Source organism: Achromobacter sp. UBA5777 (assembly GCF_002418565.1).
GTDB classification, from domain to species: Bacteria; Pseudomonadota; Gammaproteobacteria; order Burkholderiales; family Burkholderiaceae_B; genus Achromobacter; species Achromobacter animicus.
The window spans coordinates 57,672-114,360 of the sequence record NZ_DIEJ01000313.1 but is presented as its reverse complement, the minus strand read 5'-3'; the positions used below and the strand labels follow the sequence as shown (position 1 = coordinate 114,360).

52 protein-coding genes (2 of these 52 only partly in view) are annotated in these 56,689 nt (G+C 64.7%); 18 read left to right on the top strand and 34 right to left on the bottom strand.

The genetic code is table 11. The annotated features are described in order from the left end of the window. From B3446_RS27350 to B3446_RS27335, 4 genes are all read right to left on the bottom strand, one after another. Positions 1-606 carry the 5' portion of a formate/nitrite transporter family protein gene (locus B3446_RS27350; RefSeq protein WP_056562246.1) on the bottom strand. It extends 207 nt beyond the left edge of the window, so the window shows 606 of its 813 coding nt (coding positions 1-606); the start codon lies at positions 604-606; its stop codon lies beyond the left edge, outside the window. Between the two features lie 49 nt (positions 607-655). After that, positions 656-1,006 carry a nitrite reductase small subunit NirD gene (gene nirD / locus B3446_RS27345; protein WP_291387204.1) on the bottom strand — a complete coding sequence of 117 codons (351 nt, stop codon included), beginning with the start codon at positions 1,004-1,006 and terminating at the stop codon, positions 656-658. Further along, positions 1,006-3,567: a nitrite reductase large subunit NirB gene (nirB, locus tag B3446_RS27340; protein ID WP_291387202.1), complete on the bottom strand. Its 2,562-nt coding sequence runs from the start codon at positions 3,565-3,567 to the stop codon at positions 1,006-1,008. Before nirB ends, nirD begins: the two co-directional genes overlap by 1 nt. 351 nt (positions 3,568-3,918) lie before the next feature. Continuing rightward, on the bottom strand, positions 3,919-4,809 hold the full coding sequence (locus B3446_RS27335; protein ID WP_175183772.1) for a LysR family transcriptional regulator: 891 nt from the start codon (positions 4,807-4,809) through the stop codon (positions 3,919-3,921). A 229-nt stretch (positions 4,810-5,038) separates the two neighbouring features. On the opposite strand from B3446_RS27335, the gene B3446_RS27330 reads away from it, so the two are divergent. Continuing rightward, complete coding sequence (locus B3446_RS27330) at positions 5,039-6,661, top strand: GMC family oxidoreductase (RefSeq protein WP_291387199.1); 1,623 nt, start codon at positions 5,039-5,041, stop codon at positions 6,659-6,661. 69 nt (positions 6,662-6,730) lie between these two features. Here the strand turns inward: B3446_RS27330 and cfa are convergent, their stop codons facing one another. Next, positions 6,731-7,921, bottom strand: a complete 1,191-nt coding sequence (gene cfa / locus B3446_RS27325) for a cyclopropane fatty acyl phospholipid synthase (protein ID WP_291387198.1) — start codon at positions 7,919-7,921, stop codon at positions 6,731-6,733. 238 nt (positions 7,922-8,159) lie between these two features. On the opposite strand from cfa, the gene B3446_RS27320 reads away from it, so the two are divergent. The 3 genes from B3446_RS27320 (at position 8,160) to greB (ending at position 10,671) form a co-directional block, all read left to right on the top strand. After that, on the top strand, positions 8,160-9,137 hold the full coding sequence (locus B3446_RS27320; protein WP_191575518.1) for an alpha/beta fold hydrolase: 978 nt from the start codon (positions 8,160-8,162) through the stop codon (positions 9,135-9,137). A 69-nt stretch (positions 9,138-9,206) separates the two neighbouring features. Beyond that, positions 9,207-10,052, top strand: coding sequence for a 3',5'-nucleoside bisphosphate phosphatase (locus B3446_RS27315; RefSeq protein WP_291387195.1), 846 nt, complete (start codon positions 9,207-9,209; stop codon positions 10,050-10,052). A 67-nt stretch (positions 10,053-10,119) separates the two neighbouring features. Then, positions 10,120-10,671 carry a transcription elongation factor GreB gene (greB, locus tag B3446_RS27310; protein ID WP_056319052.1) on the top strand — a complete coding sequence of 184 codons (552 nt, stop codon included), beginning with the start codon at positions 10,120-10,122 and terminating at the stop codon, positions 10,669-10,671. A 156-nt stretch (positions 10,672-10,827) separates the two neighbouring features. On the opposite strand, the gene B3446_RS27305 is transcribed toward greB, so the two are convergent. From B3446_RS27305 to B3446_RS27295, 3 genes are all read right to left on the bottom strand, one after another. Then, positions 10,828-11,856: a DctP family TRAP transporter solute-binding subunit gene (locus B3446_RS27305; protein WP_191575516.1), complete on the bottom strand. Its 1,029-nt coding sequence runs from the start codon at positions 11,854-11,856 to the stop codon at positions 10,828-10,830. Positions 11,857-11,941: 85 nt separating this feature from the next. Then, positions 11,942-13,240 (bottom strand): TRAP transporter large permease, encoded by a 1,299-nt coding sequence (locus tag B3446_RS27300; protein WP_056562218.1) that lies wholly within the window; start codon positions 13,238-13,240, stop codon positions 11,942-11,944. Further along, complete coding sequence (locus B3446_RS27295; RefSeq protein ID WP_291387191.1) at positions 13,237-13,779, bottom strand: TRAP transporter small permease; 543 nt, start codon at positions 13,777-13,779, stop codon at positions 13,237-13,239. The genes B3446_RS27300 and B3446_RS27295 overlap by 4 nt, the downstream gene beginning before the upstream one ends. Positions 13,780-14,139: 360 nt before the next feature. Here B3446_RS27295 and purL point away from each other — a divergent pair, with 360 nt between their 5' ends. After that, positions 14,140-18,189: a phosphoribosylformylglycinamidine synthase gene (purL, locus tag B3446_RS27290; protein ID WP_291387189.1), complete on the top strand. Its 4,050-nt coding sequence runs from the start codon at positions 14,140-14,142 to the stop codon at positions 18,187-18,189. Positions 18,190-18,437: 248 nt separating this feature from the next. Continuing rightward, positions 18,438-20,069: a methyl-accepting chemotaxis protein gene (locus B3446_RS27285; RefSeq protein ID WP_191575513.1), complete on the top strand. Its 1,632-nt coding sequence runs from the start codon at positions 18,438-18,440 to the stop codon at positions 20,067-20,069. Positions 20,070-20,169: 100 nt separating this feature from the next. On the opposite strand, the gene B3446_RS27280 is transcribed toward B3446_RS27285, so the two are convergent. After that, complete coding sequence (locus tag B3446_RS27280) at positions 20,170-21,153, bottom strand: Bug family tripartite tricarboxylate transporter substrate binding protein (protein WP_175121146.1); 984 nt, start codon at positions 21,151-21,153, stop codon at positions 20,170-20,172. Between the two features lie 19 nt (positions 21,154-21,172). Further along, positions 21,173-22,129 carry an alpha/beta fold hydrolase gene (locus B3446_RS27275; RefSeq protein WP_291387186.1) on the bottom strand — a complete coding sequence of 319 codons (957 nt, stop codon included), beginning with the start codon at positions 22,127-22,129 and terminating at the stop codon, positions 21,173-21,175. Between the two features lie 161 nt (positions 22,130-22,290). Here B3446_RS27275 and B3446_RS27270 point away from each other — a divergent pair, with 161 nt between their 5' ends. From B3446_RS27270 to B3446_RS27250, 5 genes are all read left to right on the top strand, one after another. Continuing rightward, positions 22,291-23,208: a LysR family transcriptional regulator gene (locus tag B3446_RS27270; RefSeq protein ID WP_191575511.1), complete on the top strand. Its 918-nt coding sequence runs from the start codon at positions 22,291-22,293 to the stop codon at positions 23,206-23,208. A 67-nt stretch (positions 23,209-23,275) separates the two neighbouring features. Then, positions 23,276-24,748, top strand: a complete 1,473-nt coding sequence (locus B3446_RS27265; RefSeq protein ID WP_175136181.1) for a M20 family metallopeptidase — start codon at positions 23,276-23,278, stop codon at positions 24,746-24,748. Between the two features lie 69 nt (positions 24,749-24,817). After that, positions 24,818-25,375: a DUF1415 domain-containing protein gene (locus B3446_RS27260; RefSeq protein ID WP_175121149.1), complete on the top strand. Its 558-nt coding sequence runs from the start codon at positions 24,818-24,820 to the stop codon at positions 25,373-25,375. 305 nt (positions 25,376-25,680) lie between these two features. Further along, positions 25,681-26,670 (top strand): Bug family tripartite tricarboxylate transporter substrate binding protein, encoded by a 990-nt coding sequence (locus B3446_RS27255; RefSeq protein ID WP_175136183.1) that lies wholly within the window; start codon positions 25,681-25,683, stop codon positions 26,668-26,670. Positions 26,671-26,694: 24 nt separating this feature from the next. Then, the gene (locus B3446_RS27250; protein ID WP_291387181.1) at positions 26,695-27,990 is read left to right on the top strand and encodes an acyl-CoA thioester hydrolase/BAAT C-terminal domain-containing protein; all 1,296 of its coding nucleotides are present in this window, start codon (positions 26,695-26,697) and stop codon (positions 27,988-27,990) included. 62 nt (positions 27,991-28,052) lie between these two features. Here the strand turns inward: B3446_RS27250 and B3446_RS27245 are convergent, their stop codons facing one another. Continuing rightward, the gene (locus tag B3446_RS27245) at positions 28,053-28,637 is read right to left on the bottom strand and encodes a YceI family protein (RefSeq protein WP_191575505.1); all 585 of its coding nucleotides are present in this window, start codon (positions 28,635-28,637) and stop codon (positions 28,053-28,055) included. A gap of 146 nt (positions 28,638-28,783) precedes the next feature. Beyond that, entirely contained in the window at positions 28,784-29,248 is a 465-nt protein-coding gene (locus B3446_RS27240; protein ID WP_291387178.1) for a MarR family winged helix-turn-helix transcriptional regulator, read from the bottom strand. A gap of 54 nt (positions 29,249-29,302) precedes the next feature. Here B3446_RS27240 and B3446_RS27235 point away from each other — a divergent pair, with 54 nt between their 5' ends. Further along, entirely contained in the window at positions 29,303-29,782 is a 480-nt protein-coding gene (locus B3446_RS27235) for a cupin domain-containing protein (protein ID WP_291387176.1), read from the top strand. Between the two features lie 224 nt (positions 29,783-30,006). On the opposite strand, the gene B3446_RS27230 is transcribed toward B3446_RS27235, so the two are convergent. The 6 genes from B3446_RS27230 to B3446_RS27205 all read right to left on the bottom strand — a co-directional run bounded on the left by B3446_RS27230 (position 30,007) and on the right by B3446_RS27205 (position 34,289). Continuing rightward, positions 30,007-31,308, bottom strand: a complete 1,302-nt coding sequence (locus B3446_RS27230) for a UDP-N-acetylglucosamine 1-carboxyvinyltransferase (RefSeq protein WP_191575502.1) — start codon at positions 31,306-31,308, stop codon at positions 30,007-30,009. A 141-nt stretch (positions 31,309-31,449) separates the two neighbouring features. Beyond that, positions 31,450-31,806 (bottom strand): SH3 domain-containing protein, encoded by a 357-nt coding sequence (locus tag B3446_RS27225; RefSeq protein WP_291387174.1) that lies wholly within the window; start codon positions 31,804-31,806, stop codon positions 31,450-31,452. Further along, positions 31,803-32,282, bottom strand: a complete 480-nt coding sequence (locus tag B3446_RS27220; protein ID WP_291387173.1) for a hypothetical protein — start codon at positions 32,280-32,282, stop codon at positions 31,803-31,805. Before B3446_RS27220 ends, B3446_RS27225 begins: the two co-directional genes overlap by 4 nt. 22 nt (positions 32,283-32,304) lie before the next feature. Continuing rightward, a complete protein-coding gene (locus B3446_RS27215) occupies positions 32,305-32,679 on the bottom strand; it encodes a hypothetical protein (protein WP_291387171.1) in 375 nt (124 codons plus the stop codon). Positions 32,680-33,155: 476 nt separating this feature from the next. Beyond that, complete coding sequence (locus B3446_RS27210) at positions 33,156-33,638, bottom strand: nucleoside deaminase (protein ID WP_291387169.1); 483 nt, start codon at positions 33,636-33,638, stop codon at positions 33,156-33,158. A gap of 57 nt (positions 33,639-33,695) precedes the next feature. Then, on the bottom strand, positions 33,696-34,289 hold the full coding sequence (locus tag B3446_RS27205; protein ID WP_291387167.1) for a BPSL1445 family SYLF domain-containing lipoprotein: 594 nt from the start codon (positions 34,287-34,289) through the stop codon (positions 33,696-33,698). 255 nt (positions 34,290-34,544) lie between these two features. On the opposite strand from B3446_RS27205, the gene B3446_RS27200 reads away from it, so the two are divergent. Then, a complete protein-coding gene (locus tag B3446_RS27200; RefSeq protein ID WP_291387165.1) occupies positions 34,545-35,552 on the top strand; it encodes a hypothetical protein in 1,008 nt (335 codons plus the stop codon). 3 nt (positions 35,553-35,555) lie between these two features. Here B3446_RS27200 and B3446_RS27195 read toward each other — a convergent pair whose 3' ends face one another. The 3 genes from B3446_RS27195 to B3446_RS27185 all read right to left on the bottom strand — a co-directional run bounded on the left by B3446_RS27195 (position 35,556) and on the right by B3446_RS27185 (position 38,101). Continuing rightward, positions 35,556-36,065 (bottom strand): hypothetical protein, encoded by a 510-nt coding sequence (locus B3446_RS27195; RefSeq protein WP_291387163.1) that lies wholly within the window; start codon positions 36,063-36,065, stop codon positions 35,556-35,558. A 197-nt stretch (positions 36,066-36,262) separates the two neighbouring features. After that, positions 36,263-37,051, bottom strand: a complete 789-nt coding sequence (locus tag B3446_RS27190) for a DUF899 domain-containing protein (RefSeq protein WP_291387161.1) — start codon at positions 37,049-37,051, stop codon at positions 36,263-36,265. Positions 37,052-37,201: 150 nt separating this feature from the next. Further along, a complete protein-coding gene (locus B3446_RS27185) occupies positions 37,202-38,101 on the bottom strand; it encodes a LysR family transcriptional regulator (RefSeq protein ID WP_291387159.1) in 900 nt (299 codons plus the stop codon). A gap of 112 nt (positions 38,102-38,213) precedes the next feature. Here B3446_RS27185 and B3446_RS27180 point away from each other — a divergent pair, with 112 nt between their 5' ends. Continuing rightward, a complete protein-coding gene (locus B3446_RS27180) occupies positions 38,214-39,242 on the top strand; it encodes an NADP-dependent oxidoreductase (RefSeq protein WP_291387157.1) in 1,029 nt (342 codons plus the stop codon). Between the two features lie 28 nt (positions 39,243-39,270). Here the strand turns inward: B3446_RS27180 and B3446_RS27175 are convergent, their stop codons facing one another. After that, entirely contained in the window at positions 39,271-39,693 is a 423-nt protein-coding gene (locus B3446_RS27175; RefSeq protein ID WP_291387155.1) for a hypothetical protein, read from the bottom strand. Positions 39,694-39,738: 45 nt separating this feature from the next. Next, positions 39,739-41,631 carry a DUF4157 domain-containing protein gene (locus B3446_RS27170; protein WP_291387153.1) on the bottom strand — a complete coding sequence of 631 codons (1,893 nt, stop codon included), beginning with the start codon at positions 41,629-41,631 and terminating at the stop codon, positions 39,739-39,741. 167 nt (positions 41,632-41,798) lie between these two features. Here B3446_RS27170 and B3446_RS27165 point away from each other — a divergent pair, with 167 nt between their 5' ends. The 4 genes from B3446_RS27165 (at position 41,799) to B3446_RS27150 (ending at position 46,229) form a co-directional block, all read left to right on the top strand. Continuing rightward, positions 41,799-42,407: a hypothetical protein gene (locus B3446_RS27165; RefSeq protein WP_191575491.1), complete on the top strand. Its 609-nt coding sequence runs from the start codon at positions 41,799-41,801 to the stop codon at positions 42,405-42,407. Between the two features lie 139 nt (positions 42,408-42,546). Beyond that, complete coding sequence (locus B3446_RS27160) at positions 42,547-42,759, top strand: hypothetical protein (RefSeq protein ID WP_175121166.1); 213 nt, start codon at positions 42,547-42,549, stop codon at positions 42,757-42,759. 666 nt (positions 42,760-43,425) lie between these two features. Next, positions 43,426-44,544, top strand: a complete 1,119-nt coding sequence (locus B3446_RS27155; protein ID WP_291387150.1) for a hypothetical protein — start codon at positions 43,426-43,428, stop codon at positions 44,542-44,544. Between the two features lie 464 nt (positions 44,545-45,008). Next, on the top strand, positions 45,009-46,229 hold the full coding sequence (locus B3446_RS27150; protein WP_291387149.1) for a hypothetical protein: 1,221 nt from the start codon (positions 45,009-45,011) through the stop codon (positions 46,227-46,229). A gap of 58 nt (positions 46,230-46,287) precedes the next feature. Here the strand turns inward: B3446_RS27150 and B3446_RS27145 are convergent, their stop codons facing one another. The 11 genes from B3446_RS27145 to B3446_RS27095 form a co-directional block, all read right to left on the bottom strand. Then, a complete protein-coding gene (locus B3446_RS27145; RefSeq protein WP_291387146.1) occupies positions 46,288-46,614 on the bottom strand; it encodes a hypothetical protein in 327 nt (108 codons plus the stop codon). Positions 46,615-46,658: 44 nt separating this feature from the next. Next, positions 46,659-47,213, bottom strand: coding sequence for an SMI1/KNR4 family protein (locus tag B3446_RS27140; protein WP_291387144.1), 555 nt, complete (start codon positions 47,211-47,213; stop codon positions 46,659-46,661). 33 nt (positions 47,214-47,246) lie between these two features. Beyond that, entirely contained in the window at positions 47,247-48,086 is an 840-nt protein-coding gene (locus B3446_RS27135) for a class I SAM-dependent methyltransferase (protein WP_191575867.1), read from the bottom strand. 129 nt (positions 48,087-48,215) lie between these two features. Further along, entirely contained in the window at positions 48,216-49,385 is a 1,170-nt protein-coding gene (locus B3446_RS27130) for a CMD domain-containing protein (protein ID WP_291387142.1), read from the bottom strand. A gap of 24 nt (positions 49,386-49,409) precedes the next feature. Beyond that, positions 49,410-50,756: an acyl-CoA thioester hydrolase/BAAT C-terminal domain-containing protein gene (locus tag B3446_RS27125; protein WP_291387140.1), complete on the bottom strand. Its 1,347-nt coding sequence runs from the start codon at positions 50,754-50,756 to the stop codon at positions 49,410-49,412. Positions 50,757-50,760: 4 nt separating this feature from the next. After that, positions 50,761-52,332 (bottom strand): ABC transporter substrate-binding protein, encoded by a 1,572-nt coding sequence (locus B3446_RS27120; RefSeq protein ID WP_291387138.1) that lies wholly within the window; start codon positions 52,330-52,332, stop codon positions 50,761-50,763. 75 nt (positions 52,333-52,407) lie between these two features. Further along, the gene (locus B3446_RS27115; RefSeq protein ID WP_175136204.1) at positions 52,408-53,427 is read right to left on the bottom strand and encodes an ABC transporter ATP-binding protein; all 1,020 of its coding nucleotides are present in this window, start codon (positions 53,425-53,427) and stop codon (positions 52,408-52,410) included. Then, positions 53,424-54,437, bottom strand: a complete 1,014-nt coding sequence (locus B3446_RS27110; RefSeq protein WP_291387135.1) for an ABC transporter ATP-binding protein — start codon at positions 54,435-54,437, stop codon at positions 53,424-53,426. The genes B3446_RS27115 and B3446_RS27110 overlap by 4 nt, the downstream gene beginning before the upstream one ends. Next, a complete protein-coding gene (locus B3446_RS27105) occupies positions 54,434-55,351 on the bottom strand; it encodes an ABC transporter permease (RefSeq protein WP_291387133.1) in 918 nt (305 codons plus the stop codon). Before B3446_RS27105 ends, B3446_RS27110 begins: the two co-directional genes overlap by 4 nt. Then, a complete protein-coding gene (locus B3446_RS27100; protein ID WP_056566643.1) occupies positions 55,348-56,322 on the bottom strand; it encodes an ABC transporter permease in 975 nt (324 codons plus the stop codon). The genes B3446_RS27105 and B3446_RS27100 overlap by 4 nt, the downstream gene beginning before the upstream one ends. Further along, a protein-coding gene (locus B3446_RS27095) for a flavin-containing monooxygenase (RefSeq protein ID WP_291387130.1) crosses the window boundary here: on the bottom strand, positions 56,319-56,689 show its 3' end. The gene runs 1,117 nt beyond the window's last position; 371 of the gene's 1,488 nt are visible here — the last part of the coding sequence; its start codon lies beyond the right edge, outside the window; its stop codon occupies positions 56,319-56,321. Before B3446_RS27095 ends, B3446_RS27100 begins: the two co-directional genes overlap by 4 nt.

Below are 56,689 nucleotides of genomic sequence, written 5' to 3'. Positions count from 1 at the left end.
GAACAGCATGACGGGCATCCACATGGCGATGACCTTGCCGCTGACGGTGGTCGAGATCATGGCGCCCACAACGCCCAGCGACACCATCCAATTGCACAGCACGCCGCGGATGAAGATGGTCAGCATGCCGCCCGCGCCGTATTCCTTGTAGCCCAGCGTGCGGTCTTCGCCGATGTGCGAGATGACCTGGCCGACCTTGTTGGGCGGCACCGAAAAGCCGTACGTGAAGACGATGGCCATCAGCACGGCGACGGTCAGCGCGCCCAGGAAGTTGCCCACGAAGACCTTGCCCCAGTGCTTGAGGATGCCGCCCATCGTGACGCCGGGCCGCTTGTCGAAGAGCGCCAGCGGGGTCAGCACGAATACGCCCGTCAGGAGGTCGAAGCCCATCAGGTACAGGATGCAGAACCCGACGGGAAAGAGCGCGGCGCCCAGGATGGGCGAGCCGGTCTGCACTGTGACGGTGACGGCGAATACCGCGGCAATCGCGAGGATGGCGCCGGCCATGAAGGCGCGGATCAGGACGTCGCGGGTTGCCATGTAGAGCTTCGATTCGCCGGCATCCACCATCTTGGTGACGAACTCGGAGGGAGCGAGGTAGGACATGATGTTTCCTGTTGCTGTGCTGATGTGATGAATACGTTTGCGGCGATCGTCAGGCGATTTCGACCGCGTCGCCGTTCAAGCGCACCTGCCAGGTCTGCAGGCGCTGCTCGGGAAATCGCACGCAGCTGCCGTCCGCCAGCCGGAAGTGCTGCTTGTAGAGCGGAGACGCCACCACCAGGTCGCCGGCCAGCTGGCCCACGATTCCACGGCCGATGACGTTGGCGCCGGACTTCGGGTCGCGGTTCGACACGGCATACAGCGTCTGGCCCGCGGCGTCGGGCAGGTAGAACAGCGCGACCTGCGCACCGTCGACCAGGGCGACGACGCCGGAGTTGGCGACGAGGTCCTGGCGGTTGCACGCATGGCGCCAGGCGGGTTGGGTGTTGGGCAGGGCGGCCATCAGACGATCTCCTCGGCAATCGGGATGACGCGCTGGACGGCGCGCGCCGGGGCCGGACGGGGCTGGCCGCGTTCCTGCACGAACTGGATGTCGGGGTCGCCCTGGCTGTCGTTGACGAAGGTGCGGAAGCGCTTGAGCTTTTCGGGATCGCTGAGGGCGTTGGCCCACTCGCATTCGTAGCGGTCCACCACCAATTGCATCTGTGCTTCAAGCTCGGCGCCCAGACCCAGGCTGTCGTCGATCACGACCGCCTTCAGATAGTCCAGCCCGCCTTCCAGCGACTCGCGCCACACCGACGTGCGTTGCAGCTTGTCGGCCGTGCGGATGTAGAACATCAGCACGCGGTCGATGTAGCGGATGAGGGTGGCGTCGTCCAGGTCGGTGGCAAAGAGCTCGGCGTGGCGCGGACGCATGCCGCCGTTGCCGCACACGTACAGGTTCCAGCCGTTCTCGGTGGCGATGACGCCGATGTCCTTGCTTTGCGCCTCGGCGCATTCGCGGGTGCAGCCGGACACGGCGAACTTCAGCTTGTGCGGCGCGCGCAGGCCTTTGTAGCGGTGCTCGATGTCCAGCGCCATCTTCACGCTGTCCTGCACGCCGAAGCGGCACCAGGTGCTGCCGACGCAGGACTTCACGGTGCGGGTGGACTTGCCGTAGGCGTGGCCCGTCTCGAAGCCGGCGGCGATCAGTTCCGACCAGATGCCGGGCAGCTCGTGCAGTTGCGCGCCGAACAGGTCGATGCGCTGGCCGCCCGTCACCTTGACGTACAGGTTGTATTTCTTGGCGACCATGCCGACGGCGATCAGGCCGTCCGGCGTGACTTCGCCGGCCGGCATGCGCGGCACCACCGAGTAGGTGCCGTTCTTCTGCATGTTGGCCATGAAGGTGTCATTGGTATCCTGCAGCGGCACCAGGTGCGGGTCCTGGATGGGCCGGTTCCAGCAGGACGCCAGGATCGAGCCGATGGCGGGCTTGCAGATCTCGCAGCCGACGTGGCCACGGCCGTGGCTGGCCAGGATTTCTTCGAAGGTCTCGGCGCCGCTCACGCGCACGATCGCGTACAGCTCCTGGCGGGTGTAGGCAAAGTGCTCGCACAGGCTCTTGTCCACCACGACGCCGCGGCTGGCCAGTTCGTGTTCGACCACCTGCTTGAGCAGGCCCGCGCAGCCGCCGCAGCCGGAGGCCGCTTTGGTGCAGGCCTTGACGCCCGCCAGGTCCGTACAGCCGCCGTCGATGGCGTCGCAGACGGCGCCCTTGCTGACGTTGTGGCAGGAGCAGATCGTGGCAGTGGCGGGCAGGGCATCCACGCCCAGTAGCGGCGCGGCCTGGCCTTGCGGCAGGATCAGGCTGGACGGATCGGCGGGCGGTGCGATGCCGTTCTGCGCGTATTGCAGCAGCGTGTCGTAATAGCTGTTGTCGCCCACCAGCACCGCGCCCAGCACGCGCTTGCCGTCCTCGGAGATCACCAGGCGGCGGTAGCTGGAACCGGCCTCGTCGATGAAGCGGTAGCTGCGCGAGCCGGGTGTGGCGCCGTGCGCGTCGCCAATCGACCCCACATCCACGCCCAACAGCTTGAGCTTCGTGGACATGTCGGCGCCCGAAAACGCCTGTTCCGGCGCGCCGCATAGCTCGGCCGCGACGATGCGGGCCATCTGGTAGCCGGGGGCAACCAGACCGAATACCGTGCCGTTCCACGATGCGCATTCGCCGATGGCGTAGATGTGTTCGTCGCTGCTGCGGCAGCGGTCGTCGATGGCGACGCCGCCACGCTCGGCCAACGCCAGCCCGGCCTTGCGCGCCAGGAACACCTGCGGACGGATCCCGGCCGAGAACACGATCAGGTCGGTTTCCAGCGGGGCGCCTTCGGCAAAACGCATGCGGTAGCGGTATTGCGTGCCCGGTTTGATGTCCTGCGTGGCGCGCGATAGGTGCACACCCACGCCCAGCGCCTCGATGCGCGCCTTCAGCGCCGCGCCGCCGGCCTCGTCCAATTGCACCGGCATCAGGCGCGGCGCGAACTCGACCACGTGGGCTTCCAGATTCAGGGATTTGAGCGCATTGGCGGCTTCCAGCCCCAACAGGCCGCCGCCCACGACCACACCACGCCGTGCGCCGCTGGCGGCTTCGCGGATCAGGTCCAGGTCGTCGATGCTGCGATACACCAGGCGCGAATTGCCCTCGGCGCCCGCGATGGGCGGCACGAAGGGATAGGAGCCCGTCGCCAGCACCAGCTTGTCGTAGGCAAAGCGGCCATTGGCGGTGATGACTTCCCGGGCGTGGCTGTCGATGTCCAGCACGGGCTCGCCCAGGCGCAGCGTCACGCCGTCCTGCTCATACAGCGAGGCCTCGCCCAGCGCCATCGACTCGGCGTCGCGCCCGTTCAGGTACTCGGACAGATGGACGCGGTCATAGGCGCGGCGGGCTTCTTCGCCAAAGATGGTGATGCGATAGCGCTCGAGGGCGCCGCGGGCGATCAATTGCTCGACGCAATGATGGCCCACCATGCCGTTGCCGATGACAATCAGCGTCTGCAAGGATTCGGATGTGGCCGCTGCATTCATGGGATTTCCCCAGGCTTGGATTTTCGGATTTCAAAAGACAAACGGCGCCCTGGACCTTTCGGTCGGGGCGCCATTGCCGGTACTGCTCACGTTGTCTGGCCGGGTTTGCACCCGCACACAGGCAATTAAGCAAAGTCCATGCCAGGTATGTCGAGGCGCGATGTGTTGGGGGAAATTCCCTTGCGATTCATAGGGAAGGAGGGCGGTGCGAAGGCGCGATGCGGTGGAGCGGCCGGTCCGTGCGCATCCGCGCGCATGCTTCGTATCGGTGCATATCCGTGTGCGCCCTGCACCCGTTTGGCGCAGCGCAGCATGGAGGGCTGTCGGGCGGTTCGGCGGCGGACAGCCGAATCAGGCGAATGCCGCCTGCACCGCTGCGAAGGCGGCCGCTACGAGCGGATCGTCGCGCCGCGCCGCCTGGGTGATGAACGACAGCTCCGCCTGGATCGACAGGCCTTTCACGAGCTGCAGGCCGCTGGATTGCGATTCGCGCAGCGCGATGGCGTCGCGCGCGAGGGACAGGCCCACGCCCGAGCGGACGAGGTCCAGCATCGACGCCTCCTGATCCACCTCGGCCACCGCGTGCGGCGTAATGCCCAGCGCGTCGAACTTGTCGGACAGCAGGCGGTGGTGGACCGAATCCGGCGGGGTCCAGATCCACGGCAGTGCCGCGATCTCCGCCCAGCCCCGGCCCGCGACCTGTGCGCTCCAGCTTTTGGGAGCGACGACATAGTAGGAAAAGGAAGCCAGCGGTTGGGCGTGCAGGCCGGAGGGCTGGCTGCCGTCCCGGGCGTGTGGCCCCAGAAAGAACCCCACGTCCAATTCTCCGGCGCGCACTTGCCGGCCGACCGATCCCGACATGCCGTGCCGAAGGGTGGGGCGGATCTTCGGGTAATGCTCGACCAGATACTGCAGCGTGGCGCCCAGCCGCAGGAATTCCGGGTCCAGGATCGTCCCCATGCGCAATTCGCCCTGAACGGTGTCCCGCAGCGCGCCGATAGCGCGCTGAAAGTCGTCCAGCGCGTCCAACACCCGCTGCGCCGACGGCAACAGCGCCCGTCCATCCGCGTTAGGCGCCAACCCCTGCGCCGTTCGCGCAAAAAGCGTCAGGTCCAGCGATTCCTGGAAGTTCTTGAGCTGCAGACTGAGCGCAGGCTGCGTCAAATGCAGATGCTCGGCCGCGCGCGTCAGGTTGCCTTCCCGTGCAACGGCGGCAAATGTGCGGATGTGCTTCAGGTCCATGGGCGTTTCCGGAAATGGGATTTGCGGGTATCAGACGCCTCGAACCGAGTCTGAAATCAGCCGAGCATTATTAGAGACGCTAATAACCCCCTTTTCAACATTTCATTGGACAGCCGCCCCGTCCTGCGCCAGAGTCTTGCCAGATTCCCGGCGCGCGTTCAACGTTGCAGCCGGGGCGGCTCACCGCGCCGGCGTCCGATTCGGACCCGCGACTTGATAAGAAGAGCTTATGGAGACATACGACTACATCATCGTGGGCGCGGGGTCGGCCGGCTGCGTGCTAGCCAACCGCCTGAGCCGCGACCCTGCCGTGCGGGTGCTGCTGCTGGAAGCCGGCGGGCGCGACAACTATCACTGGATTCACATCCCCGTCGGTTACTTGCACTGCATCGGCAACCCGCGCACGGACTGGATGTACCGAACCGCCGAAGAGCCGGGGCTGGGCGGGCGCTCGCTTATCTATCCGCGAGGCCGCGTGCTGGGCGGATGCTCGTCCATCAACGGCATGATCTACATGCGCGGTCAGAAGCAGGACTACGAGGACTGGGCCGCGCTGTCGGGCGACGCGGCCTGGAGCTGGGATCAGGTGCTGCCGGTCTTCAAGCGCAGCGAGGACTATCACCGGGGCGCCGACGAATTCCACGGCGCGGGCGGTGAATGGCGCGTGGAGTCGCAGCGCTTGCGCTGGGACATCCTTGAAGCCTTCGCTTCGGCGGCCGAGCAGGAAGGCATCCCGCGCGTGCAGGATTTCAACCGCGGCGACAACTTCGGGAGCGGCTATTTCGAGGTCAACCAGCGCAGCGGCTGGCGCTGGAATACGTCCAAGGCGTTCCTGCGGCCGGTGCGCAAGCGCCCGAACCTGCATGTGATGACTGGCGCGCTGGCCGAACAGCTTGAATTTGATGGAAAGCACTGCGTCGGCGTGCGCGTCAACCAGAACGGCCGCGCGACGTCGCTGCGCGCGCGGCGCGAAGTGGTGCTGGCGGCCGGCGCGGTGAACTCGCCGCACCTCCTGGAAGTCTCCGGCATCGGCGAGCCCGCCCGCCTGCGCGAAGCCGGCATCACGCTGCGCCACGCCTTGCCCGGCGTAGGCGAGAACCTGCAGGACCATCTGCAATTGCGCGTCATCATCAAGGTGAACGGCGTCAAGACGCTGAACCGGATCGCGTCCACGTGGCTGGGCAGGGCGGGCATCGGGCTGGAGTATCTGGTGAGCCGCAGCGGTCCGATGAGCATGGCGCCGTCGCAATTGGGCCTGTTCGCCAAATCCGATCCCGGCCAGGACCGCGCCAACGTCGAATTCCACGTACAGCCGCTGTCGTTGGGCGCATTCGGCGAACCCCTGCATGGTTTCGACGCCTTCACCGCCAGCGTCTGCAACCTGCGCCCCACGTCGCGCGGCAGCGTGCACGCGCAAGGACCAGCGGGGCAGAAGGGCTGCGAAGCCCCCGTCATCCGCCCCAACTATCTCAGCACCGACGAAGACCTGCGCGTGGCTGCGGATTCTATTCGCCTGGTGCGCCGCATTGCCGCCGCGCCCGCCTTGCAACATTACCGGCCGGACGAATGGCTGCCGGGACCGGCATTCCAGACCGAAGAAGAATTGCGCCAGGCGGCGGGCAAGATCGGCACCACCATCTTCCACCCGGTGGGCACCTGCGCGATGGGCCGGGACGCCGACAGCGGCGCGGTGGTGGACGCGCGGCTGCGCGTGCATGGGCTGCAAGGCCTGCGCATCGCCGACGCGTCGATCATGCCGCGCATCACCTCGGGCAACACCAATTCGCCGACGATCATGATTGCGGAGCGCGCGGCGGACATGATCCGGGAAGAGGCGGCGGCGGCGCGATAGCCGTCCGCCAATGACAACAAGCCGCCCGGTTGGGGGCGGCTTGCCTGGACACGCGCGAATAGGGCGGGTTTAACGCAGCGACCGGTACGTCTCCTTGCGCTGCGGATGCGTCAGGATCACCTGCCAGAGCTGCCCTTCGCGCGATCGGAAAAAGCCCGCGCAGCACATCAGGTAGTACTTCCACATCCGATAAAACCGGGTGCCGTATCGCGACTCCAGCGAGGGCCAGGCCTGCTCGAAGCGGTCCCACCATGCCATCAGCGTGCGGTCGTAGTCCGCCCCGAAGTTGTGCCAGTCCTCGACGATGAACCGGCCTTCGACGGCCGTTGCGATTTCGCGCGCCGACGGCAGCTTGCCGTTGGGAAACACGTAGCGGTCGATCCACGGATCGGTGCTTTGGCTGGTGGCTGCGATACCGATGGTGTGCAGCAGGAAAATGCCCTCGGGCGCCATCAACCGCTGCACGTTGGTGAAGTACGTGTCGTAGTTCTTCGGCCCGACGTGCTCGAACATCCCGACCGACACCACCTTGTCGAAGCGGCCTTGCAGATCGCGGTAGTCCTGCAGCAGCAGCTCTACGGGCAGGCCTTTGACGCGTTCCTGCGCCAGGGCCAGTTGCTCCTTGGATACGGTCACGCCGGTGACCTTGACGCCGTAGCGCTCGGCCGCGAACTTGGCCAGTCCGCCCCAGCCGCAGCCGATGTCCAGGAGCGTCTCGCCTTCCTTCAATTGCAGCTTGCGGCAGATCATGTCCAGCTTGGCGACCTGCGCCTCCTCCAGCGTCTGGGCGTGTTCCCAATACGCGCAGGAGTAGATCATGCGGCTGTCCAGCATCGCCTCGAACACGTCGTTGCCCGCGTCGTAATGCTGCTCACCGACTTCAAACGCCCGATGCTTGGACTGAAGATTGAACAGCTTGTGGCGCAGGTGCTCGGCGATCAGCTTGATGCGCGCCACGCCCAGCGCCGCCGATCCCATGTCGGCACGCAGCAGGCGGGTGAAGAGCTCGTCCAATTGGTCGCAGTCCCACTCGCCGTCCATGTACGACTCGCCCAGCCCCAACGACCAGCTGGCGAACACCCGCTCGTACATATGCTTGTCATGCACCTGCATGTCCCATGGCCGCGAACCGTTGATCTGCACGTCGGCGCGCGCCATCAGGTCCTGCAGGATTTTTGGGGGGGCGGGGGGAGGGGAAATGACGCTGGTTTGACCGGCAGGCTGCTCGGTCAGCGGAGTGATGGGACTGCTTTGCTGCATACGGACTCCATATCAATTTTGGGATGACTGATCTGGCAATGCCTGAAGCTTTTTACTGTGCGCCTTGAAAGGTGTGCAACTCCAATTTAATGATTGCATCGGGCCCATAGCCAACGGCAATGCGCGGCGGGCCGGGCGAGCGGCGGCGCTCGGAGGATGCAAGGATCGTAGCCACGACCGCCGGGATAGTCCAGAGCAGGCCGCACCGGCGTTGCATAACCGATAAGATAGCGGCCAAATGGCGCAGCCGTGCCGGCGCGCGCCGATCGTGGAGCCTATCGAAGTGGATGCCAGCCTGGAACCCCGTTTGGAATTCGTCACGTGCGCCAGCCCGGCGGGCCTGCACCGCATGGCCTATTGGGAATGGGGCGATCCCGCCAATGACCGCGTGCTGCTCTGCGTGCATGGCCTGACCCGCAGCGGGCGCGACTTTGACGCGCTGGCGCGCCGGCTGGCGGGCACCTACCGCGTGGTCTGCCCCGACGTGGTCGGCCGCGGCCGGTCGGATTGGCTGGTCAATCCGGCGTTCTACACCGTGCCGCAGTACGTGTCCGACATGGTGACGCTCATCGCGCGCCTGCGCCCGGCCAGCCTGTCGTGGGTCGGCACGTCGATGGGCGGGTTGATCGGCATGGCGTTGTCAGGCGCCGCTGCATTCGCCAAGGCCATGCTGGCGATGCGCCCGCATGCCGGCATGCTGCCGCCCGACCAGGGGCTGCGCCTGGACAAACTGGTGCTCAACGACGTGGGCCCGCGTCTGGAAAACGGCGCCCTGTCGCGTATCGGCCAGTACGTGGGCGCGCCTGGTGAATTCGCCACGTTCGAAGAAGCCGTGGCGACGATGCGCGCCAATTCGGAAACCTTCGGTCCGCACACCGACGCCCAATGGGCCGAGCTGGCCAAATACCTGTACCCGGCGCAGGGCGGCAAGTGGGTCAAGCACTACGACCTGGCAATCGCCCAGGCGCTGGCGGCCCAGACGCCCGAAGAGCTGGCGGCAGGCGAGCAGATCCTGTGGCGGTCGTATGACGCGCTGGACTGCCCGATCCTGATTGTGCGCGGCGAACTGTCCGACCTGCTGACGCGCGCCACCGTCGAAGAAATGCGCCAGCGCAATCCGCGGGCACAGGCGCTTGAGGTGCCTGGGGTGGGACACGCGCCCACGCTGATCGCGGACGATCAGGTGAACCCGGTGGCGGAATTCCTGCTGTCCTGACCGGCCAGGCGGCAATGTGGGGACGGCACCGCGCTAGGCGCGCCGCCGGGCCTTCTCTACAATAGCCGGATGAAATCGCCCACCCTGAACATCGACCTGCACTGCCATTCCACCGTTTCGGACGGCGCGCTCGCGCCCCGGGACGTGGCGCAGCGGGCGTTCGCCAATGGCGTCGATGTCTGGGCACTGACCGATCACGACGAAGTGGGCGGCATCGCCGAAGCCTCCGCCGCGGCGCAAGAGCTGGGCATGCGCTTTGCCACCGGCGTCGAAGTCTCTGTCACCTGGGCCGGCCTGACCGTGCACATCGTCGGTCTGCGGTTTGATCCCACGAACGCGGCGCTGGTCGAAGGCCTGCGCAAGACCCGCTCGGGACGCGCAGCCCGCGCCAAGCGCATCGGCGACCGCCTGGCAGACATGGGCATGCCCGGCGCCTACGAAGGCGCGCTGCCGTTTGCCGGCAATCCCGAACTGATCAGCCGCACGCACTTTGCGCGATACCTGGTGCAAGCCGGTTATTGCCCCGACGTGCAAACCGTTTTCAACAAGCATCTGGGCGACGACTGCCCCGGCCATGTGCCCATGCAATGGGCCACCCTGGCCGACGCCGTGGGCTGGATCCGCGGCGCGGGCGGCCAGGCCGTCATCGCCCACCCGGGCCGCTATAAGTACACGCCCCTGCAGTTTGCCGCGCTGTTCGACGAATTCCTGCAGTTGGGCGGCGTGGGCATCGAGGTCAACACGGGCAGCCACACCGTGGAAGAAGCCCGCCAGTACGCCGAGGTCGCGCGCCGCTACGGCTTTCTGGCCTCGCGCGGCTCGGACTTCCACAGTCCCAAGGAAAGCCGGATGGACCTGGGCCAACTGCCGCCGCTGCCCTCCGACCTGAAGCCGGTCTGGCACGACTGGTTCTGACGCGGGCGGCCCACGCCGCTCATTCCGAAAGCTTCGACAGTGATCGCGCCATCGCGATGCAACCGCCATGAATAAAGCCTTTGTTAAAGAGTCCGACCACGAGGACGACGACGATCTGCCGCAGGCCCAAGCGTTGCCGGCCGGCACCAAGAATTACATGACGCCCGAGGGTTACGAGCGCCTGCGCGGCGAGCTGACGCAGCTTATGAATGTGGAACGTCCGGCCGTCGTGCAGGTGGTGTCGTGGGCCGCATCCAACGGCGACCGCTCGGAAAACGGCGACTATCTTTACGGCAAGAAGCGCCTGCGCGAGATCGACCGCCGCATGCGCTTTCTGACCAAGCGGCTGGACATTGCCGAGGTCGTGGACCCCAAGGCCCAACCCAACCGCGACCAGGCTTTCTTCGGCGCCACGGTCGTCTACGTGGACAAGGCTGGCGAGGAGCACACCGTCACCATCGTCGGCGTGGACGAAGCCGAGCCCCTGGCTGGCAAGATCAGCTGGATCTCGCCAGTCGCGCGGGCGCTGATCAAGGCGCGGGAAGGCGACACGGTGGTGCTGCGCACGCCGGCCGGCATTGATGAGCTGGATATTCTGGAAGTCAGCTATCCGGAATAGGGCGGCAGTCAGACACCCCAAAAGATAACGGGCGCCGGTTTGTGGCCGGCGCCCGTTTGGTGGGCGGGATTCTAGCGTCCCTGCCTCGGTTGGCGGCTTGCGCCGCCGGTTCCCCTGGGGCTTGCTGCGAAACTTTCGCGGTTTGCTTCTTGCGGGTTACTTCTTGCGGTCAGCGATCGACTTTTCGGCCTTGTTGACCAGGTCCTCGCCGATCTGCTTCTTCCACTTTTCATAGACCGGCTTGGTGGCCTTCACGAACGCATCGTGATCGGCCTGCGACAGCGTCGTCACCGTCACGCCGTGACCAGCAATTTCCTTGAGCAGCGACGGGTCTTCTGGCGTAACGCCCTTGCGCGCAATCACGATCTGCTGCTTGCCGGCGTCCAGCGCAGCCTGGCGCACGATGTCGCGGTCCTTTTCCGACCAGGAATTCCAGACTTCGCGGTTGACCACGAAGATCAGCGGATCGGCTACGTAGTTCCACAGCGTCAGGTACTTCTGACCCACGGTGTAGAGCTTGGAGCCCGTGTAGATCGACAGCGGATTCTCCTGGCCGTCGACCGCACCGCTGGCCAGCGCGGGTTGCGCGTCCGCCCAGCTCATCTGCGTGGGATTGGCGCCCAGTGCGGTGAACGTGTCGATGTACAGCGGCGACCCGACCACGCGCAGCTTCATGCCCTTCATGTCCTCGGGCCGCTTGATCTCGCGCTTGGAGTTGCTGACCTGGCGGTAGCCGTTTTCGCCCCAGGCCAGCGGCACCACGCCGGCCTTTTCGATGAGCTTGAACATGTCCTTGCCCACGTCGCCCTGCACCAGCGCGTCGATGGCGGCGTAGTCGGGCATCAGGAAGGGCAGGGAGAACAGGTTCAGCTGCTTGACCTGCGGCGACCAGTTGATGGTCGAGCCCACGGCCATGTCGATCACGCCCTGGCGGATCGCCGTGAACTCGCGGGTCTGGTCGCCCTGGACCAGCGAGGTGCCGGGGTAGACCTTGATGTTGATGCGGCCTTCGGTGCGCTCGCGCACCAGGTTCGACCAGATCTCGGCGCCCTGACCCCACGGGAAGGTGGTGCCCACGACGATGGAGAGCTTGTACTCGGGCTTGTAGTTCTGCGCATGCGCGGGCGCCATGCCCACGACGGCCGCCGCGCACAGCGCTGCGCCGATCAGGTTGCGGAATTTCATGTTGCGTCTCCTCTCTCTGCGAGTCTTTCTGTTGTTGTCATCCATGGCCGGGAACCCTTGCCGGGCCGGCCCCGTCCAGCCTCTCTCAATAACCCAGCTTGCGCGGCAGCCACAGCGCCAGTTCGGGAAACACCAGCACCGCGACCAGCACCATGAACATCGCGCCCAGCAGCCACACCACCCAGCGCACGGTCGATTCCATCGGCACGCGCGCGATGCGGCACGACACCATCAGGTTCACGGCCAGCGGCGGGGTGAACTGGCCCAGCGCCACCTTCAAGGTCAGAATCACGCCAAACCACACCGGATCCCAGCCGTAGGCATTGGCGATCGGCATGAGCAGCGGCACGAAGATCAGAAAGATCGAGATGCCGTCCAGGAACATGCCCACGGTCATCAGCAGCAGGATCAGCAGCGCCAGCACGCCCCATTCGCCCAGACCGGAATTGACGATGGCATGCGTGATCGGGTCGATCACGCTCAGCGTCGACAGGGCCCACGCAAAGATCCCGGCCAGCGTCACCACCAGCATGATCACGGCGGACAGCTCGGCGGCTTCGCGCAGGATTTTGTACAGGTCGCGGAACTTGATGGTGCGGTGGATGAAGCCGCCCACGAACAGGCCATAGAACACCGCGACGACGGCGGCCTCGGTCGGTGTGAACCAGCCCATCCGCATGCCGCCCAAAATCAGCACGGGCGCCGCCAGCCCCCACGACGCTTCGCGCAGGCTCTTCCAGAACGGCGGGCGGGGCAGGTGCGCTTCCAGCGCGCCCATCTTGTATTTGCGGCTCAGCCACACGGCGGGAATGATCAGCGCGAAGCCGGCCAGGATGCCCGGGATCATGCCGGCGGCAAACAGCGCGGGCACCGATGCGCCCGGCACCAGCACGGAATAGATGATGAAGGCCACGGATGGCGGGATCAGGATGTCGGTGGCGGCGCCGGCGGCCACCACGGACGCCGAGAACGATCCCGGATAGCCGGCGCGCGACATCGCGGTGATCATCACCGCGCCCACGGCCGCGGCGCAGGCCGGTCCCGAGCCTGAGATGCCGCCCAGAAACATCGCCACCGCAATCGACACCAGCGGCAGCATGCCCGGACCGCGTCCGACGATGGCGATCGCAAAGTCCACCAGCCGCTTGGCCACGCCCGAGCGGTCGAAGATGGAGCCGACCAGCACGAACATCGGAATCGCCAGCAGGGGATATTTGGCCAGCCCGGCATAGAAGTTCTGCGGCACCGTCAGCAGGCCATACCAGGGGGTGTCCAGGTTGGTCAGCACGATCGCCACCGTGCCGCCAATGCCCAGCGCCACCCCGACGGGCACGCCGATGATCATCAGGACGATGAAGACGGTAAAGAGAATGGCGGCGATCATCGCTGGGCTTCCTGGCCCGGGGCGCGCGCCAGGCGTCGCAGGGTGCCGAGCGTGCGCAACGAAATCGCGGCGGCCATGACCGGCAGCCAGATCGAATACCACCAGGTCGGCACACCGATGGCCGGCGAGGTTTCCTCGTAGATGTATTCGTCATAAACCAGCTTGACCGACAGCACGGTCAGCAACACGAAGAACCCCAGCACGCAGCCGTTCGAGATCAGCGCCATGATGCGCTGGCGGCGCGGCGATCCCGAGTCCGCCAGGATCTCGATGCGGATGTGATGATTGCGCACGAACGCCACGCTGCCGCCCGCCATTGTCAGCACGATCAAGAGGAACACGGAAATCTCTTCCGTCCAGGCGAACGACTGGTCGGTGAAGTAGCGCACCAGCACGTTCAGAAAAGTAATGATGGCCAACGTTGCCAGCAGGATCACGGCCAGCCAGTCCTCGACGGCCAGCGGCACCTTCACGGCGGGATCTGCTTCTACGGGGATGATCGGTTCTACGGGCTCGGCGGGGGCTTCTGGGCGGGACATTTGAGGCAGCGGCCAGCGGGCGCGGGGAAGGCGCTTTTCTTGTTGGAAGGGTCGCTGCATCCTACCGTCGCGCTGGCGGGGCAGGTCTTCGTGTTTTCCCGCAATGCGGGGTCGAAGCAACATGCTGCGCCGCATCAACGTGGCGGTGCGGGGACGCCGCCGGGAGGGCAAAAGGGCCGCTTTCCGTCCCGTGGCGCGGTCGATATTGCTTTGCACCATGCCAGTGCGCGGCCTGCAGAATTCTTTTGTAACAATGGCCAAATCGGACCGCTGGAACCCGCCGTGAACTTCGGCTCCGGGAAAACCCCTTAAACGGGTAAAATCCCTGCTTTGCACCCCTCTTTATACGGCGCCCGCATCGTGTCCCTAGTTCAGCATCTGCCTGGTTCCTCCGTCCTGTCCTCCTTTCGACGTGATCGCCTTCTGGCGCAATTGAAGGAAGCCGGCCTGCCGGTGGCCGACATATCCGCCCGCTACGAGCACTTCGTCAGCACCGACGCCGCCCTGACGGCCGAACAGCAGCAGCAACTGACGCAACTGCTCGACTACGGTACGCCCGCCACGGGTGACGCGCCCGCCAAGAGCGTGTCTCTGCTGGTGATCCCGCGCCTGGGCACGATTTCCCCCTGGGCCAGCAAGGCCACCGACATCGCCCACAACTGCGGCCTGTCTTCGGTGCATCGCATTGAACGCGGCGTGCGCTACGTCATTACGCCCGAACGTGGTCTGCTCGGCGCCAAGTCGCTCGACGAAGCCATGCTGGCGCGCGCGGCCGACTGTCTGCACGACCGCATGACCGAAACCGTGGTTGATGCCAGCTTCGACGGCCAGGCGCTGTTCCAGCCGCTGGCCGGCAAGCCCATGCGCACGGTCGACGTCCAGACGCGCGGCGCCGATGCCCTGGTCGAAGCCAACACCACGCTGGGCCTGGCCCTGTCCGACGACGAGATCGAATACCTGGCCAAGTCCTTCACCGACCTGGGCCGCGATCCCACCGACGTCGAACTGATGATGTTCGCGCAGGCCAACAGCGAACATTGCCGCCACAAGATCTTCAACGCCGAATGGGTCATCGACGGCCAGTCGCAGCCCAACACGCTGTTCGGCATGATCCGCGCCACGCACAAGGCGCAGCCGCAAGGCACCGTCGTCGCCTACTCGGACAACGCCGCCATCATGGAAGGCGGCCCCGCGCAGCGCTTCCAGGCCGGCGTGCCGGGCCTGGCAGGCGAGGGCGCCGACAGCGCCAAGTACATCCGCCGCGACACCACCGTGCACACGCTCATGAAGGTGGAAACGCATAATCACCCGACCGCGATTGCCCCATTCCCCGGCGCGTCCACCGGCAACGGCGGCGAGATCCGCGACGAAGGCGCCACCGGCCGCGGCTCCAAGCCCAAGGCGGGCCTCACGGGTTTCACCGTGTCGCACCTGCGCTTTGACGACGCGCTGCAACCCTGGGAAGCCGACCACCACGGTCTGCCCGATCGCATCGCTTCGCCGCTGTCCATCATGATCGACGGCCCCATCGGCGGCGCCGCGTTTAACAACGAATTTGGCCGTCCAAACCTGCTGGGCTACTTCCGCTCGTTCGAGCAGACCGCTGGCGGCACGCGCTGGGGCTATCACAAGCCCATCATGATCGCGGGCGGCCTCGGCAGCATCGACGCCGGCCTCACGCACAAGGATGTGATTCCCCCCGGCGCGCTGCTGATTCAACTGGGCGGCCCGGGCTTCCGCATCGGCATGGGCGGCGGCGCTGCCTCCAGCATCAGCATGGGCAGCAACTCGGCTGAACTGGACTTCGACTCCGTCCAGCGCGGCAACCCCGAAATCGAACGCCGCGCCCAGGAGGTCATCGACCGCTGCTGGCAGCAGGCCGAGAACAACCCCATCATCGCGATCCACGACGTCGGTGCGGGCGGCCTGTCCAACGCATTCCCCGAACTGGTCAACGACGCCGGCCGCGGCGCCATCTTCGACCTGAAGCGCGTGCCGCTCGAAGAATCGGGCCTGTCGCCCGCCGAAATCTGGAGCAACGAATCGCAGGAACGCTACGTCCTGTCGATCCTGCCGCAAGACCTGGAACGCTTTGACGCCATCGCCCGCCGCGAACGCTGCCCGTACGCAGTGGTGGGCGTGGCCACCGAAGAGCGGCAGCTGCGCGTGGTGGACGGCGAAGGCCTGCCCGGCCTGGACACGATCCGCCCGCAAGGCGACGCCGAAGTGCGCCCTGTGGACGTGCCCATCGACGTCATCCTGGGCAAGCCGCCGCGCATGACCCGCGACGTGACGCGCCTGCCCGGCGTGTCCGAGCCGCTGGATCTGGCCGGCATCGACCTGACCGAAGCCGCCTACCGCGTGCTGCGCCACCCCACCGTGGCCAACAAGTCCTTCCTCATCACCATCGGCGACCGCACCGTTGGCGGTCTGTCCAGCCGCGACCAGATGGTCGGCCCGTGGCAGGTGCCGGTTGCCGACTGCGCCGTCACGCTGGCCGACTACGAAGGCTTCCGCGGCGAAGCCATGTCGATGGGCGAACGCACTCCGATCGCCATGCTGGACGCCCCGGCCTCGGGCCGCATGGCCGTGGCCGAAGCCCTGACCAACCTGGCCGCCGCCGACGTGGCGCGCCTTGAAGACATCAAGCTGTCGGCCAACTGGATGGCCGCCTGCGGTGTGGCCGGCCAGGATGCCGCGCTGTACGACACCGTGTCCGCCGTCAGCGAACTGTGCCAGGCCACCGGCCTGTCCATCCCGGTCGGCAAGGACTCGCTGTCCATGAAGACCTCCTGGGAACAGGACGGCGAGCAACGCCAGGTCGTGGCGCCCGTGTCACTGATCATCACGGCGTTCGCACCCGTTGCTGATGTCCGCGCCAGCCTGACGCCGCAATTGCGCACCGACGCCGGCGACAGCGTCCTGATCCTGATCGACCTGGGCCGTGGCCGTCACCGCATGGGCGGCTCGATCCTGGCGCAGACCTACAACCAGGTCGGCCAGACCGTGCCGGACATCGACGCGCCGCAAGACCTGCGCGCCTTCTTCGTCACCATCCGCACGCTGGCCGAAGCCGGCACCATCCTGTCCTATCACGACCGTTCCGATGGCGGCCTGTTCGCCACGCTGGTCGAAATGGCCTTTGCCGGCCGCACCGGCATCTCGGTCAACCTGGACATGCTGACCTTCGACCCGCAGTCTGCCGATTGGGGCGACTACAAGATCCGTCCGGAACAGGTCGCGGTGCAGCGCGACGAACTGACCCTGAAGGCCCTGTTCTCGGAAGAAGCGGGCGCGGTCATCCAGGTGCCGGCCTCGCAGCGCGACGCCGTCATGCAGGTCCTGCGCGGCGCCGGCCTGTCGGCCCACTCGCACGTCATCGGCGGCCTGAATGGCGCCGACGAAGTCGAGTTCTACCGCGACGGCCGCAAAGTCTGGGGCCAGCCGCGTGCCGATCTGGGGCGCGCGTGGTCCGAAGTCTCGCACCGCATCATGGCGCGCCGCGACAACCCCGCGTGCGCCCAGGCTGAACTGGACGTCTGGAACGACACCAAGGATCCGGGCATGAGCCCGACCGTCGCCTTCGACCCGCAAGAGGACGTGGCCGCACCGTTCATCAACACCGGCAAGCGCCCGCGCGTGGCCATCCTGCGCGAGCAGGGCTGCAACAGCCAGGTCGAAATGGCCTGGGCCTTCGACACCTCGGGCTTCGAGGCCATCGACGTCCACATGACCGACCTCCTGTCCGGCCGACTGGACCTGGCCCAGATGCAAGGCCTGGTCGCTGTCGGCGGCTTCAGCTACGGCGACGTGCTGGGCGCCGGCGAAGGCTGGGCGCGCACCATCCGCTTCAACAGCAAGCTGTCCGACCAGTTCGCCGCGTACTTCGCGCGGCCCGACACCTTCGCGCTGGGCGTTTGCAACGGCTGCCAGATGATGGCCGCGCTGGCGCCCATGATCCCGGGCGCCGAGCACTGGCCGCGCTTCACGCGCAACCAGTCCGAAAAGTACGAAGCCCGTCTGTCGATGGTGGAAATCGCCAAGTCGCCATCCATCTTCTTTGCCGGCATGGAAGGCGCCCGCGTGCCGGTCGCCGTGGCCCACGGTGAAGGCTTTGCCGACTTCTCGCAGCAGGGCGACGCCAGCCGCGTGCTGGCCGGCGCGCGCTTCATCGACAACTACGGCCAAGCCACCGAAGCCTATCCGTTCAACCCGAACGGCAGCCCGGACGGCCTGACCTCGGTCACCACGGCCGACGGCCGCTTCACGGTGATGATGCCGCACCCGGAACGCGTCACCCGCAACGTCATGATGTCGTGGGCGCCCGAGAAGTGGGGCAACGCGGACTCGGGCGGTGCGTTCAGCCCGTGGATGCGCATCTTCCGCAACGCGCGCGCCTGGCTGAAGTAAGCGTTTCGGGCTAAGCCCCGAAATCCCTGGCCACCGAACCCGCCGCGGCACGTCCGCGGCGGTTTTGCGTTGACGGCTTGCCGCGGCGGCGATGATTCCGCAGCCAAAGAAGTGGGGCGCTGGCGTCAGGCCCACAAGCCGCCCGCCACGCGGTCCGCTCAACGCATGTAACCCCGTGAAATATTTAACTTTTCATTGCATTGCGCCGTTAAGGGGAAAGCGTTACGCAACCCCCGGAGTGGCTTTCAATGTTCAAGAATTTAAGTATCCGCGCAATCCTGACGACCGCCTTGGCCGTCTTCTTTGCACTCTTTCTGGTGACCGGCATCGCGGTTTACCAGCAACTGACATCCAACCGCACCTCGATCGAGGTGATGCTGGACACCAACCTGGTCCGCGCCAATTCGCTGGACGACGCGGCGTCGGACCTGCTGCGCGCCCGCGTGGTGCTGCTGGCGGCGCACAGCGCGCTGCTGGAAGGCAAGAGCCTGGACACGACGGCCAGCAACATGCAGCGCATGGACAGCTATGTCACCAAGGCCACCGGTCAGATCGAAGCCGCGCGCAAGCTGCCGGAAACGTCGCCGCAGGGCAAGCCTCTGTTCGAGGCCGCGCTGGCCGCCTACGACGTCTACGTGCGCGAGGCTATCGGTCCCATGATCGCCGCCATTCGCGCCGGCGACGCCAAGGAGGCCGGCCGCATCAATCAGGAAAAGGTCAGCCCGCTGGGCACCAAGTTCACCCAGGCCAACCAGCAATACGTGGACTTTGCCGACGAAGTCGGCCAGCGCGTGGCGCGCGATTCCGCCGCGCGCATCAATACCGCCATCGTGTTTCTGATCTGTCTTCTGGTCGTGGTGGCGGCGCTCGTCGTGGGCCTGTATGTGGTCTTCGGCCGCGCCGTTTTCCGTCCGCTGCATGAAGCCGGGCGCCTGTTCGACCGCATTGCCAGCGGCGACCTGACCAACCGCATCGAGCAGCGCGGCAACAACGAGATCGGCATTCTGTATGGCGCCGTCAAGCGCATGCAGGACAGCCTGGCGCGCACGGTGTCGGCCGTGCGCCTGGGTGTTGAAGAGATCCACACCGGCTCGCGCGAAATCGCCGCGGGCAACATCGATCTGTCCTCGCGCACCGAGCAGCAGGCCGCCTCGCTGGAAGAAACCGCTGCCAGCATGGACGAACTGTCCTCCACCGTGAAGAACAACGCCGACAGCTCGCGCAGCGCGGCGCAACTGGCGATGGCGGCATCGGAAGTGGCCACGCGCGGCGGCCAGGCCGTCGGCGACGTGGTGGGCACGATGCGCGGCATTGCCGACAGCTCGCACCGCATCTCCGACATCGTCGGCGTGATCGACGGCATTGCCTTCCAGACCAACATCCTGGCGCTGAATGCGGCGGTCGAAGCCGCACGCGCCGGCGAACAGGGCAAGGGTTTCGCCGTGGTGGCCAGCGAAGTGCGCGCGCTGGCGCAACGCAGCGCTGCCGCCGCCAAGGAGATCAAGGGCCTGATCGACGACTCCGTGCAGAAGGTCTCGGTGGGTTCGGACCAGGTGGAGGCCGCGGGCGCCACCATGCAGGAGATCGTGACGTCGGTGCGCCGCGTGGCGGACATCATCAATGAGATCTCCAGCGCGTCCGAAGAGCAGTCGCAGGGCATCGAGCAGGTGAACCAGGCCGTGTCGCAGATGGACAGCGTGACGCAGCAGAACGCGGCGCTGGTCGAAGAGGCCGCGGCCTCGGCCGCATCGCTGGAAACGCAGGCCCAGCGCCTGCGCGACGCGGTTGCGGTGTTCAAGCTGCAATCCGGCCGGGTGATCGACGCTGAAGCTCCCGCGCTGGACAACCGCGGCGCTGAACCGGCGCTCATCGGCGCCTGATTCCGCCCGCCAAAGTTACGCGCCAATAAAAAGCCGGCCCCGAAGGCCGGCTTGCATGTACCACGCAAGGCCCCGACGCAACGCGCCGGGGCCTTTTGCATTACTGGTCGAGCTGGATCTTGGCGTCGTTGGCGACGTTCTTCCACTTCTTCACGTCGCTGGCGATCACTTGCTGGAAGGCGTCCGACGAGCCGGCCACCACGGTGCCGCCCAGGCTGGCCATCTTGGCCTTCACTTCCGGCGTGTTCAGCGCCTTGACCGAGGCGTCGTGCAGCTTGGTCTTCACGGCTTCCGGCAGGTTCTTCGGGGCCAGCAGGCCGTTCCACGCGTTGGCTTCATAGCGCGTCAGGCCGGCTTCCTTGAAGGTCGGCGTGTCGGGCAGTTCGGGCGAACGCACGTCGGCGGCGATGGCGATCGGGCGGATCTGGCCGCTCTTGATGTAGGGCAGCGAGGCAGGCACCGGTTCCCAGATCATCGACACCTGGCCGCTGATCACATCGGTGAAGGCGGGGCCCGCGCCGCGGTAGGCGATGTGCATCAGGTGCGAACCCGTCATCGACTTCATCAGTTCCATCGCCAGGTTGCCCAGGCCGCCCGCGCCGGACGACGCGTACGTGTACTTGTCCGGATTGGCCTTCGATTGCGCGATCAGCGCGTTCAGGTCGGCGGCGGGGAAGTCCTTGGTGACGCTCAGCACGCCGGGCACGGTGACCAGTTGCGTGATGGCCGTGAAGTCCTGCGACGCGTCGTACGTCAGGTTCTTGTAGACGGCGGGGTTCGTGCCGTGGGTGCTGGAGGAGGCCAGCAGGATGGTGTAGCCGTCAGGTGCGGCATCGGCGACGTAGCGCGTGCCGATCGAGCCGCCTGCGCCGGCCTTGTTCTCGACCACCACCGTGACGCCGAGTTCGGTGCCCAGTTGCGCGGCGAAGACGCGGCCGATGATGTCGGCGGTGCCGCCCGGGGCGAACGGCACGATCATGCGGATGGGCTTGCTCGGGTAGTCGGACTGCTGGGCCGAAGCGCCGGCCGCCAGCGTGGCGCCGGTCAGGAGCGCCAGGGCGATGGTGGTTTTCTTCAGGGTCATCTGTATCTCCACGAGAAGGTTAGTCGAGGCTGCGATCGAGCCAATCGACGATCAATCCGGCAATGTGGTCGCTGTTGCGATCCAGCATGCAGAAGTGCGAGTTGCCGGCGATGCCGGCAGCGGGCAGGTCCAGCACGTCGGCGCGTTGGCCGGCCGCGCGCAGGGCGTTCCAATAGGCGTCCGTCTGGGCGCGATAGCGCTGCCAGGTGTCGTCCGCGGTGAAGTGATCGCCCCAGACCAGCAGTTGCGGGGGCAACTGACAGGAGGCCTGGGCCGGGGTGCCGGTGGGTTCGACGGCCACGACGGCGCGCACGGTCGCGGCATATTCCTGCGCGAGTTGCGTGACAAAGCCGCCGCCCTGGCTATGGCCGACCAGGATGCAAGGGCCCACGAGATCGAGCAGCGCGCGGTAGGCGTCCAGCGCCATGTCGCCGTGCGTCAGCCAGCGCGGCACGAACTGCTTTGAAAACGTGTCAAATGCCTCGACCGGAAACTGCTGGCCCGGATACGCCTGGCGCGTTTCGCCGTCCGGCGCATAGCCCGAGGCCGGGCCGATGCGGAACAGCCGCCACGCTTCTTCCTTGGATCGGAAGATGGGGGCCGAATCGTAGAGCTCGGGAAACATCGCCCACGAGGCGCGGCCGCGTTCCGGCGCGTCGGACACGAAAACGTCGTAGCCGGCCTGCAGCAGGCGCCACAGCCAGCCGTCGCGGCCGTCCGGCGAGCTTTCCCATTGCGCGCCGGTCATGCCGCCGCCATGCCATAGCAGGACGGGGTAAGGTCGCGTGGGCTGGGCGAGGCGGTATTCCTGCACATACAACTGGCCGACGCTGTAGCCGCCGTTCATGTCGATGAGCCGGGGCGACGCATTGCCGACCACTTTTTGCTGCTGCATCGGCAGTCCGCCGGCCACCAATTCGGCGCCGCCCACGTAATGGCTGCGGATCGACTTGAGCAGGACGGGAGTGTCTGACATAGGGTTTTCCAGGGGTGGGTGCGGGGATATTAGTTGCAAGGTGTTTCTAGCTTGTGCAAAATGCGCACTCATTGTGCTGAAGCGGCACAGCCGATGAGCTATCGGTAAACAGACGCCCAGCCCCGGGCAACACGGGGCGGGCAGGGGAAGGAGGAAGACGGATGGATACCAAATGGCTGGAAGACTTCGTCGCGCTGTCGAAGTCGCGCAACCTGTTTCAGGCCGCGGAGTCGCGCAACGTGACGCACCCGGCGTTCGGACGCCGCATCAAGGCGCTTGAGGATTGGGCAGGTGTGCCGCTGGTCGAACGCGGCCACCAGGTGTCCACGCTGAACGCCGCGGGCCGCAGCGTGCTGGCCGCCGCCATCGACGTGCTGGACATCCTGCACGAGACGCGCGAAGCGCTGCAGAAGCCCGAGCAGGAACGCGCCCGCAAGATCACCATCGCGTCAGGCAAGACGCTGGCGCACTCGGTGCTGCCGGGGCTGATGGCCGGCGTGCAGCGCAGCCTGCCCGCGTTTCAATTGAAGGTGATCACCACGACGCTGAATTACGGCGTGGACATGCTGGGGGACGGCGAGGTCGATTTCCTCTTGTGCCATGCCCACGAACCGCTGTACGCCAAGATCGACAATCCCAATTACCGTTGCCGGCGCGTGGGCGCCGACAAGCTGGTGGCCGTCAGCGCGCCCGTGGCGCCCGGCGGCCGTCACCCGCGGTACGCGGTGCCCAAGCTGGCCTCGGACCCGCCCGTGCCTTTCCTGGCCTACGCCGACAGCATGTCGCTGGGCCGCATCCTGCACGACAAACTGCGCGGCCTGTGCGAGGTGCCGCTATTGCAAACCACCTACGAGTCCGATCTGGCCGACGCGTTGCACGCCATGGCGCGCCAGGGCTTCGGTCTGGCCTGGCTGCCGCACACGCTGGTCGAACCCGACCTGCGCGACGGCCGGCTGGTCCGTGCCGATGGCGCCCGCAACGACATCCATATGGAAATCCGGCTGTACCAGTCGGTCGGCAACACCAAGCCGTTGGCCCGCGAGGTGTGGAGCCGCATCGAGGCGTACGCCGCCAAGTAGCCCCAGTTTCCCCGCGCAGGCATAAAATAGCGGTTTGCCCCTTTCCCGCACACAGGAAGCCAGCGCCATGAACGCACGCATCCCCGAAGACGCATTGCCGCCCACCCTCGATCCCAAAGCCCTGCAGGACTTCGTGGACGACAAGTGGGACAACGAGATCATCCCCGCGCTGACCGACTACATCGCCGTTCCCGCCAAGAGCCCGGCCTTTGACGCCGACTGGGAAAAGAACGCGTTCATCGAGCGCGTGGTGCGCGATGCGGCGCAGTGGGTCGAAGCGCAGAAGGTCTCCGGCCTGAAGCTGGAAGTGGTGCGCCTGCCGGGCCGCACGCCCGTCATCTTCTTTGACGCGCCCGCCACCCGCAGCGACAACGGCGACACCGTGCTGCTCTACGGCCACCTGGACAAGCAACCTGAATTCTCGGGCTGGCGCGCCGGGCTCGGACCGTGGACGCCCAAGTACGAAGACGGCAAGCTCTACGGCCGCGGCGGCGCCGACGACGGCTACGCCGTGTACGCCTCGCTGACCGCCATCATGGCGCTGGACAAGCAGGGCATCCCGCGTCCGCGCTGCGTCGGCATCGTCGAGACCTGTGAAGAATCCGGCAGCTACGACCTGCTGCCGTACGTCGACGCGCTGCGCGATCGCCTGGGCAACGTCGCCCTGGTGGTGTGCCTGGATTCCGGCGCCGGCAATTACGACCAGCTCTGGATGACCACGTCGCTGCGCGGCATGGTGTCCGGCACGCTGGAAGTCCAGGTCCTGGACGAAGGCGTTCACTCCGGCGACTCCAGCGGCGTCGTGCCGTCGTCGTTCCGCATCCTGCGTCACCTGCTGGACCGCCTGGAAGACAGCGGCACCGGCCGCCTGCTGCCGCAAAGCCTGCATTGCGAGATCCCTGCCGAGCGCATCGAACAGGTCAGCGCCACCGCGCGCATTCTGGGCGACGAAGTGTGGCGCCGTTTCCCCTGGAGCTGCGGCGCCGACGGCGGCTTCGTGCTGCCCATGACCACCGAACCCGAGCAGGCGCTGCTGAACCGCACGTGGCGCCCCACGCTGTCTGTGACCGGCGCCGAAGGCCTGCCGCCGCTGTCCAGCGCGGGCAACGTGCTGCGCCCGCGCACCGCCTTCAAGCTGTCACTGCGCCTGCCGCCGCTGGTGGACGCGGTGGCCGCCTCGCAGGAAATCAAGGAACTGCTCGAAGCCGACGCGCCCTATAACGCCAAAGTCATCTTCAAGGCCAACGAAGGCGCCGCCACCGGCTGGAATGCACCCGCCACCGTGCCGTGGCTGACGCAGGCCCTGGACGCCGCTTCGCAGCAGTACTACGGCGCACCTTGCGGCTACATCGGCCAGGGCGGCACGATTCCGCTGATGAGCATCCTGCAAAAGGGCTTCCCGCAGGCGCAGTTCATGGTGTGCGGCGTGCTGGGTCCCAAGTCCAACGCGCACGGCCCCAACGAATTCCTGCACGTGCCGTACGGCAAGAAGCTGACCGCCGCCGTGGCTCAGACCATGGCCGCGATGCCGGCCGCTTGACCTACACGCTTGCCACGCAGAGCGCGGGGCCTTCGGCCTTGCGCTCTTTCTATTTCCAGGACTGATTCCATGATTTCCACTTCCGACGCCTACGCCAATGTGGTCGCAGAAACCCGCCACTGGCTGAACCAGGCGGTGATCGGCCTGAACCTCTGTCCCTTCGCCAAGGCGGTGCAGGTCAAGGACCAGATCCGCTTTGCCGTCAGCGACGCCACCGACGCCGAGGGCGTGCTGACCGACCTGCAGGACGAGCTGGCGCTGCTGGCTGAAACCGATCCCGACAAGATCGACACCACGCTGCTCATCATCCCCGACGCGCTGGACGACTTCATGGAGTTCAACGACTTCGAAGACCTCTCCGATCGTCTGCTCAAGCGCATGCGTCTGGTGGGTGAGTTGCAGGTGGCCACCTTCCACCCGCAATTCCAGTTCGCCGACACGCAGCCGGACGACATCGAGAACTACACCAACCGCTCGCCGTATCCCATCCTGCATCTATTGCGTGAAGACAGCATCGACCGCGCGGTGGAGTCGTTCCCGGATGCCGCCGAGATCTACGAGAAGAACATCGACACGATGAACAAGCTCGGGCTGGAAGGGTGGAAAAAGCTGATGACGAAGGCCTGATCGGCGGGCCTTGATTGGGCCTTGATTGGGCCTTGATTGGGCCTTGATCGGGCCGCGACTCGGCCCACATCAAGTCCCCGCATCGGGTTCGGCATCGGGTCCCGCATCGGGCCCCGTATCGCGTCCATCACCCAGGCTGTTACCGGGATATCCCTAGATAGCCCGTCGGTTGTATTGCATACAACATACGATCATTGTGACCGTCGCCGATCGGCGGCGGCCTGTACGTCCTTCCCCTTTTCATTGTCTTGCCTCGCGGCCCCCGTCGGCCGCGCGTTGGCCTTTGCCTTTGTCTGGAGAGCCGTATGCGATTCACCCGCCGTCATGCCCTGGGCGCGCTTGCCGCCTTGCCGTTGATCTCGCGCCCGGCCTGGGCCCAGCAGAACGCCTTTCCGACGCGTCCCGTGCGTCTGCTGGTGGGCTTTGCGCCCGGCGGGCTGACCGACATTGCCGCGCGTGCGCTGGCCGACCGCATGGGCAAGACCCTCAAGCAGAACGTTGTCGTTGAAAACCGCCCGGGCGGGCAGGCCATCATCGCTACCGTCGCGGTGGCGCGGGCCGAGCCTGACGGCTACACGCTGGGCTTTGCCGGCACCAACGGCATGATCCTCAACCCCTTGCTCTACAACAACCTGCCGTACCAGCCGTCGGACTTCAAGCAATTGGGGTCCATGGGCAAATCGCCCATGCTGCTGATCGTGCATCCTGACCTGGGTGTGAACACCGTGCAGGAGTTCATTGACCTGGCCAAGAAGAAGCCCAACGACATCACCTGCGCGCATGCCGGCCGCGGCGTCATCAATCATCTGGCGTTGCTGCATTTCCAGTCGAAGACCGGCACGCAATTCCAGGACGTGCCCTACAAGGGCAGCGGTCCGGCGCTGCTGGACCTGATGGCGGGCACCGTGCAAAGCACGTTCGACTTCCCGACCTCGGCGCTGCCCAACATCAAGTCCGGCAAACTGAAAGTGCTGGCCGTCACCGCGGACAAGCGGCTGTCCAGCCTGCCCGATGTGCCGACGATGAAGGAAGCGGGCGTCGACGATTTCGAGCTCTACACCCGCATGATGATCTCCGGCCCCGCCGCCATGCCCGCCGACGTCGTGAAGACGCTGGAGCACGCCGTGCGCGAAGGCACGCGCGATCCCAGCCTGGTCCAGCAATTCGCGGAGCAGGGCGTGGCCGTGGAGTTCACGTCGTCCGCGGATCTGGACAAGGTCATCGCCGACGAATCCGCCATGTGGGCGCAGGTCATCAAGGCCAACGGCGTGCCTAAGACCGACCTGAAGGCATAAGGCCGCGACGGCAAGGAGACGACAGTGACACAGCCCCGTATCACCGTAACGCCCGAACGCGCGCTGATCGACGTCGAGCGCGACATCCACATCGAAGGCTTCCCAGCCTATGCCTTCATCACCGTCACGGCCAGCATGCGCATGTGCGGCGCGGCGTGGCGCTCGGAGGCCGTGTTCGTGGCCGGCCACGACGGACGCCTGGATCTGCGGCGCGATTGCCCGGTGTCCGGCTCGTACGCCGAGCCGTCGGCCATGGGCATCGTCTGGTCCATGGTGTGCCAGGACATGGACCGCGTGGTGTTTCCGCCCGACAGCACCGATGCGCTGACCGTGCACCTGCACGCGACGAATGGCGCGTTGTCGGCTGAGGCCACGTTGGTCCAGGACTTCCTGGCCGACGGCGTCACGCACCGGTCCGTACGCGAAGAGGTGGACGGCATGTCGCTGTCCGGCGAATTGTTCATACCGGCGGGACCGGGCCCGCATCCTGTCGTGGTCTACATGAACGGCTCGTCGGGCGGCGTCAACGCGCCCCGCGCCGCGCTGTTTGCCGCCCGCGGCTATCAATGCCTGGCGCTGGGCATCTTCAATTACGAAGGCCGGCCCAAGTATCTGAACGACATGCCGCTCGAATACTTCGAAGCCGCGCTGAAATGGATCCGCAAATCGCTGCAGCCGCGCGACGGCTTCGTGGCGGTGTCGGGCATCAGCCGGGGCGGCGAGACATCGTTGCTTGTTGCCTCCCATTTCCCCGACCTGGTCAGCGCGGTCGTGGCCTACGTGCCGTCGCCCGTGATGCACGGCGTGGTCAGCGCCGGCGCGCCGGGCACGGGCCGCGATGCCCAGGTCTGGACCCGGCATGGCGAGCCCTTGCCGCACCTGTGGCAAGACAACGCCACGGCCGACTGGAACGCCGCCTATGCCTCCGAGCCGCCGTACCGCCAGACCCTGGCATTCCTGAGCGCCACGCGCGATGCTTCTGCCTTCGAGCGCGCGCGCATTCCCGTCGAAAACTATCCCGGTCCGGTCATGCTGGTGAGCGCGTCGGACGACGGCTTCTGGCCCAGCACCGCGTATTCCGAAATGGTGGTGCGCCAGCGTCAGGCGTTTGATCTGCCCACGAACCACTACGTCTGCGCCGGGGCGGGCCACCATGTCCACTATCCCTGCCTGCCGGCCACGCTGATCAACAAGCCGCACGCGATGTCCGGATTGCTGCTGGATGCGGGCGGCACGCCGTCAGCCAATGCTGCGGGGAACGAAGGATCGTACCGGGCGGTGCTGGATTTCCTGGCGCGGGCTCGGGCTGGGCAAGCGTAGGACATGCCGAGCGCAACAAAAAGGACCGGCAGTGCCGGTCCTTAACTTTGCCCATGTCAGCATCACTGCTGGCGGATGGCCTCGACCTGGATCTTCAGCTTCACCTCCGGCTTGAAGCCCATGTCCAACCCGAAATTCATGCCAAAGTCCTTGCGGCTGAATTCCGTGGAGACGTCGGCGCCGCAGACCTCGCGCTTGACCATCGGGTGATCGATGCACTTGAAGTCGTCGATATCAAGCTTCACCTGGCGCGTGACGCCGCGCAGCGTCAGATCGCCCGTGGCTTCCTCCGGCTTGTCGCCGTCGAACTTGGTGAACTTGCCCTTGAACGTGGCGGTGGGATATTTGGCGGCATCGAAGATATCAGGCGCGACTGCGTGCTGGTTCATCTCGTCGTGGCCGAAGTCCACCGACTTGATGTCCACGGTGACTTCCAACGTACCGGTGCGCGCCGCGCGATCCAGCACGACCACGCCGCTGGACTTATTGAACTTGCCGCGCCACGTCGACAACCCGCCGAAGTGATCGGCCTCGAAGCTGGGGTACGTGTGCGAGGGATCAAGGTCATACGTGACCGGCGCGGCGGTCGCGGCAAAGGTCATCGACAGCGCACTTGCGCCCAGCAACAGGGACGGGATCAACTTCATTGCGGCTCCTTGTGAATGGCGTTCAAGCATGCCGGCGGCGGCCCGCCAGCATGCCGGAAAGACAAGACAATAACATTCAGTTCCGTGTCAGCAGTGCGGCTTAAATCAAAAATCCGCAGCGCTTTGTGACGCATCGTTCCATGGCATCAATCCACCTTGCCAAGCCACGCAGACAGATCCTGCAAGGCCTCACGCAGCGCGTTGAAGCGCTGTTCGCCCAGGTGGTCTTTCCATTCCTGTTCGACATCGGTCACGCAACTGCGCATCAGCACGTACATCTGCTGGCCCTTATCCGTGAGCTGCAGCTCTGTCGAATTTGACGCGGCGCCCGGCCGGCGCAGCAGATAGCCGCGCCGCTCCAGTTCCGCCAGCACGTAGTTCATCGCCTGGCGCGACATATTGCATTGGCGGGCCAGCTCGATCGGCCGGCGCCCATGCGGACCGGGATACATGAAGACGCCGAGTTCGGTCAACGACACGTCGAATCCCTGCGCGTTGACGGTCGACAGCATGCGCGCGACGACGTGCTCGCGCGGCAGCCGCAGCAACGAACCGATCATCGGCAGGCCGGCTTGCGGTTCGGATGCGGCGCTATTTTTTCTGCTGGACATGGCGTAAAAAGTTTGTACACTGGCACGTAAAGTAACTTTACACGGGAGTATGCCATGAACGTAGCGCAAGCATTCGATGCAGAAGAAGTGATCCGCGTGGGCCAACTGGAAATCCGCTATCTCCAGCCAAGCGGGCGGGGTAACCACATGGGGGCGTTTGAATTGTGTGTGCAGCCCGGCTCGAACGTGCCGCCGCCGCATAGCCACGACAACGAAGAATTGATTTACGTGCTTGAAGGCACGCTGCGTTTTACCGTCGGCGCAGAAACGCGCGACCTTCGCCCCGGAGATTCGATGACGACACCGACCGGTGTGGCCCATGCGTTCAGCAACCCGCACGCGGTCATGGCCAAGGCGCTGGTAATCAACACGCCAGAAATCAGCGCGGATTACTTCCGCGAGATGGCGGCGCTGATCAACGGCGGCGGGCCGCCGGACAAGGCCCGGATGATGGAGACGATGAAGCGGTTCGGCCTGACGCCGATCGCGCCGGCGCCGGCATCGGCGCCTGCTGTGGCGGCGGCGGCAGGTTGACCGCGCGCGTAATCGGCGCAGCGTTCCGGGCAGCATCGCCGGCATCCTCTGGCGGCCGGCGAGCGCGCAAAAAAAGGGCGTCGCCAGGACGCCCTTATTTCCGTCGATTCGACTTCGATTGCTTCAGCTTCGATTGCTTCAGCTTCGATTGCTTCAGCTTCGATTGCTTCAGCTTCGGTCGCTATCGCCTCAGTCGCTACAGCCTCGGCTGATGAGTCCTCGGCTTACTCGTCGTTCGCCCACTCGACCTGCACGCCTAGGCTGCGCAGGTTCTCGACAAAGCTTGGATGAGCGCGTCGGATCGGCGTGGCGTTGCGAATCTCCGAACGTCCCTTGATGCTGCTGGCCACCATGAACAGCGCGATCGCCACGCGGATGATGTAGGGGCTTTCGACCACGCCCGGCGTCAGCGGATTGCCGCCAAACGTCACCACGCGATGCGGGTCCGACGAGAACACGTGCGCACCAAATTTGGACAGCTCGCCCGTCCAGCCCAGCGCGCCGTCATAGACCTTGTTCCAGAACATCGCATTGCCCTCGGCGCACACGCCCAGCGCAATGAAGATCGGCAACAGGTCCACCGGAAAGTAAGGCCAGGGCGCCGCCTCGACCTTGGTCAGCACATTGCTCGTGAACGGCGTCTGCACCTTCAGCGGCCCATCGCGCAGTGCGCGGGACCAGCCGTCCTTGTGCTCGATCCGCACGCCGAACTTGGCGAACGTGCGGTCGATCAGCGGAAAATTGCCCGGCGTGCGATTGCGCACCACCACGTCGCCGCCCGTGATCGCGCCGAGCGCGAGGAAGGTCGTGATCTCGTGGAAGTCTTCTTCAAACGTGAATTCGCCGCCGCCCAGCCGCTTGCCGCCGCGCACCACCAGCCGCGACGTGCCGATGCCGTCGATATCGGCGCCCATCATCGCCATGAACCGGCAGAACTCCTGCACGTGCGGCTCGGACGCTGCATTGGTCAACGACGACTCGCCTTCAGCCGCGGCCGCGCACAACACGAAGTTTTCGGTCGTGGTCACGGACGCATAGTCCAGCCAATGATGCGTGGGCTTGAGCGGACCGCTCGCGCGCACCAGCAGCGACCCGCTGGCGCGTTCCACCTGGCCGCCAAACGACCGGAAGATGTCCACGTGCGGATCGATCTCGCGCACCCCCAGCGTGCATCCCTTGACGTTGTCCTCCAGCCGCGCCACGCCAAAGCGCGCCAGCAGCGGCGGCACCAGCATGATCGACGAACGCATCTCCTCGGGCAGCCGGTGGTTGGCCGCGTCAAAGACCGTGTTCTTGTGATGCAGCGCCAGCGTGCGCGTCGCATCGTCCAGCCGGACGTCGCTGCCCAGCGTGCGGAAGATGTCCAGGATCTTGCGCACATCGGTGATGTCCGGCACCCCATGCAGTGTCAACGGCTGATCGGTCAGCAGCGTGGCGCACAGGATCGGCAGCACCGCGTTCTTGTTGGCCGAAGGGACGACGCGGCCGCGCAAAGGCGTGCCGCCGTGGACGATGAGGTTGGACATGGGGATGGGACTGCCGGGAAAGAAATAGGGGAGAGCGCGGGGATTGTACCGGGGTCTTTCCCAGGACCATTTGGACGAAAGGCGGCTAAACGTTTCAAACTGCAATACCGGCGCCGGGAAATAGGACGCGCCGCACGGTTGTCAGTCTTCGATCTTGCGCACCAGTGACAGTGGCACCCAGCCGCTCTGGCCGTCCGATAGCCGGCTGCACCACATCCAGCCATTGAGTTGCTCCGAGCCGGCCAGCTCGTCGCCTTCGTCCACGTCCAGTTCCCTCGCGGTATAGGCGCGTAATGCGCGGCCTTGCCCCGCGTCGATCCTGTCGATGATCTGGCCCGGAACCCAGCCTCCGGAATGCCCCGACGTCGTGCAGAAGTACCAGTTGTCCCAACCTTCGGGCCCTTTGTACTGTTCTCCGACCGTCAGCAGCGTGCCTTGTGCGAAGGTGATCGGTTCCGGATATTCGCTGCGGTGTTGACCGAGCGCGACATATCTCATGCAGACTTATCCCGATTCTTCCGGATCAGCACCGCGCCGCCGATCGTCAGCACCAGACCGCCGCCGATGTACGGCAGGCCAAAGATCAGCAGGGTAAAGAACAGCGCCGTATTGGCATCCCGCGCGCCGGGGCCGCCGCCGGTGTGCATCGCAGGATCGATCTGCAGCATGGCAATCGCCGCTGTCAGCAGCAACATCACCCCCAGCGTCGCGCAGCCCCAGCCGAACAGACGGCGCAGGTTGGCAATGCGCGCCAGCGCCACGGCCGACACGACGGCCACCAGGACATAGAGGACCACGCTGGCCATTGCGACCCGATCCAGCAGAGCCGAATCCAGTGGCTCAGCACCTGCCCCCGCGCTCGGATATACGCCGAACACCGCCAACAACAGCGGATTGGTGATGCCAAAGCTGGCGCTTCCGATCAGCAATCCGAAGACGATGCTGACGAGCCATTTGATTGCGGTGGGTGGCATGGGGCGGGTCGCTTCTGAAAGGTCAGTAGTAGATGTCGACGTAATCGGTCAGGCCGCCGCACGCTTCCATCTGCTGCAGGCGCCAGTACTTGCGCTTGCCGGTCGCCTTGAACTCGTAATCGCCCGTGCGTTCGCAGCGGCGGCCCTTGTCCGGCGCGTCCAGGATCAAGATGGTGCCACGCATCACGAAGCTGTCGCGGCCAATGGAGACGACCTCGCCTTTGACCTTCAAGGTGCCTTCATGGTTGGCCTGCGTACCTTCCAGGCGCACGACGTCGTTGTCGTCGATCGCGTTCATCTTGCCGCGCTTGGCGGACCACAGCCATTGCAGCGTCACGCCGCTGTTGTTCAGGAGCCGTTCGTAGGCGGCCTGGTCGTTGATCTGGGTTTTTTGCACGGGCGCCAGGGAGCCGCCGGTTTGCTGAACGGGCGCTTGCTGAGCAGGAGCCTGTTGCGCGGGTGCCCGTTGCACCGGAGCTTGCTGAGCGGGGGCCCGCTGGGCCGGGGCTTGCTGCGGGGCCGGGGCCTGATTGCCCGAGTTGGCGCGCGGGGGCAGGATGGCTGCGCCAGGATCCTGTTGCGCGAAGGTGGGGGCAGAGGCGAATGCCAGGCCCAACGCGAGAAGCAGATTTCCGGACTTGCGTTTGATTCCCAAGGCACGGGCAACGTGAGTTTGCATGGTCTGTATCAAGAGAGGAGAGGGATGCGCCGTCTTTCGTCTTGATGGGACCGGTCGTCGACCCTGACCCCGATTACGGCACGGGCGCCAAATTATCACGCCCGTGCGCGCAAATAATTGCGGTATCTAGCGCAGCTGTATCCATTCGTTAGCTGGAAAACAGAATGCTTCACCGAACCGCGAGCCGATGCTCGTCAAGCCCTGCGCCGCACATTCTCTTCATGAAGCGCGCGCACCTGTTCGACGAATTCCGGCACGGGCCCTTCGGCCTCGATACCATTGACCACTTCGGAGATGGGCAGGGGCCGCACGGCCGAAGGTGGCACACCCCAACCGCGCATCCACTCGGCGTACTGGGCCGACGACACGGCGTAGACGATCCGGCCAAGTCCCACCCAGCCGTGCGCTGCGGAACACATCGAACAGTGCTCGCCGGAGGTGTACACCGTGCAGGCCGCACGCTCTGCTTCCGGCACATTGTTGGCAGCCCAGCGGGCAATCTCGAATTCCGGATGCCGCGTGCGGTCGCCGCTGGAGACGCGGTTGTGGTCTTCAAACAGCACCCGCCCGTCGCCCGACACCAGCACTGATCCAAACGGCTGGTCGCCCGCATCGAGCGCCTGTCGCGCCAGCTCGACGCAGCGTGCCAGGTGCTTCTTGTCCTCTTCGGTAATCAAGCGTGATCTCCTTGTCAAAATTCAGGCCGGCGCGGACCTCCCGCGCCGGCGCAGTCGCTACAGCAGCAGCGGCGAAATCTTGCTGCCATCCACCGACACGCCCGCCATCAGACCGCCATTGTTCATCACGAAGCCGACGATGGGTTGCTGCGCGGTGTTGGAATCGATGCTGCCGTTGACGCCCACGTTGGCCACGGCGACGGTGGCGTCGGCGCCAATGGTCCAGCCGCTGCTGGCGCGGAACTTGGCCAGCGCGTCGTCCGTCATGAAAAGCAGCACCATCGCCTTGGACTGCGCGCCCGCCTGAAAGCCGATGGATCCGCCCGTAATGCTGTAGTAGCCCTTGTCCTGACCGCTGACCTGCAGCACGCCTGTCCCATGCTGGGCGCCCACGATGAAGCTGGCGCTCAGCACCGCCGGAAACACCAGGACGCCCCGGGCGCGTTCCACCAGTTGCCGTGATTGCGGCGAGGATTCATACAGTTTGGACAGCGTGGCCGCCGTGGCGGAATCCAGTTCCTGACGCTTTTCGGCGGCGGTGGCCGTGGCGCGCGAATCCGTCGTGGTGCAGCCCGCAAAAAGAAAACCCGCCATGCCCAACGTAACGGCGGCGACGGCGGTTCTACGGAACTTCGAGGTGATATCAAGCATTTGCGCATCCTTTTTGTGGGTGACCAACGAGGTACATCAAATCATCTCCTGGCTGGAGATTACCCCGGCTTGCGCGGGGAGGCGACGGGTGTAGATCGTACGGGGTGAAAAAGTGTTTGCTTCCGGGTCGGTCGCGCGCGCTTACGGTGCCCGGTTCTGCGGGCCCGTCGACTCCCGTCAACGCGAGACCGAATCCCCTCGGTTTAACATCGCGCCATGCTTCTCATCATCTTTCTCTGGATCGCACTTGCGATCGTGGTCGGCTTCATGGCCAGGCGTCGCGGGCGCAATGGCATTGGGTGGGCCTTGCTTGCCGGCCTGATCAGTGCGCCGGTCGCGGGCATTTTCCTCAAGCGCATTCCCAACCGGTCGCCGCTCGCCAGCCAGCCGCTACTTTCCACGCATATCGAATGCCTGCATTGCGGCGAGCGCATTCTGCGTGAGGCGCGCGTGTGCCGGCATTGCGGCGGCGACGTGACCGACGCGGGGCTGACGGCCGTACGGCAAGCGATGCCTGTCGGGTACTGGTTCGACCTGCCCGACCCCGCATTCAAGCTGATGCGGACTGCGGACCGCGTAGCGTTGATAAAGCCTGTGCCGCCGTGGATCGTGGTGGACCAGTCGCTTGACTCCATTGTCATCGGCAGCCGCTGGCCCGGAAAGCTTTGGCGCGTACGTGTCGAGAAGCAGGGCGATATGTCCGATCTGGTTGCGGAGCCGGGCTATTGGCGCGCCAGTGCCATCGATTTGCTGGAAGCGTTGCCGTTGTCTGTGCTGTTTGGTCCGAAGGGGGAGGCGGTGCTGGAGATCATCGCGCAGATCAATACGCTGTCGCGCAGCGAGGCGCAGGCGCTGGCCGACAACCTGCCGGAGAACGCCTGGATGGCGTACAGCCGCGCGTGGATGCGCTGGTCTCAGCAGGACGGCGAGCCGGCTGCGGATGAAGAAAGCAATTGGCGCGGCGCGTTGGCCTCCACGCGGCGGGGCGACAAGGCGCGGTCGCCGGTTCACTCCGGGTTTCTGTTGATTCACAGCCAACTGCGGCAGCGCGCCGAGCAACTGGACGGCGGCAACGCGTTTACCTTGATCGAGGAAGACGGCGAGACCGAACAGGAGTTGAAGCCGATGTGGCAAGCGGCTTGCGATGCGCTGCTGTTTGCCGCAATGGCGCGCGCCGCGCCGCAGTATGTGTCCGACGAGGACGCGGTCATGTTGCTGCAGGCGTGGACCCGCGTGCTCAGTCGTGAAAGCGAGCGCGCTTGAGATTCACCACATCGATTCGTTCAGGATCTTCCGGGCCCGCTTGAACGTGATGACCGCTGCGCCGGCCGCCAGAATCAGCGCGATCCACCCGTTCATGTTGAGCTTCATCTTGCGCGCGTAGTTCGCGTCGTGCACCAGCTTTGCATCGACCAGCGTTTCGCCGTTCTTGCGCACGCCATAAACCCGGACGGGAATGGCCATGTTGAACTGAAGCGCAATCGTGCTGTCGGCAAGCTGCGCATCGTTTTCCTGCACCGCAAACTCTACGTGCTCACCCTCGGTATACGGAACCCTGTAGGTCGCTTCATAAAACTTGAACACCATGTAGGGGTAGTTGCCTGAATACACGCAGAGCGCGCCATAGTGCTCCCAGCGCCCGCGAATTTTCGCCCTGGCGTCGCAGCTTGCCACCTTGTCCACCCGCAGGCTGATCGTGTTCAGCTTCGCGGGGTCGTAAGGCAGACGGATGTCTTTTGCCGCGTTGAAGCAGTAGATGGCGATGCCGGCAAGCACCAGCGCGGCAATGGCGGGAAGTCGGCAAGGCAGGAGGGCGCGTTTCCAGTCCGCCAGCTCACTGCTCATGCTGGCGGACTTGAGAAACGCTGACGGAGGTTGGAAGGACCTTGGTCGATTTCATGGTGCGTGCTGCAGAATTTGCGAGCGCCAATTCTAAAACACGCGTGGAAACAGCACCTTGCTCCGAGTCCTTCCTACTTCGGGTCGCAGTGATTCCGGAACGCTTTCTCGCCCGCGTCGGACACCTCGACCCACTTCTGATCCGGCGGCGCATCCTGCACATAGCTGTCGTGCCAGTTCCACCACTTGTACGGCGGCGTCTGCGGATAGCCCGCGGGGGAATCTTCCCAGGTCTCCTGTCGTCCCAGCGGCGTGATGTCCAGGTAGTTCCACGTGCCGCCCATCTGCTCATCGCCACGGTTGTTCAGGAAGTAAGTGCGATAAATGCGGTCGCCGTCGCGAAAGAACACGTTAGTGCCGTGCCATTCGTCCACGCCGAAGTCTGCATCGAAGCCGTCGGTCAGTGTGAACCACGGCATCGTCCAGCCCATGCGCGCCTTCAGCCGTTCAATGTCCGCCTGCGGCGCGCGGGACACGAAAGCCAGCGTCGTGTCCCGGGCGTTCAGGTGTGCCAGATGCGCCACCTGATCCGCCACCATCGAACAGCCTCGGCACGCATGATCCGGCCAGCCGAAGACGCCCGGCTCGTGAAACGCGCGGTAGATGATGAGTTGCCGGCGGCCGTCGAACAGGTCGCGCAGCGTGACCTTGCCGGACGGGCCATCAAAGATGTATTCCTTGTCTACCGCGGTCCAGGGCATGCGGCGGCGCTCCGCAGCCAGCGCGTCGCGGGCGCGGGTGTGGGCCTTTTCCTTGATGAGCAGTTGTTGACGGGCGGCTTCCCAGTCTTCAGCGGATACGACCGGGGGCGTCTGCATGGCGGCATGGGCGCCATTGCCTGCGGATGCGGGGGGGGTGGTCATGGGGTGATCCTCCGGGTGTCTTTGATTTCCGTGCGCCCTGTTCGGACGGGGGGAATGGGAACAGTGTGGCACCGGGAGGGGCGGGGCAGGGGTAACAAATCTGGCGCGAAACTGCGCCAGACGCATGCCGCACGATCCGTTCGTTCTGCGTCAGGCGGGGATCAGCGCCGCCTCCCGCGGCGTGGCCTGTGCGGTCCACCCCCGCAGGCTTTCGCGTAATAGCGACACGGCGGCCTGGCCGCTTTCGTTCAGGCGATGTGCCGCGTACAGGCCAAATTGCGCGCTCAGCGGCAGTGCGCCTTCGTCCCCAATGGAAATCACGCGCATGGTGTCGGGTCGCAGGCACTCGGTCGTCAGCAAGGCCACGCCCAGGCCGTTCTCGACAGCCGCGATCGTGGCGCCCACGTTGTGACTGGTCAGCGACACCCGAAAATCCCTCCCCGACGCCGTCAGCGCATCAAAGGCCAGCCGGCGCCAGGAGCACGGTTCGGCATAGACGATCACGTCCAGCGGCTGGTCCGGGTCCAGGGTTTCGTCGATGCCGCAAGCCCAATGCAGATCCACGGTCCAAGACTCGATGGGTTCATCGGCAAAGCCGACGCAGGCGCCCACCGCCACGTCCAGCGTGCCGTCCTGCCAACGCGCGGCCAGCCGCTCGCCGTCGTCGATGACAACGTCCAGATGCAGATTGGGACACGAGCGCCGCAACCGGCCCAGCGCCGCCGGCAAGGCGGCCACCGCCACGTCCTCGGACAGCCCGATGCGAACGCTGCCGGCCACCGCGCGCTCGCGTAGCCGCGCTGCGGCTGCTTCACCCAACGCGAGGATGCGGTTGGCGTAACTCAGCAACACCTCGCCCTCGGTGGTGGGCGCCATGCCGCGGCCGGTGCGATGCAACAGCCGCTTGCCCACCATTTCCTCCAGACGGCGGATCTGCGTACTGAGCGCCGATTGCGCGCGGCCGGATTGGTCCGCTGCGCGGCTCAGGCTGCCGTAGCGGCAGACAGCGACAAAGGTGCGGAGCAGGGCAGGGTCGAAATCGGCTGACATTATCAATACCTGAAATCTGGTTTACGAGATATCAGTCTAGCTGTAACCCTGCCGCGTGCCTAGGATGACCCTTGTCGCGAAATGTCCGACTCAACTCAAGGAACCATCCACCATGACACAACCCCAAAACCTGCGCGTCGTCCTCGCCTCCCGGCCCGTCGGTCGCCCGAAAGCCACCGATTTCCGCGTCGAACGTGTGCCTGTTCCCAAACCGGCCGACGGCCAGGTGCTGCTGGAAGTCCAGACCCTGTCGCTGGATCCCTACATGCGCTGGCGCGTCAGCGACGAAAAATCCTACGCCACGCCCATGGAAATCGGCGATGTGATGGTCGGCGGCACCGTTGCCCGTGTTCATACGTCGCGTCATCCCGACTGGCGCGAAGGCGACATCGTCCTGTCGTCTGCCGGTTGGCAACGCTACGCGCTGTCCGACGGTACCGGCCTGCGCCGGCTCGATCCCGCCAACGCGCCGCCCTCGACCGCGCTCGGCGTGCTGGGCATGCCGGGTCTGACGGCCTATGTCGGGCTGCTGAACATCGGCCAGCCCAAGCCAGGTGAAACCGTCGTCGTCGCGGCCGCGAGCGGCGCGGTAGGTTCCGTCGTCGGCCAGATTGCGCGCATCAAGGGCGCGCGCGTCGTGGGCATCGCGGGCGGGCCGGAGAAGTGCGCCTTTGTGAAGGAGGAGCTGGGCTTTGATGTGGTCGTGGACCACCATGCGCCGGACTTTGCGCAGAAGCTGGCCGAAGCCTGCCCCGATGGCATCGACGTGTACTTTGAGAACGTCAGCGGCCACGTGTGGGACGCCGTGCTGCCCTTGCTGAACGACTTTGCCCGCGTGCCGGTGTGCGGCCTGATCGCCAACTACAACGACGGCCCCGCCGACCGGAGTGGTCCGGACCGCCTGCCCGCCACCATGCGCGAGATCCTTTCGCGGCGTATCACCATGAAGGGGTTCATCGTGTTCGATTTCCCGAACGAACAGGAAGACGAGTTCCTGCACGTGGCCGGGCAGTGGATCCGCGAGGGCAAGCTGCGGTGGCGCGAGGATGTGGTCGAGGGCCTTGAGAATGCGCCCGAAGCGCTGATCGGTCTGCTCGAGGGGAAGAACTTCGGGAAGCTGGTGGTGCGGGTGGGGGGCTGACGCACCGGCGGCCTGGCGTTCAGGCGGCCTATTGGCCGATCGTGCGCGCCTTGCTGCGCCGCGCCTTCGGCTTGGGCGCCACCCCCAGGCGCGGATCGCGCGCCACGGCCAATGCCGCCAGCGTTGCCGCAGTCGATTCGAAGGACTCGCTCGACTGCGGCAAGTACAGCCACTTTCCCAGCACCGGATGCGGCAGGAGGTCGGGGATGTCCGCCAGCAGCGCCGCGTGGCGTTCCTGCGACGTGCAGACCATGACGCCGTTCCACGGGTCGTCCCGATCGGCGACGATCAGGTACAGCAAGCCGTCCAGATACGCGGCGTCGGCGCCGAACATCTTGCGATGCGTGTAGTTTGCGTCGCGTTCCAGCGGTTCAAGAATCCACAGCAGCGAATTGGATTTTGCAGCTCGCTGTTTGCGAGGGGGGGCGAAGGGGTCGGGAGGCTTGCGCATGGGACGAGAACGGTGGGGCAGGGCACAGCGACTATGCCACACCGGCTACTGCTCGAACAACGGCGCCAGTGGCAAAAGCGGCCCATACTTCTTCAGCTTTTCCCACTCCTCGGCCGCCTGGCGCAGTTCCTCGTTCTTGCGCGCTTCCTCCAGGATTTCATCAATGCGCGGCGCCAGCGCGACGGACAGGTCGATGATGTCGTTGGCGGTGTAGCCACGCTCCCAGCGTGCGCGCAACGTCACGTCGTCACCCTTGGCCCGCATGGCGCGCGTCGCTTCTTTCAGCAGGGCCTTGCGCTGATCCGCATTGAGCCGCTCGGCAAACGAGATGCCCGCCACGAGGCCCTGGACCACGCCTTTTTCCCGATACCCGGTGGTAGCCGCCACCTCGCTCGCGACGCTGCGGCTGATGACCCGGGGCGCCAGGTTGTCTCGGATCCACCTTCTGCTTAACCGCAGCAATCCAGCGCTAAGACCGTGGCCGAAGCCCGTGCGCATCCCTTCCGCGCGCGCTGCTTCCTGCGCCTCGGCGTAGGTCATCGCAAATTGCACCATCAGCATGATCGCGTCCTGCGGGCCGGGCATCAGGAAGTCGGCCACCCAGCCGGCGGCGCTGCCGATCTTGCCGAGCGCCGAGGCCGCGCGGCCTTGGACTTTCAGGACCGATCCGGCTTCTTCGGCCAGGACGGAGGTGGTGGCGGCGGGCGCGGACGCGGCTTTCTTGCCGAAGCGTTGTTCAAATTCCTCCATCCGAGGCGGGCCGGCGGGGACCTTGGGCTGTTCGCCGGGAATGCGGGGTTTGGTGGCGGGTTGTTCGACGGGGAGCTGGGGCAGGGACCCTCTTGGCCGGGGGCGTCCCACGTTATCCGGGTGCTGAACGAACTTTTCGTCGGGTAGTCCGGCTCGCACGGCGGGGTCGCGCATGGTCGATAAGGATCGATAGTGACCCGTACCATCGTTCCAGGTTTTGACCTTGCCGCTCTCGAAATCCACTTGGCCCGCCCAGTTGACGCGTTCGCCGCGCGCCGCTTCGGTATGACCATATCCGCCGCCGACCGTCCTCTTCGACTTGACGGCGAAGATCTCGCCGTCTTTCACAACAAAGTCATAGTTGCCGCGCGCTGTGCGGACGTACTTTGGACCGACCTCCTTCCATGTGCCGTTGACGTTCCTGAGCCGGACGACTTCGCCCGACGATCCCGGCGCCGGCAGATCCCTGGGCAGATTGCCATAGGTCGGACCGCTTGCGTCGCGCTGGAGAAGACGGGCGCCGTGCGTGCTCATCGACGACTGCTGAACCACGTGCGCCAGCTCATGCGCCAGCAGCGCTCGGCCGGCGGTCGTGCCCGGCGCGTACTGGCCGGCGTTCAGAACGACGTGATGCCCGACGGTATAGGCGCGGGCGTCAACGGCATTTGCAGAAGCAATCGCCAGCGCATCGGAATGCAGCTGGACGTGGCTGAAGTCGCGCTGGAAACGAGACTCCATGAAGGCGCGGGTATGGGCATCGAGGGGACGGCCTTGGATGGATAGCACGTCGCGCAGGCTAGGAACGTCATCGAGCGATGCGGCGTTGCGCGGGTCAGCCGGCCGCAGAAGCGGAGGCGGTCGAACCGGTGTGGGTTGCAACGTGGACCGCACGGCGCCGTGCGCCTGATCGTCCTGGGATTGCGGCATGCGCATCACGTGTTCGGACATGCGGTGCGCTTCCTGCTCTGACGCGTCGCCGGGATGGCTGATCGCAACTTGCGTGCCGGTGGGATGCACGGATATCGCGGTGACCGCATGAACCGGGCGCCACCGCTGAAGTTTCGTATCACGCGCAGTCTCATCGGGTGGCGTGCGCGATTCTGCACGCTTACCCGCCGCGTCCGGTTTTCGGCTGGCGGCCGGAACCTTGTGAACCGCCGTCTTGGGCTTTTGCACGAAAGCGCGCATGGATTCGCTCCGTTCGTTCCGGCGATTATTGTCCTCCTTTGCGGGGTGGCTGAATACAGGCGGGTTTGGTCCGGCACCTATTTCTGTAATACTCCGGCATCACCGTTTCAGTACGCGCTCGTCATTAACTGACATCGCCAAACCCTCACGGCTTTCGTATTCCGCCCATGTCTGAACACCATCAATTCATCTTCCCCCGCGACTTCCATCTGCCGCCGCCCAATTGGCCCGCGCTGGAAGCGCGCCTGCTGGAAGGGGGTTATGTCCTGCCGGCGTATGGCGACACCATTCCCTACCGCGCCAACAACGACGACGGTTTCGACGGAGATGACGCGTCATGGCGCAGCGTCCACTACTGCCTCGGCCCGGCGGCCAGACCCTACCTGAGCGACGCTGTCAGAGAGGATTACGACGCCGATCCCAGACACTTTCCGCTCATGTTGCTGGCCTTCGATGGGCCGAATCCCCGCGTCATGGTCGGCGAAAATCTTTTCGCGCCGAGCGTGCCGGGATCGAACGAACCCGCCATGCCGATGCCCGCCGAGTCGCACATCGACTTCATCGGCGAAGCCTACGAGAACCCGGCCGTCCAATGGCAATGCGAAGAAAGCGGACGCAGTTATCGCATCCTTGAACTCGATTGGCATTACAGCCTGGCGATGGGATTCCGGATGGTGCAATGCGAAGGACTGGATCGCGAGAGTGCGGAAGGATTGGCGGGCCTGATCGGCGAACTGACGGGTCAGGTCATGGGCTGCAGCCACCGGCATCTATGACTGCGCTGGGGCGTGGACAATCGTCAGCCTACAGCCAGAGACAATTCGAAACGCCGCAGCGCGCCGGCCGACACATCTTCGCCCACGCACAATGGCATCCTATGTCTGACGAATGCCAGACCCATTTCCAAGGAGCGATATGTCGATTCAAACGTTAAGCCGCTACGGTGTTGTGTTGTTTCTTGCCGCGATGAGTTCGGGCTGCTCGGTCGTCGGCGAGTGCGGATTGCTTCGCAGCAGCTGCGGCTATGAAGGCCAGTACGAGTCGGGCGAGGAAGATTATGCGGAAGACGAAGCCAAACGGTTGAATAAACAGTCTTCCGATCGGTTGCGTCGAAGCTCTGGAGACTGACGCGGCCCCGCGGCTCGTCCGAATTGGTGAAGGCGTCCTGATCCCGCCGCGGCGCAGCTCCGCGGGTACTTGAACACGGCACGATCGGGATCGTCGAACACCTGACGCCTCGCCCGATAGAATGCCCAGCGCTCGGCCAGCGTGGTGCTGGGCAGAATTTCCAAATGCTCTCATTCTGAAGAACGCGCTCGGCGTTTTATCCGCCGAGACCGATCATTCATTACGGCCAGTCAGCCAAATCTCCCAAAAGATTCGAAGTAGTCTTATTTCCGTAATGATTGCCGCGGTGGTTTCATACGCCTGCAGCATGCGATGTGCTGCAGGTGAAAACGCTGATAAATCCATATTCCGTTCCCAGCGAGCGCTCGCTGTAGAAAGGCAGCTTCAGATTTCACGATGATCTGTGGCTAGTAATCTGGTTAAAGCAGCGGCGGCTAAATGGCGTTGAAAGTTGGGGCATAGGTAGGGTGACGCAGTTAGCCGATGCCTGGGGCCGTGGCGCAAGTCACGGCCATTTTTTTGCCTGCAAAGAGAAGCGCCCGTAGCAGGACGGCCCGGTTTCTCACAAGGCCGGGGCGCGATGCACCGCCAGCCACCTTAGACCTTACAGAAACGCGATGCCAATGTACGTGCGGCATCTTCTCAATCTTGACTTCGGTGGTACTTATGCAAGCAGAACCGGTTTCCGCGCGCTGGACGCTCGCGGACCTAGCCAGCACGTGGCGATTTTGGTCGTTGATCGGCGTGTTGATTGCAGCAGCGTATGGGGTGATGGTATTCAGATCAGCATGGCCTTCACTGAACTATGGCAATGAGAAATACCTTGTTCGGGAACTGATCCCATACTTTTGGTATGGCGGAAATTGCTTCGGTATTTTGCTTGGCATCGTTCTGGCACAGGCCAGGTCAACTAAAGGCCTGGCAGCAATGGCTGCCGTATGCATGAGCAGCTATGTCATCGCGTGGTTGGTCCTGCCCGAAATGAGCGTTGGGTTCGCTTTGTATCTGGCATTCTTGGGGCAACTCGTTCGATGGGCTCTCGCTTTTGCCATCACCGTCAATCTGGCACCAGCCATGTCAGACCGATTCGCGTTTGCTGGCGCTTTCGCCGTGTTGACGGCTTTCCAGGTGATGAACGATTGGGGTACTTCCGTGGCGGCGTCGTACACCTTTCATACGCAGGTCGATCATGACCTTTGGGCACTCTACGGTGCAGGTGGGATGGCGACCGTTTTGATACTGCTGGCGTCGACTCGTGGCCGCTTGTTCGATGAAGCGCCGGCCCCGCGGCACCGCCCGCTCAATCCGACGTTCATAGAGGGTGTAACGGTATTGATAATCTCTGCCTTACCGTGGGCGGCTTTTGGCGGCGTGACTTGGTTGACCGCGCTGGTCCCAATGAGCGGGGAGGCAATCATGTACTGGATGACAGCGGTGTCTGTCGCATTCGTAGTCAGCCTGGCCGCCACCGCATATTGGGTCTACCGAATCCATGGCGAGGTGGCGTATATCCACCAGTCTTCGAAATTGTTCACGCCCAGAGCGGCGCTGCTGTTTTTCCTGTTGGTTCCCCTCGCAACCCCCATTCTCATGTTTACGCTGGGCGTCGTTCTTCGTGAGGCCAGAGCGCTGCGACCTTCCTCAAGTCCCCGCTCCATGGGATGGTTCAATGCGTGGTGCGTCGTGTTTCCGCCAGTTGCCATGGGCATGGTGCAGGATCAGATGAATGAATTGGCGGGAGTCCATGCGGATTCTGATTCCGCATCTTCACCACAGGCCACATAGCAACATGGTAGTTCTGCGCTGACATCGCTGATGATATTACCGGCCGGCGTCGGAGAGCGCGGGCCGGCAGCGCTGGTGCGTACTAATGGACAGGCTTTTCCCCGTTTCCCGACCCGAAAGCCCGCGCCCCGCTGTCAATCGAGGTGGGCGGGCACATGGCCGGGTTGACAGACCGGTGACAAAGGAAACCGGCGCACGCACGCGTGCCCCAGCCAAGGCCCGCCCATAGAGAGGCGTGCGTCAGCCTACGGACATAGAAGCGCCGCTATTGCAGCGGCTGTTTGCCCTTTGTCATTCCGGCTGTCAAACCGGACGATCGTTGTCGCGATCGCAGGGCGAGTATAGGCAGGACGCATGCTGGCAGGAACGCCAAGGGTGGCATTTTCGTCCCTTTTCGATACGAGGGGCAAACAGCACGCGTTGCCGACAAACCAACCTGGAAGGCAGCTCCAGCATTTTCGAAGGTGCCTTATTTCCGCAACGCCTGGCGCAGTGGTTTTATACGGGCATCTTCTTACGACAACACTGTGCTACTCATGCAGCCAAAATCTGTTTCCGTTCGCTGGACGCTCGCGGACCTCGCCAGTTCCTACCGCTTTTGGGCACTAATCGGCGTTTGGATGCTTACGGCATTTGCATTCGAAGTATTCCTGGAATCCATACCTTGGTTCCGTGCTTTTCCTCACGCAATGCTTTTTTCGTCCGACACAGCGGAACAGATTGCACAAGCCGGTTCCATTTCCGGCTTGCTGCTCGGTATGCTGATCGCGAGCACCAGGACGATACCGCGCATGATCATGCTGTCCGCGATGTGCGTGGCCGGCTATCTGGCTGTGTGGCTGAGCCTGGATGCGCCGGTTGACAACCTTCTCGAAGCGCTGACTCTCTCTTTTTCGAAGTTTATTGGGAGCATGGTCAGATCGGCTTTCCTATTGGCTTTGACGCTCATGGTTGCCAGTGTGGTGGTCGATCGCTATGCATTTGGAGGCGCCTTTGTCTTGATATCGGTTTGTGAAATGATTCACTACCATGCAGGCCTCAGCCAAGCCGAATTCGTCTACAGATCAACTACCGCCGGCTATGGGGTACTGGTTAGCGTAAGCGCAATGGGGATTGCACTGATACTGCTGACAACAGTTCGGGCTGGATTTGATGCCCCGCCGGAAGCGCGGCATTGTCCGCTCAAGCCAGTACATCGTCGCGGTAAAAGCGTAAGATGGGTCGCCGCGTTGTTTTGGTCGGTCTTTGGGGCCGGGATCGCGCTAGGAAGTATTTGGCCGCTACAAATTTTTCACATCGCACTCGGCGTTCCGATTCTCTTCTTAGTCCTAGTCGGAATGACCGCCGCATTCGTTGCGGGCTTGATAGCTACCACCCATTGGTTCTATCGGATTTTTGGCGAGATGGCTTTCGTCCATCCGTCGTCGAAACTATTCACCCCGCGTGCCGCCGCACTGTTTTTTCTGCTGGCGCCGCTGTCTACAGCTCTCCTCCTGTGGTCGCTGGGCGGTGCTTTGAGAGATGCCTGGTCTCAGCGCGGTTCCTCCATCCGTCGATCCACGAAACGGTTCAACATGTGGTGTGTCGTGTTTCCGCCCATTGCCATTGGCATGGTTCAAGATCAATTGAACGATTTGGCGGAGAGCTGCACTCGATCCGACGGCGTGCAGCCCCGAACAACCTGACAGGAAAGAACGATCCGTCCTGCGCTGAGATATCACGGAGAGGTCTGCTGCACGCTGCTTACCGGGGGCTTTCCTGACGCCGAGCGCGCGAAACGAAGGCTGCCCGAAGTCCGAGACCCGCAGGCAGGATAACAATTGCGAGCCAGCCCGCGTACTCTGCCGCCCATGCCCAACGATATTTCCAGGAGATGAATTCTGGCACGCCGTTGTCGTCAAACCATGGGTCAAGTGATATCAGTATCAATCCCATGGCATAGCAAAGTACTAATGCCAAGAGGGTAACGGTAAGCGCAGGCGGCGCTCTTTTGACCGAGCGTCCCTTCACTACACAAGCCAGCCAGATGGTCAGGAGGCCCACGAATACAAGGGGAAAGATAAGAATCATCAGCATTTCGTGCGCTCTGTCTTGTCGGGGCTCATTGATACTCCTTAATACTCCCCCAGAAACTCCTCCGGATCGGCTTCGATCTCGGCAATCGACCCCATCAATAGCGCCTCAAAGCTCGGCGCCACCCAGGTGATCTGGTCCGGGTCGTGGGTGAAGGCGATGATCTGCCCCGGTGTGCCCGCCTCGGTGGGCGAGTGGTCGATCATCAGCAGCAGTGTTGCGCCGCCGAAACTGGCGAAGGGGAGCCAGCCCTGGTGAAACCAGCCGTCCCTGATGCGCGCATCTCGCGGCTCCGGTTCAGCGTATCCGACATATCGCGGCGCTCGGTCTGCCATACGCGCTCGTGCCGCAATCGCCTTTTCCAACGGCAGAAAATCGTAAGCCGTCAAATAGCCCGGCTGCATGAACACCGGCACATCCCGCTCGGCCCCATTGGCACGAAGCCAAGCCTGCCGGGCGTCCGCCGAGATAGGGAAGCCAAGTTCCGCCTCTGCCGCTTCCAGGACCGATTCCGCCGCGCCCGGGTTGAGGTTTAGCGCGTGACCGTGCGCGTCGCATACCGCTCGAACCCGATCAAGGTATTGAGAAAAATTCATCGGCGCTGGTGGTCCTTTTGCGTGTTATGCAGCTTACGGCAAAAAAAATCGATCTTTCAGTTCCTGTAGGCCGATCCTGTCCAACATCTCGGTCAACCGCTCCGCAGGCTTTCGAGTCGGCAGATTCTTGTGTTGCGCAATGATCAGCTCATTCTTCATCGAGTGCTCCCAGCCGACCAGTTCGGTCACGCTGACCTGATACCCATGCGCTTCAAGCTGCAGGCAACGCAGCACATTCGTAATCTGGCTACCGAACTCCCGCGTGTGCAGCGGATGCCGCCAGATCTCGGCCAGCGGATCGGCCAGCGCTTTTGCCTTGTTTTTCCGCAGCACCGACGCCACTTCCGCCTGGCAGCACGGCACGACCACGATGTATTTGGCCTTCTTCTCCAACGCAAAATGAATCGCGTCGTCGGTGGCGGTATTGCAGGCGTGCAGGGCGGTAACGACGTCGATCGATGCGGGAAGCTTGTTCGAGGTAATCGATTCTGCAACCGAGAGGTTCAGAAACGACATGCCGTCAAATCCCAGCCGCTTGGCCAGTTCCTCCGACGACTTCACCAATTCTTCCCGCGTTTCGATGCCGTAGATATGCGAGCCGTTCTTCAGCGCCTCGGGCTGATCCTTGAAGAACAGGTCGTACAGGATGAAACCGAGATACGACTTGCCCGCGCCGTGGTCGGCCAGCGTGACGGCGCCGCGTTGTGCTTGCACGTCCTTGAGTAGCGGCTCGATGAACTGGAACAGGTGATAGACCTGCTTGAGCTTGCGGCGGCTGTCCTGGTTCATCTTGCCGTCGCGGGTCAGGATGTGCAGGGCTTTGAGCAGTTCGATCGACTGACCGGGGCGGATGTCGTGGGTTTTTTCGGACATGGAGAAAGGCAAAGCGCCCCGCTGGGGCGGGGCGCGTAGAGGTGCGGAAAGAGGCATTTTACCCCTCTGCGTGTTTGACTCCGGCTCTACCCGAGGGCCGGCGCCAGACACGCAGGTCAAGGGAGCGCTTCAGACCGTCACGAGAACCGGCTCACCCAAATTCAGCATCAACCGATTCGCCCACGCAAAGATCGCGTCCGAATGCAGCAGATCCAGGATCTCACCGTCATTCAACCCAACGTCCTTCAGCGCCTGGATGCTGGCGGCGTTCACGTCAGCCTGCGCTTCGGTGATTTGAATCGAGAACTTGCCAATCGCCTGTTCACGCTTGGTCGTGCCAGCCGTGATCGGATCCTCGAACACCTGCCCAATCACGTCATTGCGCTTGGCCAGTTGCTCGAACCGCTGCGCATGCACCGACGCGCAGTACACGCAGCCGTTGACGCGCGACACGACGGTGGCGCCCAGTTCGCGTTCGGCGCGCGACATGCCGCCCGGGGCGTACATGATGGCGTTGAAGGCCGTGGAGCGTTGGCGCAGGATTTCCGGCTGGTGGACCAGGAACAGGTAGTAGTCCGAGACCTTGGCCTTGGGGTGGCTTTCTTCCAGGACGGCGATCTGTTCGGGCGTGGCGGTGTCGACGTTGACGACGTCGAGCCAGGCCTTCCACTCCAGGACTTCGTTCGTGAAACCGTGGGCCTTGATGACGTCGCCGGGTTCGGTGTTGCCGGGGTTGATGACGGCAGTCGCTTCCGTGGCAGCAGAACCGGCGCCTTGACCTTCAGCGGCCTTCATCGCCACCAATCCCGCCACCAGACGCGTCTGATACGACAGGAAGGCGATCAGCTGCGACAGGGTGACGACAGCGGGCGTCGGAACCCCCGCAGCCGGCAGCGTCTTCAGCGCCGCCTCGTCGCCTTCGACAGGCTTTTCGATCAGCTTGCGCGTGAATTCCAGCACGGCGGCCAGTTGCGGGTTGGCGGCGTCGGCCGGCTTGCCCGATTCGGCAACGGCGATGTCCGCTGCCGCGGCGCCTGCTTCCACCGCGCGGGCACGATAGTGCGCAGCCAGCAGCGGCGACGGCGTGATGCGCGTGGCATACAGCGCGACCAGCAGCCGGTCGGCCAGCGACAGGCCGGGCAGGGCCGGGTCGAACAGAGCGTCGTAGCTGCCTTGCGTGGCGGCGGCGACCTTGTCGCGCTTGTGGCGCACGTCAAAGGTCTGGCTGCCGGGCGTCAGGCCCACGAGCTGGTCGACGAGGTCTTTGTTGATGTCGTAGACGATGGGTTGTTGTGCCATTGAGGAATTCTCCTAAAGTTTCTTTCAGCCGGCGTTGCGCGCGTCGTCCGCATTAGACGCCGCCTTTGCAGCCGCCGCGCCCTTGGCCTTCACCGCCGCATCCAGGAACGACGTCACGCCTTCCCAGGATTCCTGGTCGGCGCGGGCGTTGTCCTTGGGGTTGCCGCCGCTGGTGCTGATCTTGCCCGACACCGGGTGGGCGTACACAAGCTGCGTGGTGGGCACATAGGGGAACAGGATCGAGTGACCGCCGTTCTCGTAATCCAGCCACTTCACCGGGTACGGGTGCTGCACCTCGACCAGCTTGTCCTGCACCATCTTCGAATACAGGCTGGACGGCCACGAGCCGTCGTCGGTGCCGGACAGCAGCATGACCGGGCCTTCGATGTCTTCCACGCGGATGCGGGCGCGGGCGACGGCGTCGGGGTCTTGCAGCGCGGTCAGGATGGCCTTTTCGTGGCGATGCGGCGCGGGGCCTTCATCGAACGGGGCCCAGGTGGCGGTGCGGTTGTTTTCCCAGACGTGGGGAATGGGCTTGCCGCCCAGCAGCCACGTCGGGCCTTCGCGGCCGATCTTGGGGTCGCAGGCGTTCTGGCCGCTGTGCACGACAGCGCCGGGTACGTAGGCCACGACCGCCGACACTTCCTTGGGGAAGGTGGCGCCCAACAGCAGCACCAGTTCGCCGCCGCGCGACTGGCCGCTGATGGCGACGAAGTCGTGCTTGGGCTGGACCTTCTTGCGCAGCCAGCGCAGGCCGGTCTGGAAGTATTCAAGCGGGGTGTTGGATATGTAGTCCGACAGGCCCGGCGCCTTGAAGTACGCCAGCGCAAAGGCGGCGTAACCGCGCGAGGCGTACAGGGCGGCGCGCGGTTCGTTGATGCCGCCGCCAGACCCGTTCAGGATCATGACGGCAGGATGCGAACCCGGGGCGCTGCCGGCGGGCAGGTACAGGGTGCCGACCAGACCTTCCTCGCGGACCTCGACGCGCGTGACGCCGTCGGACGCCAGGCGTTGCGTGAACGAAGCGCGCGCCTCGGCGCCTTGCACGCGAGCCACCACGTCGGTGACGAGCGCGTCGGTCACCGGGTGGTTGAAGTATTCACGGCTCTTGCCGTCGTCGGGGGACTGCGCCCAGATCAGTCCCATCGGGGACAAGCCGGTGTAGTCGCCGGAAACGGGCGCTTCGCGGGTCAGGTCAACCACGCCGTCCTCGCCCGCCGTGTAGGCGGCCTGGGCTTGCCAGACCACGCCGTTGCGACGGGTGAGGGCGGTGATCTCGACGGTCGCGCCGGGCGCGACGTGTTCGACGCGGATCTGGCGCGGGACGTCGATGAGGGCGTCCGCGGGGGTGATGGTCAGGGTCGGCGCCATGGCTTTACTTGTCCGAAACCTTGGTGACCATCATGGCGGCCGTGCGGTCGCTGGTCATCGGCGTGACCTTCAGGCCCTTCTTGGTGGCCCAGATGTTCTTGTAGTGGAACAGCGGGATGATGCCGACGTCATCGGACACGAGCTTGACGGAGTCGCGCAGGATGGCTTCACGCTTGGCCACGTCGAATTCCGAAGTGGATTGCTCCAGCGCGGCGTCGACCTTGGCGTTCGTGTAGTGACCCCAGTTGGAGGCGCCCAGGCCCTTCTTGGCGTCGACCGTGGCCAGGATGTTGACCAGCGCATAGCTGGCTTCACCCGTGCCGTTGCCCCACGCCAGCATGCTGACGGCGAATTCGTTCTTGTTGGCGCGGCCCGAGTACACGGCCCACGGCACAACTTCCACTTGCGTCTTCACGCCCACGCGGGTCCAGAACTGCGCGACCGCCTGGGCCGTTTCCGGGCCTTGCGGGTAGCGGTCGTTGGGGACGTGCATGGTCAGCTTGAAGCCGTCCGGGAAGCCCGCTTCAGCCAGCAGCTTCTTGGCCTGCGCGACGTCGTTGGGGATGTCCTTGATTTCGGGGTTGTAGCCGAAGGTTCCCTTGGGCATCCATTGGTTGGCTTCGGTGGCGGCGCCTTGCAGGATGCGGTCGGCGATAGCCTTGCGGTTGATGGCCAGGTTCAGTGCCTGGCGCACGCGCGCGTCCAGGAGCGGGTTCTTGTCCAGCGGTTTGCCGTTGTTGTCGGTGATGTACTGGTTGGGCGCGGGGTTGAAGCTGGGTTGCAGCAGCATGACGCGCAGGCCGTCGTACGGGTAGACCGAGATGTTGGACGCCTTTTGCAGCTTGGCCAGGTCGGATACCGAGACCTTGTCGATCACGTCCACGTCGCCGGCCAAGAGCGCGGCGGTGCGAGCGGCCGCGTTGTTGATGTAGCGGTAGTTGACCTTTTCCCAGATCTGCTTGTCGCCCCAGTAGGCGTCGTTGCGTTCCATCAGGACGCGGTCGCCGGGGGTGTACGAGACGAACTTGTAGGGGCCGGTGCCGACCATGGCCTTGCCCGAGTTGTAGTCTTCGGTCGACGACTTCTCGCCGACGTGCTTGCTGACGACGTGGATGGACGCCAGGTTCAGGGGCAGGTCGGGGTTCGGCGCCTTGGTCTTGACGATGAGCGTCAGCGGATCCTTGGCGGTCATCGTGTCGATGGTGCGCAGGTAGCCGGCGTAGGTGGCGACGCTGCCGGGCACGCCGCGGGCGCGGGTGTAGGAGTAGATCAGGTCGTCGGCCGTGAACGGCGTGCCGTCCTGCCACTTGACGCCTTCACGCAGCTTGAATTCCCAGGTGGTGTTGTCCAGCGGTTTCCAGCTCACGGCCAGACCCGGCTGCAGCTTGTTCCACTTGTTCTCGATCAGCAGGTCCCAGAAGTGCAGGGCCACCGAGCGGTCGCCGGCGTGGTTGTTCAGTTGCGGGTCCAGCGACGACAGCGGGTCGGCAAAGCCGATCGACAGGTTGTCGGCAGAGGCAGCGGCCGAGGCGCCCAGGATGGCGGCGGTGAGGGTCGAGAGAATCAGGCGTTTCATTTGTCCGGGATCCTTGGTAGAGGGGGAACGGAGTGGGTCCATTGACCGCGGCGGTCGTGCCGCAGTCATTGATCGTCAGGCCATGTCGTTCAGGTGACAGGCGCTCAGGTGGTTGATGGCGATTCCCTTCAATGTGGGAACCTCGGTCTTGCAGCGCGGCATCGCGTGCGGACATCGCGGATGGAAATGGCAGCCGGTGGGCGGGTTGAGCGGGCTGGGGATCTCGCCCTTGATCGCGGTAAAGGTCTTGTGGCGCGACTTCAGCGTGGGAATCTCGGCCAGCAGCGCCTGGGTGTACGGGTGGTTGGGACGCTGGAAGACTTCTTCCACCGTCGCCGTTTCCACGACGCGGCCCAGGTACATGATGACGACGCGGTCGGACAGGTGTTCGACCACGCCCAGGTCATGGCTGATGAAGAGATACGTCAGGTTCAGCTCTTCGCGCAGGTCCATGAACAGGTTCAGGATCTGCGCCTGGATCGACACGTCCAGCGCGGCCACGGCTTCGTCGCAGACCAGCATGGACGGCTGAACGGCCAGCGCGCGGGCGATGCCGATGCGCTGGCGCTGGCCGCCGCTGAACTGGTGCGGATAGCGCTGGCGCAAAGCGGGATCCAGGCCGGCGCGTTCGAGCTGCGCGCTGACGTAATCGTCGAAGTCGCCGTTGCCGACCAGGCCATGAATGCGCGCCGCTTCGCCGACGATCTCGTCCACGCGCAGGCGCGGGTTGAGGCTGGCGTAGGGGTCCTGAAAGATCATCTGCACTTTCAAGCGCGCGGCATGGGCCTCGGCCGCATTCATGTCGGCGGGACGCACGCCGTTGATGCGGACCTCGCCACCCGAGGGCGTGAGCAGGCCGGCCGCGATGCGGCCCAGCGTGGACTTGCCGCAGCCGGATTCGCCGACCAGGCCGACGACTTCGCCGGGGTTCACGATGAGATCGACGTGGTCCACGGCACGCGTGATGGCGGGCGGCTTGGACAGGCCCAGCGATTGCATCGCGCGGCCGGCGGCGCCGATCTTGCGTTCGCCGAAGCGCTTGCTGACCTGGCGCAGGTCGATGAGCGGGGTGGGGGCGTTGGCGGTTGCGCTCATGCTGCCACCTCGCGGTGGATCTGGATGGAAGGATGGAAGCAGCGCACGTCGTGGTCGGGTAAGGCTTGGGTGATGCCGGGTTGCTGGCCGCAGGCGGCGGTGGCGCGCGCGCAACGCGCCGCGAACGCACAGCCGGCCGGCAGGTGCAGCAGGTTCGGTGTCATGCCGGGAATCTGGCGCAGGCGCTGGCCGCGCTGGTTGTTGCTGGGCAGGCTGTCGATCAGGCCCACGGTGTACGGGTGCTGCGGACGGTCCAGCACGTCGTCGACCTTGCCGTGTTCGACGATACGGCCGGCATACATGACGGCCACGTCGTCGGCCAGGCCCGCCACCACGGACAGATCGTGCGTGATCCAGATGAGGCTGGTGCCGTGCTGCTGCGCGAGCTTCTGCACCTCGGACAGGATCTGCGCCTGGATGGTGACGTCCAGCGCCGTGGTGGGTTCGTCGGCAATGATGAGATCCGGGCGGTGCAGCATGGCGATGGCAATGGCCACGCGCTGGCGCATGCCGCCGGACAGTTGATGCGGGTAGGCCAGCAGGCGTTCCTCGGGGCTGGGAATGCCCATCATCCCGAGCGTGTCGCGCGCCAGGATGCGGGCCTCGGCCTTGCTCATCCGGGTGTGGGCGCGCACGGTCTCGATCATCTGCACGTCCACCCGCAGCACGGGGTTCAGCGTCATCATCGGATCCTGAAAGATCATCGCGATGCGGTTGCCCTGCAGCTTGCGCAACTCGCGCGGCGCCAGCTTGGTCAGGTCGCGGCCCTGGAACAGGACCTCGCCGCCGGCGATACGGCCCGGCGCATCGACCAGACCCATGATGGAGAAGCCCGTAACGGACTTGCCCGAGCCGGATTCGCCGACCAGGCCCAGAATCTTGCCGCGTTCCAGCTTAAAAGAGACGCCATCCACGGCGGGCAGCACGCCCGCGCGGGTATGGAACTGCGTGCGCAGGTTGCGCACTTCAAGCGTGGCCGGCGCGCCAGCCGAGGCGGAGCGGTCGGTCATTTGTGGGTCCTCGGGTTCAGCACGTCGCGCAGGCGGTCGCCCACCAGATTGATCGCCACGATGGTGATGAGCAGCGCGATGCCGGGGTAGAAGCTGATCCAGTATTCGCCGGACAGCATGTATTGGAAGCCGTTGGAAATCAGCAGGCCCAGCGACGGTTCAGTCACCGGCACGCCCAGGCCCAAAAAGCTCAGCGTCGCTTCCAGCGTGATGGCGCGCGCGATCTGCAGCGTGCCGATGACGATCAGCGGCGGCAGGCAGTTGGGCAGGATGTGCTTCAACATGATCCGCCAGTTGGGAATGTCCAGGCAGCGGGCGGCTTCGACGTATTCGCGGCGGCGTTCGACCAGGGCCTGGCCGCGCGCGGTGCGGGCGTAGTAGGCCCATTCCAGGATCACCAGCGTCAGCACCACGTTGCCCACGCCCTTGCCCAGATAGGCCAGGATCATCATGGCCACCAGGATCGACGGGAACGACAGGATCAGGTCCACGAGACGCATGATGAAGGCGTCGACCTTGCCGCCTGCGTAGGCAGCCAACAGACCCAGCAGCGTGCCGATGACGCCGGCGATCAGCGCCGAGCCAACGCCCACCATCAGGCTGATGCGCAGACCGTACAGGATGCCGGACAAGAGATCGCGGCCCTGGCCGTCGGTGCCCAGCCAGTAGTGAAAGGTCTCCAGGCCGTTCATGGTGCCGGGCGGCAGGCGCGAGTCCAGCACGTCGATCTGCAGCAGGTCATACGGGTTCTGCGGCGAGATCCAGGGCGCCAGCACGGCAGCCAGGATCAGTAGCGTGGCCACGACCAGGCCCAGCACCGCCGTCTTGGACGACAGGAACTCGGTCAGGTTGTGGCGCCACGGCGACTCGCGGCGCAGGGCAGGCGCCTGCGCGGTATTGGATACGGAACTCATGCCGTGGCCTCCAGCCGCACCCGGGGGTCCAGCACTTTGTACAGAATGTCGACGATCAGGTTAAGCGTCACGAACAGGCACACCACCACGATCAGGTAGGCCACGATCACGGGGCGGTCCAGCGCGTTCAGGCTGTCCAGGATCAGCTTGCCGGCGCCGGGCCACGCAAAGATGCTTTCGGTGATGACGGCAAATGCGATGGTCGAGCCCAGTTCGAGGCCCAGCACGGTCACCAGCGGAATCATGGTGTTGCGCAGCACGTGCACACAGACCACGCGGAACGGCGACAAGCCCTTGGCGCGCGCGAACTTCACGAAGTCCAGCGGCATCACGTCGCGCACGCCGGCGCGGGTCAGGCGGATGACCAGCGAGATCTTGAAGAGCGACAGGTTGAAAGCCGGCAGGATCAGGTGGCGCCAGCCGTCGGCCGTCAGCCACGACCACTGAAAGCCCAGAAACTCCACTGTCTGGCCGCGGCCGCTGGCCGGCAGCCAGCCGAGCGACACGCTGAACGCCATGATGAGCATCAGCGCCACCCAGAAAGTGGGCAGCGAGAAGCCGACGATGCTGCCGGCCATGATCATCTTGGACGCGCGGCTGTCGGGGTACAGACCGGCAAACAGACCCAGGGGCAGGCCGACGATGACGGCAAACGACAGGGCGGTGATCGCCAGTTCAAGCGTGGCCGGCAGGCGCTGGATCACCAGTTCGATCGCCGGGATGTTGTAGACGAAGCTGTTGCCCAGGTTGCCGTGCAGCGCGCCGTTCAGGAAGGCCAGGTACTGCTGCCACAGGGGCTTGTCCAGGCCGAGTTCGGCGATGATGCGTGCGCGGTCGACCTGGTCCACGTCCTGGCCGATCAGGATGTCCACGGGGTTGCCGATGGCGTGCAGCCCCACGAAGACGATGAGCGTCATCAGGAACACGACCACGGCGGCCTGCGCCACGCGGCGTAGCAGCCATGCGGTCATTGCGCGGTCTCCGCCTGCGAAGCGGTCGCCGGCGCCGGGGCTGGCGTCGGGGCTGGGGTCCATTCATCGCCGAACACTTCGGGCTCGGAGAACGCTTCCATGTTGGCGTAGTGCGTGGCCACGTCTTCGCGGTAGAACAGACCCGCGATGCCTTGCGCCAGGCGCTTGGCGCCTTCGCTGATGGCGGGGATGTCGCCCGAGATCGTGCCTTGCGTCAGCGCGGCTGGATACGAGAAACAGTGCACGCGATCCAGGCCGGGGCAGGCGCCGGGCACTTTTTCCTGCAGTTCGAAGACGGCGCCCAAGTCGGGCGAATCATGCAGTTCCTGATCTTCCTCGCCAGCCGGCGGCGTGTAGCGGTCGCCCC

Excerpts from the sequence above, each read along its gene's own strand:
- nirD (WP_291387204.1), bottom strand. The coding sequence starts at position 1,006 with ATGGCCGCCCTGCCCAACACCCAACCCGCCTGGCGCCATGCGTGCAAC.
- nirB (WP_291387202.1), bottom strand. The coding sequence starts at position 3,567 with ATGAATGCAGCGGCCACATCCGAATCCTTGCAGACGCTGATTGTCATC.
- B3446_RS27335 (WP_175183772.1), bottom strand. The coding sequence starts at position 4,809 with ATGGACCTGAAGCACATCCGCACATTTGCCGCCGTTGCACGGGAAGGC.
- B3446_RS27330 (WP_291387199.1), top strand. The coding sequence starts at position 5,039 with ATGGAGACATACGACTACATCATCGTGGGCGCGGGGTCGGCCGGCTGC.
- cfa (WP_291387198.1), bottom strand. The coding sequence starts at position 7,921 with ATGCAGCAAAGCAGTCCCATCACTCCGCTGACCGAGCAGCCTGCCGGT.
- B3446_RS27320 (WP_191575518.1), top strand. The coding sequence starts at position 8,160 with ATGGCGCAGCCGTGCCGGCGCGCGCCGATCGTGGAGCCTATCGAAGTG.
- B3446_RS27315 (WP_291387195.1), top strand. The coding sequence starts at position 9,207 with ATGAAATCGCCCACCCTGAACATCGACCTGCACTGCCATTCCACCGTT.
- greB (WP_056319052.1), top strand. The coding sequence starts at position 10,120 with ATGAATAAAGCCTTTGTTAAAGAGTCCGACCACGAGGACGACGACGAT.
- B3446_RS27305 (WP_191575516.1), bottom strand. The coding sequence starts at position 11,856 with ATGAAATTCCGCAACCTGATCGGCGCAGCGCTGTGCGCGGCGGCCGTC.
- B3446_RS27300 (WP_056562218.1), bottom strand. The coding sequence starts at position 13,240 with ATGATCGCCGCCATTCTCTTTACCGTCTTCATCGTCCTGATGATCATC.
- B3446_RS27295 (WP_291387191.1), bottom strand. The coding sequence starts at position 13,779 with ATGTCCCGCCCAGAAGCCCCCGCCGAGCCCGTAGAACCGATCATCCCC.
- B3446_RS27285 (WP_191575513.1), top strand. The coding sequence starts at position 18,438 with ATGTTCAAGAATTTAAGTATCCGCGCAATCCTGACGACCGCCTTGGCC.
- B3446_RS27280 (WP_175121146.1), bottom strand. The coding sequence starts at position 21,153 with ATGACCCTGAAGAAAACCACCATCGCCCTGGCGCTCCTGACCGGCGCC.
- B3446_RS27275 (WP_291387186.1), bottom strand. The coding sequence starts at position 22,129 with ATGTCAGACACTCCCGTCCTGCTCAAGTCGATCCGCAGCCATTACGTG.
- B3446_RS27270 (WP_191575511.1), top strand. The coding sequence starts at position 22,291 with ATGGATACCAAATGGCTGGAAGACTTCGTCGCGCTGTCGAAGTCGCGC.
- B3446_RS27265 (WP_175136181.1), top strand. The coding sequence starts at position 23,276 with ATGAACGCACGCATCCCCGAAGACGCATTGCCGCCCACCCTCGATCCC.
- B3446_RS27260 (WP_175121149.1), top strand. The coding sequence starts at position 24,818 with ATGATTTCCACTTCCGACGCCTACGCCAATGTGGTCGCAGAAACCCGC.
- B3446_RS27255 (WP_175136183.1), top strand. The coding sequence starts at position 25,681 with ATGCGATTCACCCGCCGTCATGCCCTGGGCGCGCTTGCCGCCTTGCCG.
- B3446_RS27245 (WP_191575505.1), bottom strand. The coding sequence starts at position 28,637 with ATGAAGTTGATCCCGTCCCTGTTGCTGGGCGCAAGTGCGCTGTCGATG.
- B3446_RS27240 (WP_291387178.1), bottom strand. The coding sequence starts at position 29,248 with ATGTCCAGCAGAAAAAATAGCGCCGCATCCGAACCGCAAGCCGGCCTG.
- B3446_RS27235 (WP_291387176.1), top strand. The coding sequence starts at position 29,303 with ATGAACGTAGCGCAAGCATTCGATGCAGAAGAAGTGATCCGCGTGGGC.
- B3446_RS27230 (WP_191575502.1), bottom strand. The coding sequence starts at position 31,308 with ATGTCCAACCTCATCGTCCACGGCGGCACGCCTTTGCGCGGCCGCGTC.
- B3446_RS27225 (WP_291387174.1), bottom strand. The coding sequence starts at position 31,806 with ATGAGATATGTCGCGCTCGGTCAACACCGCAGCGAATATCCGGAACCG.
- B3446_RS27220 (WP_291387173.1), bottom strand. The coding sequence starts at position 32,282 with ATGCCACCCACCGCAATCAAATGGCTCGTCAGCATCGTCTTCGGATTG.
- B3446_RS27205 (WP_291387167.1), bottom strand. The coding sequence starts at position 34,289 with ATGCTTGATATCACCTCGAAGTTCCGTAGAACCGCCGTCGCCGCCGTT.
- B3446_RS27190 (WP_291387161.1), bottom strand. The coding sequence starts at position 37,051 with ATGACCACCCCCCCCGCATCCGCAGGCAATGGCGCCCATGCCGCCATG.
- B3446_RS27185 (WP_291387159.1), bottom strand. The coding sequence starts at position 38,101 with ATGTCAGCCGATTTCGACCCTGCCCTGCTCCGCACCTTTGTCGCTGTC.
- B3446_RS27180 (WP_291387157.1), top strand. The coding sequence starts at position 38,214 with ATGACACAACCCCAAAACCTGCGCGTCGTCCTCGCCTCCCGGCCCGTC.
- B3446_RS27175 (WP_291387155.1), bottom strand. The coding sequence starts at position 39,693 with ATGCGCAAGCCTCCCGACCCCTTCGCCCCCCCTCGCAAACAGCGAGCT.
- B3446_RS27170 (WP_291387153.1), bottom strand. The coding sequence starts at position 41,631 with ATGCGCGCTTTCGTGCAAAAGCCCAAGACGGCGGTTCACAAGGTTCCG.
- B3446_RS27165 (WP_191575491.1), top strand. The coding sequence starts at position 41,799 with ATGTCTGAACACCATCAATTCATCTTCCCCCGCGACTTCCATCTGCCG.
- B3446_RS27160 (WP_175121166.1), top strand. The coding sequence starts at position 42,547 with ATGTCGATTCAAACGTTAAGCCGCTACGGTGTTGTGTTGTTTCTTGCC.
- B3446_RS27155 (WP_291387150.1), top strand. The coding sequence starts at position 43,426 with ATGCAAGCAGAACCGGTTTCCGCGCGCTGGACGCTCGCGGACCTAGCC.
- B3446_RS27145 (WP_291387146.1), bottom strand. The coding sequence starts at position 46,614 with ATGATTCTTATCTTTCCCCTTGTATTCGTGGGCCTCCTGACCATCTGG.
- B3446_RS27140 (WP_291387144.1), bottom strand. The coding sequence starts at position 47,213 with ATGAATTTTTCTCAATACCTTGATCGGGTTCGAGCGGTATGCGACGCG.
- B3446_RS27135 (WP_191575867.1), bottom strand. The coding sequence starts at position 48,086 with ATGTCCGAAAAAACCCACGACATCCGCCCCGGTCAGTCGATCGAACTG.
- B3446_RS27130 (WP_291387142.1), bottom strand. The coding sequence starts at position 49,385 with ATGGCACAACAACCCATCGTCTACGACATCAACAAAGACCTCGTCGAC.
- B3446_RS27125 (WP_291387140.1), bottom strand. The coding sequence starts at position 50,756 with ATGGCGCCGACCCTGACCATCACCCCCGCGGACGCCCTCATCGACGTC.
- B3446_RS27120 (WP_291387138.1), bottom strand. The coding sequence starts at position 52,332 with ATGAAACGCCTGATTCTCTCGACCCTCACCGCCGCCATCCTGGGCGCC.
- B3446_RS27115 (WP_175136204.1), bottom strand. The coding sequence starts at position 53,427 with ATGAGCGCAACCGCCAACGCCCCCACCCCGCTCATCGACCTGCGCCAG.
- B3446_RS27110 (WP_291387135.1), bottom strand. The coding sequence starts at position 54,437 with ATGACCGACCGCTCCGCCTCGGCTGGCGCGCCGGCCACGCTTGAAGTG.
- B3446_RS27105 (WP_291387133.1), bottom strand. The coding sequence starts at position 55,351 with ATGAGTTCCGTATCCAATACCGCGCAGGCGCCTGCCCTGCGCCGCGAG.
- B3446_RS27100 (WP_056566643.1), bottom strand. The coding sequence starts at position 56,322 with ATGACCGCATGGCTGCTACGCCGCGTGGCGCAGGCCGCCGTGGTCGTG.